Source organism: Vibrio sp. 9-16B-A1 (genome assembly GCF_056726165.1).
The window spans coordinates 1-43,153 of the sequence record NZ_JBSDZD010000022.1 but is presented as its reverse complement, the minus strand read 5'-3'; the positions used below and the strand labels follow the sequence as shown (position 1 = coordinate 43,153).

Below are 43,153 nucleotides of genomic sequence, written 5' to 3'. Positions count from 1 at the left end.
TAGGTCCAGGTGCCATCTTCCTGGAACGTGAACGTACCGTACTTGCCTTCCAGATCCGCGGGCACGGTGAACACATTCTCGCCCGCATCCACGTCCGCTACGGTCAGCTTGCCGCCCGCCGCGCTGTCGCCGGCCTCATCTTTACCCGCTTCCACGACCGTGGTGTCTTCACTGTCCGATGCGGTGATGGTCGCACCATCGTTAACAGGACTAACTAACACTGCAACCGAAGTTGGCTCAGAATCTTTGTCCCCATCATAAGCCACATAAGTAATAGTAGCTTCACCATTAAAATTCTCAGCCGGTGTAAACACCAACTTCCCATCAACAATCTCAACCGTCCCCTGCTCTGCTGGCACAGTTGCACTCTTGATAGACAGCGTATCACCATCCACATCACTGTCATTGGCCAGCACATCAATAGTCACGGCAGTGTCTTCATCGGTCACCGCAGTATCAGCTTCAGCAACCGGAGCATCATTCACCGCATTAACCGTCACAGCCACTGTAGCCGTATCCGTCCCCCCCTTACCATCACTCACGGTATAAGTAATAGTGTCACTACCGTTATAGTTCTCATTTGGGGTGTAGTTCAGGGTGCCATCTTCATTGATGGTTACGGTACCGTTTTCTGCTGTTGCGTTAGTAACTGTAAGGGTGTCGCCATCAACGTCAGTGTCGTTGCTCAGTACGTTGATGTTCTCGAATGGGGTATCTTCATCTGTGGTGATCGCGGTATCGTCATTTGCTACCGGCGCATCGTTTACAGGGTTCACAGTGACAGTAACAGTTACCGGGGCAGTAGTATCCGTACCATCTGTAGCGGTATAGGTGATGGTCGCTTCGCCATTGAAGTTTTCTGCTGGGGTAAAGACTAACTGGCCATCTACAATTTCAACCGTGCCCTGTTCTGCAGGAACGGTTGCGGTCGCGATAGTCAGGGTGTCACCGTCAGCGTCTGTATCATTAGCCAGCACGTCAATTGTAACGCTGCCGTCTTCATCAACTACGGCAACATCACTAACGCCAACCGGGGCCTGATTAGTAATAATGGTCTGGAATGCATCCAGTAAAGAAAGGCTTTGTGTTTCAGAAAGGCCCTGGCTTTCAAGACCAGTGGTTTCAAATGAGGTTGACGCCAGCACTTCTGCCCCGGTGCGCTCGATTTCACCGGAGGTAGTCAGGCTGGAGCCACTTGCGGTTTCACCGGCAGCCGGTGCGAACTCGTCATCGATTTGGGTTGGATCCTGTCCCTCTTCTAATGCCGCGAAAATCTGATTGATTTCATCATCAAGATTCAGATCGATCAGCGATTGGTCATCACCAACCAGGCTAGCTTTAGGGGTTACGGGGGCGTCAGTAAATAGTGCTTCACCACCATCGTTTGTGACGATCACTTCGCCAGGTGTAAGTGGTGTCCCCTCAGGTACAACTTTCAGGTTACCCTGAGCGTCAATTACAATAATTTGTCCCACGCCAGCAACAGCAGCATTCAGCAGAGTAAGAACGGAATCCATGCGAACCTCAAGTATCGAGCCTTAATTGTTTCCTGCTAAAAGCAGGAAAAATAATAAGAAATTTAGTTATTTTGCAATCTTATAGATTACCACCAAAATGGAACCAAGACCACAAAACGGGCGGCCTGAGCCCCTCTTTCAAACAGCCTGTTTTCATCATCTTGAGCCAGGTCTCATTTCACTGCTTTAAATATCAATAAGCGCTGTATTTGGTTAAGCTGATGTATGTGCAACCCATTGAGAAATAAGCCTTGATAACTGGTACTTTCGGTTGATTGAAACAGGGATAAAACTGATATTCAGCGCTCTCAGTATACGTTTTCAGGCACGCTGCATTTACCCACCCGATGAGTAAATCGCAAATTATAGATAGCATTCTTATTATTGAGACACGACACGAGCAACATTTAACCAGAAAATGCAACAACTATAATAATACCCAAGGCGCATATACTTGATGCGACAACGAAACAGAATGGCACCACGGAGTAAAGGAGCCACTCGTCAAAACAAAAAGGAACTAATAAATGAAACATGGAATGTTGGCTACATTGACTTGCTTTATCTTCACGTCACCTCTGGTAACTGCAGACGAGTACGAGTACATCCCAGTACCTGTAGCTCAGCAGAGCCACGATCTGATGGATGACGATTACGATGGCGTAATTAATGCCCGGGATCTGTGCGACAGTACACCACGGCATGCAGAAGTAGATAATGATGGCTGTGAGAACTATTACCAACATAACCAGGAAAAACAGCTTAAAGTCCTTTTTGCCAACAATTCCACACAGGTGCCGGCTGCATTTATGTCTCAGATCCGCAAGATGGCGCGTTTTTTGGAGCAATACCCTGAAACGCGAATTGAACTGCAGGGCTTTGCCAGCAAAACCGGTAATGCCAGCCACAACCTGGAGCTGTCTGCCGAGCGGGCCCGCAGTGTTCGGCTGACCCTGCTCAACTTTGGTGTAGAGAACCACCGTATCGATACGATTGGATATGGTGATACCCATGTTGGTGACCAAAACGCCGATCTGGTCAGTCAGGCCCTTGAAAGAAAAGTAATTGCCACCGTTGTAGGCCACCAGGGGCAGCTGGTTGAAGAGTGGAGCATATTCTCCAAAAGAGAGAAATAAACTTTGTTTATCAGCTCATCGTCTTTCTGAAGTTAACCCATTATAAGTACATAAAAAGCCGACACCAAGCTGACACAACCATTCATAATGCCTATACTTTCTCACAAGTGAGAAACGGTATGAGCTACAATTTTGCCAACAACACGAACCGTTCAACGGAGATGAGCTGTGAGAAAAATAACTTTGTGCGCTGCAAGCTGTTTACTGGCCACATCTTTTGCAGTCAACAGCCAGACGCTGGAGCAGGCTGTGGAGATTACACTCGCGACTAACCCAGAGATTAAGAGTGTATTCAATGACTACATGAGCTATTACAAGGACAGAGACGTAGCCAGCGGAGCGTATCTCCCCTCCGTTGACCTTGACGCCGGTGTCGGCTACGAGGGCGTCAAACGCGCAGGCAGTGACACGCGCTCCGACATGACCCGCAAAGAAGCTTCCATCACTCTCAAACAGCTCATCTGGGATGGTTCTGCTACGTTAAACAATATCGACCGGACAGCGGCGGAAGCTGAATCCATGCGCTTTCAGCTGCTCTCCAGCGCCCAGGACAAAGCGCTGGAAGTCGCCGGTGTATACCTGGAAGCGGTAAAGGCAGAAGAGATTCTCGCGCTTTCAGAGAGCAACCTTGCTATCCATAAAAAGATCTATAAAGACATTCGCCGGCGTGCAGAATCAGGAATAGGTTCAACTGCGGACGTTTCTCAGGTTGAAGCCCGTATAGCTAAAGCGCACGGTAACCTGTTGGCCGCACAAAACAACATATACGATACCCACACCCAGTTCACCCGTTTAGTCGGCCAGATGCCCCAGGGACTTATATTCCCCCGCGCAGATATTGATGCCCTGCCGCTGACTTTTGAACTTGCGCTGAAACAGGCTAATGACAGACACCCCGTAATTAAAACCGCTATTACAGATGTTGATGCCGCCCGCTTCCAGTACGACCAGACCAAAGGCGTAAATTACCCAACCCTCTCTTTGGAAGCGGGTCAAACCTGGCGCGAAGACGCTGGCGGCCTTGAAGGGCAAAGTGACGAAACCACAGCCATGATACGCCTTCGTTACAACCTGTTTAATGGTGGCAGTGATAAAGCAAACTCAGAACGTGCAGCCTATCAGTTAAACAAAGCCAAAGACCTGCGCGATCGCAGCTATCGAACTGTCCGAGAAGGCCTTCAGCTCGCATGGAATGCCCTGGATTTGACCCTTCAGCAAAAAGAATTTCTGGCTGACCATGTGGATTCCGCCTCTGAAACCGTTATCGCGTATGAAAAACAGTACCGTATCGGTAAGCGCACCCTGCTTGACCTGCTCAACACCGAAAACGAACTGTTTGAAGCACGTAAGGCCTATATTGAGGCGCATTACGCCGAGCAATTTGCCAAATACCGCGTGATGAATGCAACCGGCAACCTGCTCGATGCACTGCGGATCGATGTTCCGGACGAATGGAAAAGAAGAGTCGAGTACTAAGGGGCCCATTATGAAGTACCTGATTACATCTCTGACACTGTTGCTGTTATCTGTCAGCGCGTGGGCTGAACAGGAGTACGACTATATTGATACCCCGCAGGCTCAACAGGTATCTGACCTAGCCGATCAGGACTACGATGGGGTGATCAACGAACGGGATACCTGCCCGGACACCCCGCGTGGCGCACTGGTTGACAACCATGGCTGCGAGACCTATTTCAGGGCAACACAAAAACACCAGCTCAAAGTACTGTTTGCCAACGATTCAGCTGAGATAACCCCGGTTTTCAGTGCCCAGATCCGCACCATGGCTGAGTTCCTGGCAGAATACCCCGAAGCCTCAATCGAGCTACAGGGCTTTGCCAGCCGGACTGGTACTCACAAACACAATCTTGCTCTTTCCCGTCAAAGGGCAGAAGCCGTGCGCAAAGCACTGATCAGAAATGGGGTCAGTCATACCCGTATACGCACGGTCGGTTTTGGCGATACGGTCGTGGTTGATGAGGGTGACAGCCAAATCAGTCATGCACTTAACCGCAGAGTCACTGCAACTGTCGTCGGTTTGAAAGGCGAAGTAGAAAAAGAGTGGACCATATTTACTACAATCAAGAAATAAGCCTTAGCTGCAAGTGACTGAAAATGGTATGCTGGCCGCGTTAAATCTGATGGGATATAAAAATGACCAAACTAACCGCCGACATCCAGGCAAATCTGGAACTGTTTGTAGAGCAAACTAAAGAAACTCAACTGGTTTGGGGCCTGAAAAATGAAGATGGCTGGCTGGCATGTGATTCAACTGAGTTTGAAGAAAGTGAAGTAATGCCGTTCTGGTCTTCAAAAGAAGATGCAAAAATCCACAATGTAGAAGAGTGGGCAGATTTCGAAGTTCTTGAAATTCCACTGGATATTTTCGTTGAAGACTGGCTGATCACGCTTGATGAAGACGGCGTTCTGGTTGGCACCAACTGGAATGCGCAGCTGGAAGGTAAAGAAATCGAACCTAAAGATCTGGCGAAACTTTACCTGTAATTCATCTGAAATCAAATTAAGCAGCGGGAACCCGCTGCTTTTTTCATATTTTTTTTCTGCGTAATTACATCAGAATCCGAACCACTTCACTATTTCCGGATTTAATTTCTCGCCGAAATTAAATCTGAGTCAAAATAGTGACATAAGCCCAGATACCAAAAACTGCGTTGGCTACAATAGCTTTCAATATATTCAATCCAGAGCATAATATGAAACTGAAGATCGCAGCTTCCCTGTTATTAACGCTGGCATGCCAGACCAGCTTTGCTTTCGATCGTCAGACATGGTCCGAGCGCTACCACGAGCAACTGGCCAGTCATCCTCAAAAAGCTCTGGACATGCTCGAACAACGCTACCTGGCATTGCCGGACTCTGCAGAAAAACTCTATCTGGCAACCCGGATCCATCGTTTTTTCCTGTTACGCGGCCAGCCCTATTACGCGGATATCACGGCTAACCCAACGCCGTACGAGAAAACACAGGCAAGCCTTATCACCGCACTTAATGATGAAAAGGACGGCGATTTTCACGCATCGCTTACCCGCCTGAAAGAGCTTCTCACATACAGCAAAAGCACCAGTGACTATCAGGCCCGGGCACTGTTTGAATACCGGTTGTGTTTCGTACTTAGCCGTATGGGTGAGCATCAAAGCGCCAAGTTTTACTGCAGCACCGCAATCGCCCATCTCAAAGAGCTGCCTGAATCATTTATCCCACTGCAGGATGTTTACCGCCTGTCCGCCATGAACCACGCGTTTCTGGGAAACTACAAGCAGGCGCTCGACGAGTATCAGCTCGCCATCAGCCTGAGCAGCGTTAACGAAGACAAGAGCGGGCTCTACAACGATATCGGTAACCTTTTGGTAGACATGAGCGAGTATGACCAGGCAGAGAAATATCTCAACCTTGCACTGGCAAGCCGTGTTTCCGCTAATGCCCCAGGTATGCTGCTGGCTCAGGTTCATCACAGCCTTGCGGCCCTCTATCTGGACATGGATGCACTGAGACTGGCAGAAGAACACTACGATAAAGCCCTCTCCCTGCTGAAAGACACAAAATACGACTATGGCAAGGCCCAGGTCTATATCGGGCTGGGACGTCTCTACACTGAGCTAAACAATCCAAGTCTGAGCAATGCGTACCTTCATCGCGCTATGGAACTGGCCAGCCAGATGGAAAACCGTACCATGCAGGTCGATATTTCGCTCAGTCTGAGTAAAACGTACCAGGCCAACGAAGTATATCCGGTCGCCATTGAATACGCAGAACAGGCCCTGAACAGCGCCACCGCCGAAGGTCTGTCCAACCAGGCGTCTGCCGCCAGCCTGATCCTGTCTCACTTATACGAACAAACCAACCACCCAGAGCTGGCGCTGAAACATTACAAGCATTATCACCAACTCGAAATGGATAAACACCATACCGAGAACCGCAACGCCTACGAGGCACTGGATCTGAACCGGACCCGCCTGCAGGAAGAGCTGGAAAAATCCGAGTTAGTCAAAGACAACCAGATCAAGACTGCCCAAATCAGTGCACTGAGTCAGTCCAGCACCCTGTATCAGTTGGGCGTCATTGCACTCAGCCTGCTGCTGTTTATCACCTATCTGTTCCATCGCCGCAGCACCCGCCTGGCAGAACATGACTCCCTGACCAATACGCTGAGCCGGATTGGCACCCTGAAACAAATACGCACCCAAAAAGAACCGGTAGAACCCGGTACGCATCATGTACTGGCTCTGTTTGATCTGGATAAGTTCAAGCAAATTAACGACAGCTTTGGCCATCCGACCGGCGACCTGGCGCTCAAACACGTAACGGAAACTGTCAACATCAACCTGGAAAACGGCGAGTTTATAGGACGACTGGGAGGGGAAGAGTTCCTGGTCTTTATGACCAACGTGAAGGAAGAAGATGTGACAAAACGGGTAGAAGCCCTTCGCCACGCGATTTCAAGTACCAGCTTTTTATCAGAAGACAACCTGAGCGTATCAGTGACTGCGAGCTTTGCATTCCTCTCAACTCAGGAAGGACTGCATGACTTTGACGTGCTTTACTCGATCCTTGATCAGGCACTGTATCAGGCCAAAATGAATGGCCGCGACTGCATTGTGGATGCCTATCGCGACCCGGTTGATGTTATGCCTTACTCTGCTTCGAGAGCAGTGACTGCATAACAACATCTTTGTTTTCCAGATAATCGTTCAGACCGGCGCTGCGCAGATCGCAGGCCGGGCAATCACCACAACCATCTCCAATCACGCCGTTGTAACAGGTCAGAGTACGTTCACGTACCAGATCCAGCGCCTGATACTGATCAGCCAGAGCCCAGGTTTCAGCCTTGTTCAGCCACATCAGCGGAGTACGGATTTCAAGTTCGCGGTCCATGCCACTTACCAGCGCCCTGTTCATCGCCTGAACAAACTCATCACGGCAGTCCGGGTAACCCGAGAAGTCCGTCTCACACACACCGGTGATCACGGTCTGTGCGCCGATCTGGTACGCATAGATACCCGCCAGAGTCAGAAACAAAATATTGCGGCCAGGAACAAACGAGTTAGGCAGGCCATTTTCCTGCAGCTCATGGGATACCGGAATATCATCACGGGTCAGGGAACTGATCGCCAGCTCGTTCAGCAGGCTGACATCCATCACCTTGTGCGCGGCAATACCCAGCTCTTTTGCCAGTGACTGTGCTACTTCAACTTCCAGTTTATGACGCTGACCATAATCGAACGTAATGGCATGAACTTCATCAAACTCTTTCACCGCCTGAACCAGACAGGTAGTGGAGTCCTGACCACCACTGAATACTACTACTGCTTTTTTCATTGTTTGTTCCTTATGAGCCGTTACGCGATGTTGAGGTACTTGTGCGTCTGAATGGAGAGGCGCCAGTTGCGGGCGATACAGGTATCAATGCACAGCTGAGTCGCGCGCGGCTTCTGACTGATTGGCTGAAGTGCGATAGTTGTGGCCGGGGAGATATCAGCACCTGCCAGCAGTTCATCCAGTTGTTCGATATCTTTTTCAGTGCCAACCGGATGTTTGATTTCGTTGGCACGTTCCAGCGCACTGTTAAGCACCGGAAGCTTACCTTTCATGGCGATCTTAGGTGACACTGTCACCCATGTGTTTTCACTGACCAGAACTTCAGAAGTCCCGCTGGTTTCAATCTGACACTGACAACCGATCGCCTCAAACGCAAGGGTCAGTTCAGTCAGGTCATAGATGCATGGCTCACCACCGGTGATCACGACATTCGTCGCCGTATAGCCCTGAGCCTGAAACTCCGCCACCAGCTCCTTAGCACTCAACGAACACCAGGTCGGGCTGTCACCCTGTTTGATGATGATATCCTTAAAGCTGACCTCATCAGCAGGCGCGGCTTCCCAGGTCTGCTTGGTATCGCACCAGGCACAACCTACCGGGCACACCTGAAGGCGGACAAAAACAGAAGGGACACCGGTAAAGCTCCCTTCTCCCTGAATGGTTTCAAACATTTCGTTGAGTTTGTACTGAGTCATTATTGCCATCTGTTGTTGCAAGCAAGGAGGCGATTATACGTTATTCCTTTCGCAATACCAGTCGCCGCTCACCCGGGCCGAAATAGTCTTCTTCTTCATCAAAAACAACAAAACCCAGTTGTGTATAGAGCTTTAATGCAGCCTGATTGTCAGGCGAAACAGTCAGGAAAAGTGCCGCGTCAGATTCACATACACGTTCAAGCAGCTTTCTGCCCACACCCTTTCCCTGTGCTGTTTTGGCTACCGCCAGAGACAGGATCCAGCGTTTGCCGGGACAATCACTGGCAGCACAAAGAAGATAACCGGCAATCTGACCGTCTGCCTTCGCAACCAGCATCCCCTTCGGCCAGCAATCAAAAGCCTGCCGAATAAAGAATGGTGAATAAGCATGATCGCCAAAAAGCACTTCCTCCAGCTCAGCAACTGCAGCTATATCCTGCTTGTTCATATTCCCGATCGTGATCATTCGTATACCCTGTTTTGTACTCCGGTTAAAAAAAGTGTAGCAAGCAGGGCAATACTCAGCTCACAGCCAATAGCAAAACCAAAAGGACCAAAGCTGCCCAGAACCTGCCAGCACAAACCACCCACAAGTGGCCCGACAACGGTCCCCAACTGCCCGGCCATGCCCTGTAAACTCAGCCCCTCGCCTGCGCTGCTTCCGAGCTTTTCACTCGCCAGTTTGGCAACGGCCAACGCGCCGGCGGTGATCATAACTGAGTCAAGAACAAACAGTAAGGTGATTTGATACAGAGAGTCGGCATGCACCAGAAGCCAGGTCGTGAGCGCGCCCCAGAGAGATACCAGGATCAGCACTTTCACCTGTCCGGCTTTATCAATCCAGCGACCGAGACCCGGAGCAACCAGCATAGCGGTCAGTCCACCCGGCACATAAACCATTGCCAGTGTTGAAGGGTCAGTAACCTCAAGGCTGTCGATAAGATAGAGCTGAAGAAAAGGTGCCATCACACTGGCTCCCAGCTGACCAATCACGATCACCAAAAGGATCACGATCACTGATTTACCGCCTGTTCGCATGAAACCGGCAGCTTTGGGAGGCTCAAACCGTATCCCCTTCTCCGCCACCATCAGAGCAGAAGCAATGCTGCACAGCGCGTAGGCAAGCAACGCACTGTACTCGCCACTGATACTAAGCCAGGTAAAGCCCACACAGGAGCCAATCATGACACCAAGCCCAGCCTGACGCTGCCCGTAGCCAAGGGCAGACGCCCGTCCATCAAAACGGGTATCCGTTGCCAGCCGCGTTTGCCACATCAATCCAAACAGACCAGAGCCAAACCCGGTGGCAAAACAGGCCAGCGCCAGTAAGCCCGCCATTCGATACTCTATCGCTCCCCAGAGCAGCAGGTAAGCAATGGCTTTTATCCAGCCACCAACGCGCAGCGTCGTCAGCCTCAGTCCCCGCCTCAGGCCCAACCAGGCCAGTCCCTGGCTGATTGCTATCCCAAATGCACCAAGCGCAACCAGCAGACCGATCTGCCCGGCTCCAAGGCCAAGCGTACTCGCACTCAGCGGCACGATAAATGCCGCAAAAAACAATCCTGTGGAATCCAGCCGGATAGCCCACGTTAACCGGTTCGTCATCATCTTCCCTCCTTCACGGCCTGCAGAATACCGCTATCCTGAACGCTGAAACGAGTGATGAGACAAAATGCCCTATAGCCTGACCAAACAACAAAAAACGGCGCCGAAGCGCCGCAAAAAGAAAGCAATGAGTGGGTTGTTACAGGTTCATCACAAAACCCAAGCGGATCGCGTAGTCATCTTTGTGCTGACCCTGCTCATCCTTCGCTGTTTCATCGAGAGATACCAGCTCCATATACGGTGTCCAGGTTTCATTCAGCTTGTAATTTACTACTACTGTGTGTTCCCAGTAATCATCACGACCAGTTCCCTGATCCACTCCATCCTGTACGCGGTAACGCGGGTTATAGGTCAGGCCAACATCTCCGAAGCTTTTTGAAACCCAGATATCAAACTGATTAGAGCTGTCGCGGGTTGTTCCACTGCCATCCAGCAGTTGCTTACCATTGGCATCGTTTGACCAGTTAAAACGGTAACGGCCGGACAGGGAAACACCGTTATCAAAAGTGGTACCGGTTTTCACGTAAGGACGAAAATCTGCTCTGTCTTTGGTCAGCACAGTCACCAGCGCCGGAGTCCAGTACCAAGTGCCGTCGATAACGAACTTCTTATTGAACTCAAATTCCTGCGCTGCCGCCTGCAGGCCCTGAGTGTTCTCATCTGCGGAATCATTGCCGCCAAAATAGGCGTCGTTGTGCAGCTGCGCTGCTTCTGCGCTGAAATAGAAGCCGTTGTCAAAAGTGTGCATAAACTTGATCCGGCTGTCTTTGTTTTCAGACGTCGTGTTATACCCAAAACGCACGTCCAGTTTGGTATCACCTGCAAGTGCAGGAGCCGCCATGGTGGTCAGCATCAGTGCAGAAACAAGAGCTTTAATTTTCATAATCAACCCTAAAAGTACAGTAATAAAAGCCCACTCAATGGGCCTGATAAGTGTTCGGGGTTGATTATGTTTGGTGGGATAAGGTGAAGTAAAAGCTACCGTGATACATACGCTGTATCACGGTACAAATGTGATCTATTTCTCACGTTTATGGGTATGTGCAAGCCAGGCAGAGACCAGCAAAATTGCAACCGGGAAACGACTCACCAGAACGATAAGTGAGTTTATGGTGCTGTTTGCCACCAGCGGATTGACCAAAACCACCACAGCGCCAACCAGCGCCAGCAAAGCCAGTGCGACCGTCAGCGCCATATTAGAAACCGGCACCATTGTACGGGGCAGCACCAGAAGATGCATCGCCGCAATGGAGATCAACACCGCCAGCCAGACCGCAAATTCCGGCCGAGGCCATAATGTACCTGCTATGGCAGCAGCCGCTGCCAGTACCCACCAGAGCATTGAGCCGGTATAGATGTTATCCAGCTTATCGCCGATCTTCTTCTCGCTGCGGGCAAAGTTCCATACCACCAGGCCACCGAGCGCGGCACCAATCACGATGTCACTGAAGAACTGATTTCCCAGCGCAACACTGGCCAGTCCCTGAACAAGTACCAGAGTGATCGCAGGGCTCATAAGACGCGGAGACTGCAGCTGGCGATACAAAAGCCCAAACAGGGTAACCATCACCGCCGTCGTAACCGAAGGCGTTGCAAAACCAATACCGGTGACACCAGTCTCCAGCTGTGGGAAATACGCCCACGGACGCGGCATCGCCAGACCAAACTGAGCAACCAGAGCCAGCAAGGATGCCGCCGTCACTCCAAAGGTCAGTTTTGACACAAACACCCGTCCAAGGCGGGCATAAGCAAACACCAGAACCGCAGCCAGCACCCACGGCGAGGCCAGCAGATCGATAATAACCAGAGCACTGTAGCTCAGATCACTGGCAAGCAGCACTGACTGAATACGGGCAATAAATGGCAGTTCCCAGCGATGAAAGGCCGGCGCGGCTTCGAACGCATGGTCAAGATAATGCACCAGATGACGCGTGGCCTGCGGAGCCAGTTTCTCAATTGTCGGCAACTGCTCCGGATAACGATACCCGGTAACACTCTCAGGACGGGCCAGCATCACCTGACTCATCTCAATACCAAAGTGCGGCGCAAACCAGGCTGGCATTGGCTGATGTCCCAGAACATTTTGCGCAGAGAATGCCACGACTTCAGAATCAGCCACGCAGTCGTAAATCACCGCTTTATAGGTACGGCCGAGCTCTTTACCGACCGTCACAATCAACCCTGTTTCCTCCCAGGTTTCACGCTGAGCAGCCTGCTCTGGCGGCTCTCCTGCCTCGATGGTACCACCCGGTAAAGAGAGCTTTCCGGTCAGTACCTCTTTTGTAAACACCACCTGCCCGTCATCACTGGCGACCAGGCAAAGCGCACCTTTAGGGTCCTGTGCATGACTGAGCGGGCTGAAAGCCAGTTGAACGATGAAAAATAACGCGATGAATAAGCGTTGGATCACGACTGAATATCCTTATTTGACGGGTTTTCTGAGCCAGTGAATATGATGCTCAAATCCCATTTTCTGGTAAAACGAAACGGCACTGCGGTTAAAATCCCAGGCTTCGACAAACAGCTGCTCTACTCCACATTCGGTAAAGCTCTGCTGTAGCCTGTTATACAGCGCTTCTGCTACCCCCCGATTTCGATGTGACGGCGTCACATATATTTCATCGATACTCCCCATCTGCAAAGACCGGACAATCGGTGACTGCAGCTCACAAAAGTGACCGCTGATAAAACCACGGATCTCATCCTGCTCAAGTGCAACAAACACAAAGCATTCAGGATGTTCGAGATAACGGGCCAGGCTCTTCTCCTGTTCCACTTCCTCCGGGGTTTTAAACAGCTCGGGGCTGGACTGATGATGAAAGTCATGCAACTCGTACATCATTTGGTTCAGGTCAGCGAGATCGCCAACCCGGGCAGCGCGAATTTGAAAAGGGGTCATTTGATTCTTATTTTTTATAGTGTAATAAGCCTTATCATACGCATAAAACAGTCAGGCCCCAATACAGGGGCCTGAGAAATGTGTTACCGGAATGTACCAAATAGCCTTACCAGTCACCCGGAATCAGGCAGATGCTGATAAGCAGACCCTCCTTGCCAGGGAAGGCAAGGTGGAGCCCCATGGATGGGTTTATGCGGGTCTGTGTTCAGTATCTGGCTGATTAACGATTACTTAATCATGATGTAGCACCCGCTCCAGCTCCGTCAGGCTGGTTGGATCGTCTATGGTAGAAGGTACCGTGTAGGCCTCCCCATCGGCTATCTGGCGGATCACCCTGCGCAGTATTTTCCCTGAGCGGGTCTTCGGCAGTCTGTCCACTACCAGCGCGTGCTTAAAGCAGGCTACTGCGCCTATTTCGCCACGCACTTTGCTCACAAGCTGATCTTCCAGCTCATGTTCGTCGAGCTTCATTCCGTCTTTCAGCACCACCAGACCGAGCGGCATCTGCCCTTTGAGGTCATCGTGTATCCCGACTACCGCACATTCGGCAATCGCCGGGTGGCCGCCAACCACCTCTTCCATCTCCCCGGTAGACAACCGGTGACCCGCGACATTAATCACGTCATCAATCCGGCCCATGATAAACAGGTACCCGTCTTCATCCAGATAGCCCCCGTCACCCGAAACGTAATAACCCGGAAACTGACTCAGATAGCCGGACTCAAACCTGTCGTGATTACGCCATACCGTTGGCAGACAGCCCGGCGGGAGCGGACGCTTGAGCGCGACATACCCCTGACTGTTCGCAGCAGAAGGCTCTCCCAGCTCATCGAGGATCTCAACCTGATAACCCGGAACTGGTTTGGTCGCCGAGCCCGGCTTAACCATCATTTTCTCTATTCCGGTTGGATTACCGGCGATAGCCCAGCCGGTTTCGGTCTGCCACCAGTGGTCAATAACCGGCTTACGGGTATGCGCCTCAACCCATTCAAGCGTTGGCGGGTCAAGCCTCTCTCCGGCCATAAAGATGGTCTTCAGCTTACTGAGGTCATAGTTCGCGAGAAGCTCACCCTGCGGATCTTCTTTCTTGATGGCCCTGAACGCCGTCGGCGCAGAAAACAGCGCTTCAACACCGTACTCAGCACATACGCGCCAGAAAGCGCCCGGGTCAGGAGTTCTTACCGGCTTGCCCTCGTAGAGAATGGTGGTGCAACCATGAATAAGCGGCGCGTAGACAATATAGGAATGTCCAACCACCCAGCCCACATCAGATGCCGCCCAGAACACACCATCCTGAGGAATGTTATACACCGCACTCATCGAATACTTCATCGCCACAGCATGACCGCCGTTATCACGCACAACGCCTTTTGGTTTGCCTGTAGTTCCTGAGGTATAGAGGATATAAAGCGGATCGGTCGATTTGACCGGCACGCAGCCACAAGGAGAAGCGTGCTCCACTGCCGCCTGCCAGTCCAGATCGCGCTCATTATCGAGTTCTGCCGGGCAGACAGGACGTTGCCACACCACCACTTTTTCCGGCTTCCAGCGGCTGTCCATAATAGCTTTGTCCACCAGTGGCTTATATGGCAGCACTTTGTTTATCTCAACGCCGCAGGAAGCCGTCAGCACCAGCTTTGGTTCGGCGTCTTCAATACGCACCGCAAGCTCGTTTGGCGCAAAGCCGCCGAACACCACAGAGTGCACAGCGCCGAGACGGGCACAGGCCAGCATAGCTATCGCTGCCTGTGGGATCATCGGCATATAAACCACGACCCGGTCACCCTTACCGACCCCCTGCTCTGCCAGCATGCCAGCCGTTTTGGCAACCTCATCGCGCAACTGCAGGTAAGTGTACCGACGTTTGGTATGAGTAACGGGTGAGTCGTATATCAGAGCGGTATTATCTCCCCGCCCCTGCTCAATATGATAATCCAGCGCCAGCCAGCAGGTATTGAGCTCGCCATCGACAAACCAGCGCTCGATACCGTTGTCGTCTTCACTCAATATGGTCCGGGGGAATGTGAACCAGTCAAGCTGCTTTACCTGCTTCATCCAGAACTGCTGAGGCTGGTTAACCGATTCCTGATACTCTTTTTCATAGGCAGACATATTGTCTCCTCCCTGGTTTAAATCTCACGCAGCGCCGCTGCCTGGTTCACATGTGTCTGCGGGTACCCTTACCCAGCCTTCCATCAGTACTCTGGCACTGCGGCTCATACTCGCCTGCTCAACCTGCCAGCCCTCCTTACCCTTACCCGCTTTCGCTCCGACCGTCAGGGTTCCTGAAGGATGACCGAACGTCACCGACTCTTTCTCCCCGCCACCGGCAGCCAGGTTAACCAGCGTTCCCGGCACACAGGTTGCAGAAGCAATGGCGACCGCTGCAGTCCCCATCATGGCGTGGTGAAGTTTGCCCATCGACAACGCACGGACACGGAGGTCAATCTCCTCTGTCCGGACAATACGGCCGCCTGAAGTCGTGTATTCGGCCGGAGGCGCGACAAACGCCACCTTAGGTGTGTGCTGACGGGCAGCGGCTTCACTCAACTCGCTAATCAATCCCATTTTGAGTGCGCCATGAGCACGGATCTGTTCAAACATCGCCAGAGCTTTTTCATCACTGTTGATGGCCTCCTGAAGCTCGCTGCCACTGCAGCCAACCGCCTGCGCATCAATAAATATGGTGGGAATACCTGCGTTGATAAGGGTGGCTTTAAGTGTCCCGGTGCCCGGCACTTCCAGTTCATCAATCAGATTACCGGTCGGAAACATACTCCCGCCCGCTCCGGCCGGGTCAAGAAAGTCCACTGGGATCTCTGCGGCCGGAAAAGTCACACCGTCAAGCATGAAGTCACCGCACTCCTGAACCCGTCCTTTTGTTACCGGCACATGCACCAGAATCCCTTTGTTAATGTTGGCCTGCCAGACCCTGACCGTCATCACCCCGTTTTCAGGTAAACGCTCCGATGAAATAAGCCCAGCGTGAATGGCGAACGGGCCAACCGCAGCGCTGAGATTGCCGCAGTTGCCACTCCAGTCGACAAATGACTTATCAACAGAGACCTGGCCAAACAGGTAATCCACATCAAAACCCTCACGACAGCTTTTGGAGACGATCACTGTCTTACTGGTACTCGATGTTGCCCCGCCCATTCCGTCGATTTGTTTGGCATACGGGTCCGGGCTGCCAATCACCCGCATCAGCAGGCGGTCTCGCGCTTCCCCGGGTTGCTGCGCGGCCGGCGGCAGTTCATCGAGGCGAAAGAACACCCCTTTGCTGGTCCCGCCGCGCATATAAGTCGCCGGGATTTTTAGCTGTGGTTCAAAGCGCTGCATACTCACTCCTCACCTTTCAAAAAATCACGGGCAAAACGCTGCAGTACGCCTCCGGCCTTATAAACACTGACCTCATCGGCCGTATCCAGCCGGCAGGTGACCGGTACATCCAGCTTTTCTCCGTTTGCCCGGGTGATCACCAGCGCGAGGTCGGTACCCGGAGCAATATCACCCGCCACGTCAAACAGTTCGGTTCCGTCAAGCGCCAGAGTATGACGGTCTGTGCCGGGCTTAAACTCAAGCGGTAGCACGCCCATGCCAACCAGATTGGTACGGTGAATGCGCTCAAAACCCTCAGCAACAATGGCTTCCACACCAGCGAGACGAACCCCTTTCGCCGCCCAGTCCCGTGATGATCCCTGACCATAATCCGCACCCGCGACGATAATCAGAGGCTGACGCCGGTTCATATAGGTCTCAATCGCCTCCCACATCCGGCATACCTTACCCTCAGGCTCTATGCGGGCGAGTGAGCCCTGCAGCACTTCTCCGTTCTCACGCACCATTTCGTTATACAGTTTTGGGTTCGCCAGCGTCGCCCGCTGCGCGGTCAGGTGGTCTCCCCGGTGGGTAGCATAGGAGTTAAAATCTTCTTCCGGCAGACCCATTTTTGCCAGATATTCACCCGCTGCACTGGCAGGCAATATGGCATTAGACGGGGAAAGGTGATCGGTAGTAATGTTATCGCCAAGCAGCGCCAGTGGGCGCATACCAGTTAAAGATCGCTCTGCTGCCAGCGCACCTTCCCAGTATGGCGGTCTGCGGATATACGTACTCTGCTCACGCCACTGATAGAGAGGGTCAGAAGCAGCCTGTTCTGAATCAGGTGTAAACATTTCTATGTAGACCTGTTTAAACTGCTCCGGTTTAACGTGCTGACTGACGACCTGGTCTATCTCTTCATCCGTCGGCCAAAGGTCTTTCAGGCATACGGATTCACCATCCGGACCTGTGCCGATCGGGTCTTTCTCAATATCAAAACGGATAGTCCCGGCCAGAGCATAAGCAACGACCAGAGGCGGTGACGCTAAAAAAGCCTGCTTGGCGTATGGGTGGATCCTGCCATCAAAATTGCGGTTTCCGGACAGTACAGCCGTGGTGTAAAGGTCGCGCTGCGTGATTTCACCCTGAATCGCCGGGTCGAGTGCTCCGCTCATTCCATTACAGGTCGTGCAGGCATAACCGACAATACCAAAGCCCAGCTTCTCCAGTTCCGGCAATAATCCGGCTTCTTCCAGATAGAGACGCGCAACTTTAGAACCCGGGGCAAATGAAGTCTTCACCCAGGGCTGACGCACAAGACCAAGCTGATTGGCTTTTTTGGCAAGCAGACCGGCCGCTACCACATTGCGCGGGTTGCTGGTGTTGGTGCAGGAAGTGATCGCGGCAATGATCACCGCGCCATCCGGCATGGTATGTCCCTGCACCGTCTCTCCTGCCTGAGGCTGTTGCCACTCTCCTGCAATTCCACGCCCGGACAGCTCAGTTGTCGGCAGACGGCGATGCGGATTCGACGGCCCGGCCATATTTCGCCCGACAGCAGACAGGTCAAATTCCAGTACCCGCTCATAGTGCGCGTTTTCCAAATCATCAGCCCACAAGCCAGTCTGCCTGGCGTATCTCTCAACAAGTTCAACCTGGTTGCTTTCCCGGCCGGTCAGTCTGAGATAATCAATGGTCTGTTCATCGATATAAAACATCCCGGCACTGGCGCCGTATTCCGGCGTCATATTGGCAATCGTCGCCCTGTCTCCGATCGTCAGGGCTCCCGCCCCCTCGCCGAAAAACTCCAGATAACAGGAAACAACACGCTGCTCACGCAAAAACTCCGTCAGCGCCAGCACAATATCGGTCGCGGTGATCCCGGGCCTGCGCTCTCCGGTCAGCTTTACCCCGACAATATTGGGCAGGCGCATCATGGTCGGTCGGCCAAGCATCACGGTTTCCGCCTCCAGTCCGCCGACACCGATAGCAATCACGCCAAGCGCATCAACGTGTGGAGTATGGCTGTCAGTACCGACGCAGGTATCAGGATACGCAATCCCGCCTTTGGCCTGCACGACGGGTGACATCTTCTCCAGGTTAATCTGGTGCATGATGCCGTTTCCGGCCGGGATCACCTGAACGTTCTCAAACGCGGTTTTACACCACTCAATAAAATGGAACCTGTCTTCGTTTCGCCGCTCTTCGACTGCCCGGTTTTTATCAAACGCATCCGGGTCAAAACCAGCGTGTTCCACCGCCAGAGAGTGATCAACTATCAGTTGTGTTTCTACCACGGGGTTAACTTTGGCAGGGTCGCCTCCTTCTGCGGCAATGGCATCACGGAGCCCGGCAAGATCCACCAGTGCTGTCTGACCCAGAATATCGTGGCAAACCACCCTGGCCGGATACCAGGGAAAATCCAGATCCCGCTTTCGTTCAATAAGCTGTTTCAGGGAGTCCGTTAGCGCCGCCGGTTCGCAGCGCCTGACCAGGTTTTCCGCCAGCACCCGTGAGGTGTATGGCAACTGTTCGTACGCACCCGGTTCAATCGCGTTAACCGCTTCCCGGGCATCAAAATAATCCTGCCCGGTGCCGGGCAGAGGCTTTCGGTATTGGCTGTTGATACTCATCACTTCCATCCATGTAAAAGCTGTTATCCGGGTTACTGACGTTTTTCAATCGGCAACCAGTCCTGATGCTCAGGCCCGGTATAGTCCGCGCTCGGGCGGATAATACGATTGTTTTCGCGCTGCTCGTATATATGGGCAGCCCAGCCGGTCAGCCGGCTCATCACGAAGATCGGAGTAAACAGTTTGGTTGGAATATCCATGAAGTGATAAGCAGAAGCGTGGAAGAAATCCGCGTTACAAAACAGGTCCTTCTCGCGCTTCATCACGGCTTCCACCCGCTCGCTCACCGCATAGAGGTGAGTGTCCCCCACCTCCTGTGAGAGCGTTTTCGACCACTGCTTGATCAGGGCGTTACGGGGGTCACTTTCACTGTAAACCGCATGACCAAAACCCATGATCTTCTCTTTGTGCTCCAGCTTGTACAGGATCCCGGCTTCCGCCTCATCCGGTGTCTGCCAGTTTTCGATCATTGCCATTGCCGCTTCGTTTGCCCCGCCGTGCAATGGCCCGCGCAGGGTACCAATCGCCGCCGTCACGCAGGAGTGAATATCAGATAAGGTTGAGGCACAAACACGAGCGGCGAAAGTCGAAGCATTAAACTCGTGCTCCGCGTACAGGATCAGTGAGCAGTGCATTACCTGCTTATGCAGATCTGAAGGCGCGTTGCCAGTCAGCATTTTCAGGAAGTAACCACCGATACTGTCTTCGCTCTGATCGGCGGTATCGATTCGAATGCCATCGTGGCTGTAACGGTACCAGTAGCAGATGATGGCCGGGAACAGCGCCAGCATCCGCTCAGTCGCTGCCTGCTGCTGAGAAAAATCGTCTTCTGTTTCGAGATTACCCAGAACCGAGCAGCCGGTGCGCATTACATCCATGGGATGGGCATCAGCCGGGATCAGCTCCAGTGCCGCTTTTAACGCTGGCGGCAGCCCACGCAGCCCGACCAGTTTGGTTTTGTAATCATCCAGCTCTGCCTGGTTTGGCAGGTGACCGTTTAACAGCAAAAAGGCCACTTCTTCGAACTGAGCGTTATTGGCCAAATCCGTAATGTCATAGCCCCGGTAAGTCAGACCGGTTCCGGTTTTTCCGACCGTACACAGCGCTGTGGTACCTGCGCTCTGACCGCGCAGTCCTGCGCCTCCCAGTGGTTTGCCTGGCATAACGAACTCCTTATCTTTGGTTAAGTTAGTTTCACACTATTGGTTACTGATTTATGCTTTTTACTCCTGACCTCTGCGGGTCTTATTCACCGCCGCCCTGACTGAACAGGCGATCCAGTTTGTCTTCGTACTCGTGGTAATTCAGGTAGTCATACAGCTCTGCCCGGGTCTGCATACTGCCCAGCAGCGCTTCCTGATTTCCCTCACTGAGCAGGTGGCGGTACACCATCTCCGCAGCCTTGTTCATGGCACGAAACGCGCTGAGCGGGTAAAGCACCATGTCGACTCTGCTTTGTGCCAGCTCCTCGCTGCCGTAAAGCGGGGTTTGGCCAAACTCGGTGATGTTGGCCAGGATCGGTACTTTCTTCCCGCAGGCGGATTCCAGCGCCTGTGAAAACTGTTCATACTGACCAAGCTGATTCATCGCTTCCGGGAAAATCATATCGGCGCCGGCTTCAACACAGGCGATGGCACGCTCAATCGCACTTTCAATTCCTTCTACCGCCAGCGCATCGGTACGGGCCATCAGCACAAAGTTGTGGTCCGTTCTGGCATCAGCCGCTGCTTTAACCCGGTCAACCATCTCCTGCTTGCTCACAATCGCTTTATTTGGCCGGTGACCACAGCGTTTCTGCGCGACCTGATCTTCCATGTGCACCGCGGCCGCGCCTGCTCTTTCCATCACTTTAATGGTGCGGGCAATATTAAATGCGCCGCCAAAGCCGGTATCGATATCGACCAGCAACGGCAACTCACAGGCGTTGGTGATCCGCTCTACATCCACCAGCACGTCATTGAGGGTGGTGATGCCAAGATCCGGCAGTCCGTAAGAAGCATTGGCAATACCTCCACCGGAGAGATACACCGCCTGGTGCCCCAGCCTCTGTGCCATCATGGCGCAATACGGGTTAATGGTTCCGACGATCTGCAGCGGGTCGTTTTCTTCAACCGCCTGTCTGAATTTGGCACCGGGTGAAAAGGTCATGATGCATTCTCCTTTTGCTCGTCAAGTTGGTGTTGAATAAGCAGGCGGCTGCCCGCGATATGCCTGCGCATCAGCATCTCCGCCAGTTCGCCGTCGCCATTGCGGACGGCTTTCAAAATCTGTTTATGTTCTTCCAGTGCTTCAGCCGGGCGGGAATGGGAACGGGGAGACTGGTAACGGTACATGCGCAGCAGGTGATAAAGCTCATCACAGAGCAGCGTAACCAGCTTGCTGTTACGGCTGGCCTTGATGATCCGGTAGTGAAAATCAAAATCCCCCTGCTGATGGAAATAGGATTTACCGTCAACCTGGTCGATATGGCGGGAGTGCGCCTCAAGCAGCTTCTGCAGCGCCGCCAGCTCTCCCTGAGTGATATGAACAGCGGCCAGTCGTGCTGCCATCCCCTCCAGGGCTTCGCGCACTGCGTAGAGTTCAAGCAGATGGGTCGATGAACAGGTGATCACCCTGGCACCAACGTGAGGAATACGCTCAATAAGCCCCAGCCCTTCCAGGCGCATTATTGCCTCACGAAGCGGGCCGCGGCTGACCGAAAAACGTTTTGCCAGTTCCGGCTCGGAGATCTTGCTGCCTGCAGCCAGCTCTCCTTCAACAATCGCTTCGATTAGGACCGAGGTCAGATTTTCCGATTTGGTCGTTTCTTTGGCTTGTGTTGTGCTCATTACATTGCGTGGCCACATTATCTTAACATGCAAATAACATAAGCCAGCACCCGAACACTTTTCAAGCAGATTGTCGACAATGTAGACTAATGTCTAAGCCCCGCCCGGAAAGCGTTTCCATCCACATCCCGGCTCAACCTGATACAACTCAATATGTTAAACAAATGTCACCACCAGAATTAACAACTAACCAAATAAGGTTGTCTACAACTGTTGTTAACTCTGTTGTCAGTATCAGGGCTGTGATTCCGTGACCCGGATCACCTGTTTTGAGATTTCGCGAGATCTGACAGTGCTTTTCGCTCTCCCACCCTTGAGTGCTTTATCAGCATTTTTACTATCGCTGTAAACGAACTTTCAGAGACGGCCAAACCATGACCAAATACCACCTCAACAACCTTCAGGGCAGCGGGCAGCTTCCGGAGAAACTTCGCAACATCATCAATACCGTAAGAATTCAGCTGGAGCAGACCAGCCAGCCTGGTCATTACCCGCTGTCCGGTGACCATTGCTTCTACTTCATTGTTGAAGAAAACACCCAGCCCATTTCACTGACCCGCTCTGAAATCCACCAGCGTTATATCGATGTTCAAATCGTACTTGAGGGAGAAGAAACCTTCGGCTTCAGCGCAAAATCTCCGAAGAAGATTGAATGCGATCTGCTGGATGAAAAAGATGTCGCTTTCTGTGCTGAGCTGGAAGATGAACAGTTCGTGACGCTCAGCTCCTTTGAATTTGTGGTGTTCCTGCCCGGCCAGCCCCACCGTCCGCTGGTCGCGCGCCATGAACCTGGACCACTTAAGAAAGCGGTAATCAAAATCGATCAGGCACTGCTGCAGGAGTAACGTATGAGGAAGATGGCCTTTAAGCTGAAGCTGTTTCTGGTCGTTATCGCCATTGTTTCCCTGACGATGACAACCGCGTGGTTCAGCACTAACTACTTTATTCAGGACTATATCAGTGAACAGGAACACGACCGGATAGCCCGTGAGCTCAGGCGCGCAGAAGAAACACTCACCAGAGAGATTGCCACCAAAGTTCTGCTGGCAGAAAGCCTGACCGTCAAACTGACCAACATCGCAGCCCTTTCAGAAAAGACCGGGTTCTCCCATATCTATAAACTCTCCTACGGACTTATCTTCGGACAAGACGGCGAGATAGAAGATACCAGACAGCTGCAAACGCTGATGCCCCGCTTCGACACTCATGAGCCAGTCAGCGTCAGCAAGGTGTTTTTTGAGAACAGCGTGCCCATGCTGGCAATTGTGGTAAAACGCAGCGCGGATAGTGCCGACATGTTCATGGTGAATCTGTCTCTGGTTCAGAAGATGATGGATGAAATGAGCGTACCTGGCAGCTATATGGAACTTCGCGATGATCAGCAACAGGTCATTTTCAATAACGTTCAGCCAGGTACACTCCGGCCAATTCACAGTCCGCTTCAGGTCTTTGACCAGAAGTGGGAGCTCACCGGCTACATCGACCAGGATTTCATTGCCCACTCGGTAGACAAAATTAATGCCTCCATTACTTTTGCTATCTTCATTGCAGCCTGTTTCATCGTCCCGCTCAGCCTCGGCATGATCCACCTGACACTCAGACCCATTATGGCTTTGCGCGACATTGTAGCCGACCTCGCCGAAGGTGACGGAGACCTGACCCAGCGCCTTGAAGTGATCAATAAGGACGAGCTGAGTCAAATCGCGGCCAGCATTAACCTGTTTATCGAAAGACTTCAGAACCTCATGCTGTCTGTCGATACCTCACGCAGCCACATCAGCCAGCAAATTGGTCTGCTGGCTGAGCAGTCCGGTTCCAATCAGACAGTACTGATGTCTCATACCACGGAAACTGAGCAGGCAGCCGCCGCGGTCGAGCAAATGAGCGGAAGCGCGGATACCGTAGCGGCCAGTGCCCGGCACGCAGCCAAACTGACCGAATGTGCCAGCCAGAAGGCATCTGAATCCCGCGAGGCCGTACACACTGCTGTCAACTGCGTAGAGACGCTGCAACAGGATGTGGAGCAGATGTCTCACGCGGTCCACTCTATGAACCAGGAAACCCAGACCATCAGCCAGGTGCTGTCTGTGATTGGTGAAATTGCCGAGCAAACCAATCTGCTGGCTCTGAATGCGGCTATCGAGGCCGCCCGGGCCGGCGAGCAGGGGCGCGGATTTGCGGTCGTGGCTGACGAAGTACGCTCCCTCGCCGCCCGGACCCAGTCAAGCACCGGCGAAATCAAAGAAATGCTGTCAAGGCTGCAACAGGGCAGCCAAAGCGTGGTTGATGGTATGAATGCCACCCGAAACGGGTGTGAACGAGCAGCAGAGTCAACATCTGAAGTGGTGACTTCCCTGGAATCGGTGGCCGATTCCGTTAAGGAAATTGACGCGCTCAGCGCCACCATCGCCGAAGCCGCAGGAGAGCAAAACGCCGTGAGCAGTGAGATCAGTCAAATCATGGCCAGGCTGCAGACAATGGTAGATACCCTGAATCACAACAGCCGCCAGACCGGAAATTCCAGCCACCAGTTGGCCGATACCAATCAACGTCTGGAGTCTGTCGTTGGGCAGTTTAAACTGAGCTGAAGAACTCACATCCAAAACACTCCACACCGCCAGTTGGTGGTGTGGAGTACGACGATCATTGCCAGCATCACTATTCAGGCAGCATTATTCCAGCAGGACCGCTTTTTTCATTATGTCCTCTGGCAGGGTGAGCCCCCAGCGCTTCAGCTCCGTCCGGCTGAACAAAAAAGAACCCCGCTTTGGCGTGGCAATTGGTGGCATTACGCCGCTTTCAAAGAACTGATTAATAAGCTGAGCGGCAACATTTCCCTGATCAAGTGCGCTGATACTCAGGCCGCCCACGGCCTTCCTGGGCCCAACCGAATATGACCAAAATGCAAACACAGGGACCGGCGAATGCAGACTGGTCCAGTTACTGACTTCATCCATAGGTACCTTATCTCCGCTCTCATCGCTCAGTGCCGCGTAATTCGCAATGATCAGCGCATCATATCCCTGCTGTTTGGTTTTTCTGACCTCTGCCTTCCAGCTTACATAGTTGGAATGCAGCGAAGTCTCGACCCGGATTCCGGTCACATCCTGATTCAGTTTGCCGGAAAACGCCGTGCTGATGATGGCATTCGAGGTATGGTTGGCATCCATCATAATTTTGATACGCTTTACACCGGGGATCACCCTGCTGACCATGTGAGTGGACCGCTTAAGCAATGGCCGCTCCAGCACACCCGATATTGATGAGGCAATAGGAACGTAGTCACGGGGATTGGCATTGATCCCGAGAAAGAAGGTCGGGATCTTCTCTTCAACCAGGCGTGGGCCAAGAAAACGAAGGGCATTATCATCTGCCAGCAGCACCGCATCGGGAGATCTGTCACGAATATACTGCCAGGCCTCCTCTGCCTTTGCCTGGAACTGAGTTTCCGGCAGACGCTTGGTATCCATCTGAAACTCATGAATGTTCATTTCCCCAATATTATTGAAGAAGCCATAACGGTATTCCTTCACCCAGGGGTAGGAAAAATGATAACTGTGAACAAAAACCAGCTCTTTCGCGATGGCGCTGTATGAAAAGCAGAAGACAAGCAATGACAGTAAAAGAGTTCGTAACATGACCACTCCAGGATGCTTTAATCATGGCTTAATTGTAGTTTATTCAATTGGAAAGCAAGAAAGTCACTAACGTACAATCACTGATACGTCACGCAGTTTCTCTGGCAGAGTGATCTGCCAGCGTCTGAGGCCCGATTCACTGAAAACAAAACGGCCTTTTTCCGGTGTGACGATATTAGGCATCTTCCTGTTGGCGAAATAGTAGTTAACCTGCAAAGCCAGCGCCTTACCCTGCTCATAACCACTCAGGCAGAATCCACCTAACGCCCGTTGCGGCCCCACTGAAAACTCCCAGGTCGCCAGTACCGGCAGCCCGGCGTTCTCCGAGGTCCATTTATCTACCTGGTCAGACGGCACATGCGCACCGCTTTCATCTTTGAGCCGTGAATAAACCAAAAGCAGCACTGCATCGTAGCCCTGTCCGGCCGACAGGCTTACTTCCTGTTTCCACTGTTCAAAACGGGGCAGCATCAGCCCGTCGACCTGCACGCCGTTTACCACCTGACTCAGCTTGCCACCAAACGAGGTATCGAGAATCGCTTTTGAAGAAGGAGAATCGTCCATCAGTACCTTTAACCGGCGCACATCAGGCATAAACTGACGGATCTGGCTGACCGAGCGAAGCAAAAGAGGCCGTTCCAGTACCCCGCTGGTCATTCTGTTCAGCTCTACATATTCACGTGGATTTGCATTAATGCCGGAAAACAGAAGTGGCAGGTTGTTGTTCTGAACGAAAGGCCCTACAGTGCGCAACGCATTATCATCAGCCAGGATCACCAGACTGGGGCGCGAACGGGTAATATGCTGCTTGGCTTCCTCTGCCGCCAGGTCAATCTGCTCCGGTGCGAACTGACGTTTGGTATCCATCTCAAACTCATCAACCTGAATCTCCCGGTCAAGATGGAAGAAAAAGCCCTGACGGTAATCCTGAACCCAGAGATAATCCATGTGATAGCTGTGTACAAATGCTACTTTCTCTGCAACGGCAGGCAGGGCAGCAAAACCCAATACAATTACACTCAGCCATTTCCACATGCTTACTCACCTCAATCCATTAATACGGCTTTCTTTTCCAGTTCTTCAGGCAATGTCAGTTCCCAGCGATTGAGCTCAGACTTGCTGAAATAGAACGCACCAAGCCTAGGGGTCGCTATGGTTGGCATCACCCCGGTTTTATGAAACTCATTAACCAGATCTGCAGCCACCATCCCCTGTTCCAGCGCACTGATACTCAGCCCGCCTACCGCCAATCCCGGGCCAACCGAATAGGGCCAGAACGCAAACAGCGGAACAGAAGTATTCTCCCCGCTCCACCTGATCACCTCGCTTATTGGCACATGCTGCCCTTTGCTGTCCTTCAGGGCTGCGTAGTTATCCACTATCACAGCATCAAAGCCCTGCTCTTCACTGGTACTCAGCTCTTTTTTCCATTCATCAAAAGTAGCAGAGAGATACACCTCAACCTCAACACCGGAGATCTTCTGTTTGGTCCTGCCACCATAAGCCATCCGGATATTGGCCTGAGAAGTCGGGTTACTGTCCATCATGATCCGCAGATGTTTAATATCCGGTATTAATTTGGTGATCATATAAACAGAGCGCTTCATCATAGGCCTTTCCAGTACGCCGGAAAGGCGTGAAGTGATCGGCACGTAGTCCCTCGGATTGCCATTAATACCAAGGAACACGGTAGGAATATCAGCCTCGACCAGACGCGGGCCAAGGAGACGAAGTGCGTTGTCATCAGCCACGACGACAATATCCGGGTTATTTTTTGTAATAAAGCGCCAGGCTTCCTCTGCTATAGCCGGAAAATCCTCAACCGGACGGCGCTTGGTATCCATCTGATACTCAGTGATGTCGACATTCTTAATCCGGTTAAAAAAGCCACTTCGATACTCTTTCACCCAGGGATAATCAAAATGATAGCTGTGAATAAACACCAGATTGTCTGCCACAGCACTCAGCGGCAGCAAAACACTCAGAAGCAGAATGGCCAGTCTGTGTAACATCACAACCCCATCTTTTGATTTACCCTGATCCTAGTGTAGCTCAGCCATATAAAAGTAATGACATTATTGTGAACAGCATCACTATGTATAATGAATCGTTTCTGTTGTGCTGAGACGTCAAATAACTGCTTTACTTACCATGTATGATGCTTAAAATAGAGCTTATACTCTAATGGTGGTTTTATACGGACCTATTATGAAGAAACGAACTTTAGCGATACTACTGGGAGCCACTCTGTGTTCGGGTGCAGCATCAGCCCAGATGGTCAGTTTTGAACAGGCATGGGACATTGTTCAGAGCAACAATGACAACCTGGCCGCCTCAAGAGCCAATGTGCAGCGTTATCAGCACCTGCAGTCTTCCAAAGATGCCCTCAATCTGCCAAGTGTTAGTCTGTCTGCGAACTACACTATTCTGGATCAGGACATTACTGTGACCGGTAAACAGCTGGCGGATAACACCAACCTGCCACACCTGTCATCCAGTGGTAACCCCGCTATTGACCAAATTGTTGGTGGCGTACTCAGCCAGCTTGGCAATGTTACTACTACCATCAGTGACCGCCATGTTTACGGCTCATCCATCCGCGCCATCTGGCCTATCTTCACCGGCGGCAAAATCACCGCAGCGCAGGACATCGCAGCCGGGCAAACAGAAGAAGCGCAAAGCCAGTTCGAAATGGAGCGCCAGGCGCGCTTTGAGGACCTGAGCAAATACTACTTTGGTGTAGTGCTGGCCCAGGAAGTACTGGAAACACGCAAACAGGTAGAAGCCGGCCTGACCAAGCACCGCGATTTTGCCATCAAGCTGGAAAAACAGGGCCAGATCGCCAAGGTAGAACGCCTGCAGGCAGAAGCCTCACTGGATAAAGCCCGGGTCGAAGCCCAGAAAGCGCAGCGCGATCTCGACATCGCCAAAGCCGCACTGGCCAGCCTGCTGAACGAGCCGGAGCTGGAACTGCAAAGCAATCTGTTTACCAATCAGAACCTGCCGCCACTGGATGCATTTGTCGACCAGACCCTGACCACCTATCCGGGCCTGAGACTGCTGGATGCCAAAGAGAAACAGGCATCAAACCTGGTGAAAGTAGAACAGAGCAAGTACTACCCGAATGTGTACCTGTACGGTAACTACAGCCTGTATGAGCACGACAGCCTGGCAAGCCAGATGAAGCCAGACTGGCTGGTGGGCCTTGGCGTGAGCGTACCGCTGCTGGATACCTCCGGCCGCTCTGACCGTGAGCAGGCAGCGCACAGCGCAGTCATGCAGGTCCAGTACCTGCGCAACCAGGCCAGGCGAGACCTGAGCGTACTGGTCGAGAAAACCTATCTGTCTGCCGAGCAGGCGGTAGAAGAAGTTCACGGCCTGCAATCGAGCCTTAACCTGGCAGAAGAGAACCTGAAACTTCGCAGCAAAGCTTTTAATCAGGGTCTGTCGAACTCCCTTGAAGTGGTCGATGCCGAGCTCTATCTCGCCAGCATCCGCACCCAGCAGCATCTTGCACGATTTAATTATCTGATTTCACTGAGCAAACTGCTGGCACTCAGCAATGAGATGACCACCTTCAATCAATACGAGCAATCGGCGACCCAAAGCGAATAAGGAAACACCATGAACAAGAATCTACTTAAACCAGCCATCGCCGGTACTGCAGCGCTCGCCATGGCAGGATGGCTGACTTACAGCTTTATCGATGCTTACCAGCCTCAGCCTGTGCGCCTGCAGGGTCAGATTGAAGCGCAGCAGTACAATATCTCATCCAAAGTGCCGGGCCGTATCGACCAGGTACTGGTTCGCAAAGGTGACACCATTGAACAGGGTGACCTGGTGTTCACCATCTACAGCCCGGAACTCGATGCCAAGCTTGAGCAGGCCATCGCAGGCAAAGAAGCCGCCGGCGCACTGGCTCAGGAAGCCGAAAAAGGTGCCCGTGCACAGCAAATCCAGGCCTCAAAAGACCAGTGGCAAAAAGCCAAAGCCGCAGCTGACCTGATGGAGAAAACCTATCAGCGGGTGAACAACCTGTATAAAGATGGCGTTGTCGCAGAGCAAAAACGCGATGAAGCCCGTACCCAGTGGCAGGCAGCCAAATACACCGAAAGCGCGGCTTTCCAGATGTATCAGATGGCCAAAGAAGGTGCCCGTGATGAAACCAAACGCGCAGCAGCAGAAAAAGCCCGTATGGCAGCCGGCGCAGTAGCAGAAGTCGAAGCTTACGCCGCGGATACCAAAATCAAAAGCTGGTTTACCGGCGAAGTCTCTCAGGTGCTGCTTAACAGCGGTGAACTGGCTCCGCAGGGCTTCCCTGTGGTTACCGTGGTCGACATGGAAGATGCCTGGGCGACCTTTAACGTTCGCGAAGATATGCTGAGCAAGTTTACCAAAGGCACCGAGTTTGAAGCTTTCGTCCCTGCCCTGCATCAGAACGTGAAGTTCCGGGTCAGCCATGTTGCGGTAATGGGTGATTTTGCCACCTGGCGTTCAACCGATGCCTCCCAGGGCTTTGATATGCGTACTTTCGAAGTAGAAGCGCGCCCGGTAAGCGAAGTGAAAGATCTGCGCGTTGGCATGAGCGTCGTAATCGAGGATCTCTGATATGAGCAAAGCCTGGATACACAGACAATGGCTGCTGATCCGTGAGGACAGGTGGCTGGCGTCGGTGCTGACCTGGTTACCGGTACTGCTCGTTGTCTGTTTATGGTGGATCTTCTCGGGCGCGATAGCGCGGGATATGCCAATTGGCGTGGTCGACCTCGACCACAGCCAGATGTCTCGTCAGATGGTTCGCCATTATGATGCAACCTCGTCGCTGGAGGTGACCCGGCTGTACCCGGATGTTCAGCATGCCAAACAGGAGCTGAAATCCGGAGATATTTATGCCTATATCGTGATCCCAAAAGGGATGAGCGAGAAGGTGTATCTGTCTCAGCCGCCTCAGGTCAGTGCGTTTTTCAACAGCCAGTTTATTCTGGTTGGCAGGCTGGTCAACGCTGCGCTGCTGCAGGCTCAGGGGACTTTTAATGCCAAAATCGATGCAGGCAAAGTGCTGGTAAAAGGCAATGCCACGCCGGTTCAGGCGCTGGGTAAAGCCGTACCGGTTCGCAGCCAGATAACGCCGCTGTTTAATATCAACACCGACTACAGTCAGTTTCTGATTTCAGCGCTGGTACCTGCAATATGGCAAATTGCCATCGTCGCAACTACGGTACTGGTACTGGCCGGAAACTTCCGCCGCTGGGGTATGCGCGGCTGGCTGGGAGAAGAGAACCCGGTAAAAGGCTGGCTCAATACGCTCGCCCCTTACGCCGTGATCTTTATTCTTCAGGGATGGGCGTTTCTCGCCTGGCTGTATGGCGTGCTTGGCTGGCCGTTTAACGGTGAAATATGGATGGTGATCGCCGCACAGGCGCTGATGGTCGCCGCCTGTATGATCATGGGCAGCATGTTCTTCTTCCTCAGCATGGACCCGACCAGGGCGATGAGCTTCGCCGGTGCTTTTACAGCGCCAAGCTTTGCCTTTATGGGCATCACTTTCCCGGTGACGGATATGAACGTCTGGGCTCAGACATGGCGCAACCTGCTGCCGGCCAGTCACTATATCGAAGTACAGCTGGCTCAGGCGAACTATGGCGCGACGCTGGCCCAAACCCTGCCATTGCTGGAAAACATGCTGGGTTATGCCGGACCATTGATCATCGTAATGGTTCTGATCCGCAAGAAACACGCTAAGCACGAGGTGACAGCATGAGTTTGTGGCAACTGTTTAAACACGAGCTGAAAGCGATTCTGTCGTATCAGGCCATTGTCCTGACCATCTTTGGTGGTACGGTGTTCTACTCCTTCCTCTATCCTATGCCTTACGCGCATCAGGTAGCCCAGGAGCAGACTATCACCGTCGTGAATCAGGACAAGAGCCAGACCAGCTACAAGCTGGAACGCATGGTCAATGCCACGCCTCAGGTCAAAATCGTGTCACGTGCGAGTACGGTAGAAGAAGCCAAAGACCAGTTCCTGCGCGGCGAAGTCGCCGGTATTCTGGTGATCCCTGAGCACTTCTACAAAGATCTGCTGCTTGGCAAGAGTCCGGTGCTTTCCTACGCTGGTGATGCTTCCTACTTCCTCGTCTACGGCACGGTCGTGGAAGGTCTTGCTCAGGCCAGCGGCACCGTGGGCGCACAGGCGAAAGTCGCCAAACTGGTGATGGAAGGCGAGCCTATGGCAATGGCCAAAGAGCAATATGCTCCGATTCACCTCAACCTGAAACCGACGTTTAACCCGAAAATGGGCTATGTCGATTACGTTGTGCCTGCAGTATTTGTGCTTATCCTCCATCAGACGCTGATCATGGGCGCCGGTATCCTGACCTGCAGTCAAAAACAGGGCAATGGCTACTGGCAACAGGCAGGGCGTGGTGAGTTACTGGCAACCCGCATTGCGGTATTTGGCCTGTTGTATGTGTTCATCACTATGTTCTACTTTGGCTTCAGTTTTGAACTGTATGAAGTAAACCGGCTGGCAGATATCAGTACCCTGTTCATCCTGCTTGTGCCGTTCCTTATCGCAGCAACTAGCGTTGGGGTGGTAATTGGCCGCTGGGTGCCACGCACCGAACTGGTGACCGTACTGGTCCTGCTGAGTTCCATGCCGCTGATCTTCAGCGCAGGCTTCATCTGGCCGGTTGGCAACATTCCTGAGCCCATCGTCTGGCTGAGCAAACTGTTCCCCAGCACTCCGGCTATTATGGGCTTTGTGAAAGCTAACCAGATGGGTGCAGAGCTTCCGCTGATCAAATCGGAGCTGACTTCGCTCTGGATTCTGGCAGCAGGCTGGACAGCCCTCGCCTGGCTGGTCAGCGCCAGAGCGAAGCCCCAAACCTGCAACGCATAAAAAAACGCAGCTCAAATTGAGCTGCGTTTTTATTTCTGCTTCTGGCTTACAGGCCAATCTCATCGCTGAGCGCCTGAATTTGCTCCAGATCCAGGCGGTGAACTTCAATCATCTGCTCAATCTGACTCAGACGTGAATTCACCTCATCGCTCTTGTCACAGGCGTCACTGCTGGCATCCCACGAAGTACCCGCCAAAAAGACATCACACTCTTTCTTCAGGCGGTCTTTTTGCGGAAGCAGCTCTTTACGCTCTCTCTCCAGTTTTTCCAGGTCCTGCTTGATAGCAAGCTCACGCTGGAATACTTCACGGGAGCGTTCAAACATACTGGCCTGAAGATCCGCCTGACGATTAAGCTGACGATTATCTTTCTCCGCCTGCTCCAGCTGGGTCTTCTGTTCTGATACCAGCTTCTCCTGATCCATATTGACCTTCTCAAGCTCCGTTACGGTCGTCTGGAGCTCTTTCAGTTTACGGCCATACTCTTCGGTCAGTTGCTGCTTTTGTGCCTCAAGGGCCTGACCCAGCTTATCCTGATAGTCCTGCTGATAGCCACTCAGCTCCTCGCGGAGCACAACTTTCTCCCCTTCCAGCTTCTGAACCCTTTGCTCAGAACTGGTATAGGTCTCCTGCCAGTTGCTTTGCGTAACCAGCGAGCCAGCGAGGCCGCCGACCGCAAGGCCCAATACGCCAGCGACAGCGATATACAGGTAAGAGGTTTTATTCCGCTCTTCGACGATGACAACTTCATCATCCAGATTATCTTGTTGTTCTGTGTCCATCTCTTTGCTCACAGGGATTTCTCCGGCTCAGTTCAGCGGAACAGTTCCATCGCCATTACCCAGGCGATGTAGGCCAATAAGCCGCCAACTGACACAATTACCACACTCTTTTGCAGTTTCTGATTCGTACGATATTTAAACAGCACTACAGCCAGCGCGAGTAAAAACGCAATAGCAATCAATCTAATCATCGTCAGTCCTTGTTCCGCAGCTTTTCCTCATACCTTTAGTTATACCATTTTTTCAGGGAGTTGCGTCAGGGGAATGTGGAATTGCGCAGCAGACACAGATAAAAAAAGGGAGCCAGATATTGGCTCCCCAAGTTGAGTTAGTAGCGGTAAGAAAGAGTAAGGAAATGAACCCGGTTAGAAGAGTAGCTCCCTTCCGGTCTCAGCGGTTCAAAACCATCTGAATCAATCACACCATCGCCGAGGTTCTGATACTGATAGGCCAGACCCACGTTCGCTCCCGAGCTCAGCTGCTTCTCTGCGCCCATACCGATGCGCCACTGCCTGTCGAGTGGTAACACCGTATCCCGGTGCTCAGCATCCAGCGGACTCGTATCGATACTGAAACCAGTATGCAGCAACCAGGTGCCGGCCTGATGCTGCGCCGCCACACCAGCAGACCAGGTATCCCGGTAATCATCATCGTAATCACTCCAGGACTGCCAGCCAATATTTGCCATCAGCCGGGTTGCGGGAGTAATCTGTTTGCCGATACCAAGCTCTAGGCTTGATGGCCAGTTGATCTCAGCAGAATCTGCCAGCGGCCCTTCTAGATCAATATCATGCCCTGCACCATGCTGATAGTTCACCCCGATATCCAGCCCTTCTTCTGCTTTGTACAGGGCAGAGAGAGAAAAGGCCGGGCTTACCGTCTCACCTTCGGTAGTGCTTTGCATAACCAGCGCTTCCATCGCTGCATATTGTGCAATTAGCCCTGCGCCCAGCGACAAACGATCGGAAAGCTGGTATGACGCCGATGCCGTCAGGTTCAGCATGGTGATTTTGTTCTCTTTCACCAGAGCAAGTGGGCCACCAGAGACACCGTTGGTATAAGCGACACCCAGGCCGCCCGGAGAATGGAGTGATAAACCAGTCACCCACTTATCGTTGATGCGCTTTGCGTAAGAAAGATGCGGGATCAGCATTTTTCCTTCGCTGTCAGTGGATGCTTTGTTATCTGCCCGCTCAAATCGGCTGAACACATCCAGATACTGAACACCAAGCACCATACTGGAATCATCGATGCCCGACAGCCCTGCTGCGTTAGTGATAACAGCAGACGAGTCATGACTGTTTGTCACTCCTGCCACACCCGCTGTCGCAACGCTTTCAGTGGTCGCTATCTGTGAAAGGCCAAGGCCCGCTGCCAGGGCTCCACCAGATGAAAGAAGACAGGAAGCCGCGATAGCTGAGATTAATTTGTGATACTGCATATTTGTCTCGCAAAAAAAACGTGTTGTGGTTTGTTCAGGCTGACCTTAGGCCAAAAGAGGAAGCCATCCGTGGCATGCACGAAACAAGCGGGCTGGACACAGAACCAGCTCAGAACATCAGGCGCCAAATTACTTCAGCATTATGTGGTTCAGACAGAATGAATAAGACACCGGCTGTCTTCTGCTTTCTCTCCCGCTCAAATCCCCATCAACGGGAGAGCATGGGCAGAAAACACGCCTTATTTCAGGCCGTTAAGTTCTCATTCCCTGCAGAGACAGGATAACGAAACATGGCAGACAAAGGGGTAATAGCGACTATCAGAAAAACGAATAGTCCACTACTCTAAATGCCGGACAATCGATCGCGGAGCGTTTAAACAACTAAGGCGGGTGGCAACTCAATCATAATGTGTGCGGGAGGTTATATCCTTTTTACAGTCTTTCTTGTCGGCAAACAGGTTAGTCAGCGCAGTTGCCTCAGTACGCTCCATATCCTGATATGCTTCGAACGCATCGCCATCTTGATACCCCATCAGGCACAGCGCTCCCTGAACAATCATGGTGAAGAACGCTAGCACCAGAATAAAGAAGGGAATAAGACCGAAAACATCCAAAGCGAGCAGAACAGAAGATACTGCTGAAACAACAGCAGCTATGATAGCTTTTGATTTACTGGTCAGGGCCATTTACTAACTCCAATTTATAAAACTCCAGCCCATCATATAAGCATCGTATTGCACACACTGGGGTCTGGTTCACAGTTAGCATCTGGCCCTGACCTGCACCACCAACGCATTCCGGCCAATACCAACGAAACATAGCTCTGCCCACTCTGTTTTTGCAGGCTGTTATAACCAAAATGGTGTTATAGCGGGAATCGCACAGAGTTTGCTCTATTCTTATGAGAAATGAATGAAAAAGATGGACTTTACAAAGTGGTTGTACCATTCTTCCCCTCCAATTCATTCAACCTCATCAATGAGACGAAGTGCCTGCTGAAACATCACTCAGCCTCCCGTATCTCATTAACGTAGTAAGGAGTTCAACTTGAACCTGTTTGTAAGAGATCTTACCGTAATCGATTCTTCATACATCTGTGAGCACAGAGGGGTCGTGGGAGATAGTTGGATTTTAGACGTCAGCATGTCTGGTGAGCTGAATGAAATGAACATGGTGCTGGATTTTGGCCAGGTGAAAAAGCAGATCAAATACCTTGTCGATGAGCACGTTGACCATCGCCTTCTGGTCCCAATGCAGAGCCCTGCAATTATTCACAGCGCAAGCAAGCCAGGTTACTCGACACTGGATGTTATGCGCGGCAGCAAAAGCATTCATCTTCACTGCCCAGACGAAGCGTACTGCCTGATCGATACCAACGAAATCACCATCGAAAGCATCACACAGCACGTTTACCACATCCTGCGTGACAACCTGCCGGCCAACGTTACCGGCCTGGACATCACCCTACGCCATGAAAATATCGAAGGCGCGTTTTACCACTACACCCACGGCCTTAAAAAGCACGATGGCAACTGCCAGCGCATCGCCCACGGCCACCGCTCTCCGGTTGAAATTCTGGTTGACGGTAAACGTGACAGCGAGAAAGAAACCGCGTTCGCAAAACGCTGGGAAGATATCTACCTGGGCTCCAAAGAAGACCAGGTTTCTGTTACAGAACTCAACCTCAGTGAACATGCTGCTGTCACTGACGAAAGCCACTACGGCTTCCGCTACACCGCGCCACAGGGCGAATTTGAGTTAGCTATCGCCAAAAGTGAAACAGAGATTCTGTCAACCGATACCACGGTCGAGCTGCTGGCTGATTACATTGCCGACCAGGTAAAACCTGAGCTTGAAGCTAACCAGTCTCTGCAGGTCATCGCTTATGAAGGTGTTGGTAAAGGGGCCATGGCTTTCCGGTAATCGGTGCAAGCTGCCCCGCTACGTAAAGATATAAGGTCAGGCATTGTACCCTGACCTTTTTAGTTTTTGCTTTTGCCCGTTTTGTCCTTTAGGATGAAAAATATGACATATCTATCTGCGTTCACTAACACTACTTGTTGCAGCTGTAATCGTTTTGATTTACGGCGGCTTTCGCGTGGTTATCAGATAGCATAAACAGATCCCACCATACCCAAAGGCCGCTGATGTTTCATCCGCGGCCTTTTTGCATTTTAAGGAAGAGATTATGACCCAGCCAAAACTCGTGCTTTTTAATACCATGGAACGAAAACTCATGCCGTTCCATACCATTGATGCCAATAAGGCTGGGCTGTACGCGTGTGGCCCCACTGTTTATGACTACGCACATGCCGGCAACCTGAGAACTTACCTGTTTGTTGACCTGCTAAAACGCACACTAAAGCTCAACGGCTATGACGTTAACCACGTTATGAATATTACCGATGTTGGCCACCTGGTCTCTGACGGAGATACCGGCGAAGACAAAATGGAAAAAGGTGCCCGCAAGCAGCAAAAATCAGCATGGGAGATCGCCGCTTACTTTGAAAAGATGTTCTTTGCCGACCTGGAGCGCCTCAACATCAGTAAGCCCTCTGTCACTTGCCGGGCTACCGAACACATAACAGAGCAAATCGACTTCATTCAGTCTCTCGAAGAGAAAGGCTTTACCTACCAGACCAGTGACGGTATCTACTTTGATACCAGTAAACTTTCAGAGTATGGCAAACTCGCGCGGCTGGACAAAGCCGGGCTGGAAGCCGGAATTCGTATCGATATGGCGGAGAAGAAAAATCACACCGATTTTGCACTGTGGAAGTTCAGCGGAAATAAAGACCGGCAGATGGAATGGCCAAGCCCCTGGGGAACAGGCTTTCCCGGCTGGCATATTGAGTGTTCAGCAATGGCGGAGAAATACCTGGGCGAACGGTTTGATATTCATGTTGGGGGCGAGGACCATATCCCCGTTCACCACACCAACGAAATAGCCCAGTGCCAGGCCAAAAACGGCCACATTCAGGCCAACTTCTGGCTGCATGGTTACTTTCTGCAGCTCAACAGCGAGAAAATCTCCAAATCAGGCGTCTCACTGAGGCTGGACAGCCTGATGGAGAAAGGATTTGAACCACTCGCGTATCGTTATCTGACCTTAACCAGTCACTACCGCAGCCACCTTAATTTTACCTGGGAGAGCCTGGAAAGCGCGCAAAAAGCACTGCACCGGATCCGCAAAAAACTTGCGATATTGCCAGATGGCGGAGTAACGGATAAGGAGTACGCTACCCGCTTTATCAGTTACATCAATCAGGACCTGAGCATGCCACAAGCACTGGCACTGACATGGGAAGTCCTTAACAGTGAACTGGCTCCCGGGGATATAAAAGCCACCCTGCTGTTTTTCGATACCATCTTTGGTCTGGATCTGAATAAATCTGAAGAGCCCGCTATTCCTTTGGAAGTGCAGGAGCTTGTTAACTACCGTCTGAAAATGAAAAACGAAGGAAACTACAGCGAGGCGGATGAACTTCGTGAAAGAATCCTGGCGCTGGGTTATCAGGTAAATGATACCGGCAGCCGTTCTGATGTATTCAAACGCTGACGGCGCAAATACGGAAAAAGAGGCAAGCAAGCCTCTTTTTTTATTTACATATCAGAATCTTGAGCACCCTCTGGCCCGACCTTTTTAATAAGGGGGCCTGCGCACTCAACAAAGTCACCGATATCGAAATTCATGCTCTCATCGGTCCCCCCTTTCACGGCAAAGCTGCCGGTAATGTCCGGTGTATCTGCGGTTTTATCGACATCAAATGTAATTTCAACTTTATACTTATGTCCGTCGGGCAACAGGGTCGCACACTCTTCAAGTGTTGCGGAATAAGCAACCGAACCTGAAGTCAGTACCACAAGCGGCAGTACAATATTTCGTATCAGTACCATATTAAATCACCTCATATAACTGGCTGTTCAATGGTATCACATCTGACACATGTTGAGATTTACAGGAGCACCTCTTCATAGTTATCAATAGTCTGAATCGCACTACTAAGATCATTATTACCATTAAAATCATGCCTGATTGCAATAACGTCACAGCCACTGGCCGTACCCGCTTTCACCCCGGCGTTTGAATCTTCAAAAATAATGGCTTTATCCGGAGATACCGAAAAGTGCGACAATGCGAGATCATAAGCTTCCGGATCCGGCTTGTGCCTGGTTACATGCTCCTGGGTAATAACCAGGTCAAAAACCTTGCTCAGTTGCAGTTCAGCGAGGATTTTCTCCACCATCCAGGTCGCTGCAGAACTGACAACACCACATTTCAATCCCGCACGCTTCAGGCTTTCGATATAGGCTTTCGCCCCCGGATTTAACTCCAGCCTTTCATCCAGCAGTTTTTCGTAATGAGCCCGAAAGTGAACATTAAATTCCGCCAAATCCGGTGATATTTCAGCTTTGTCGAAAAAGTGGCCCGTGACCACCTGCCAGCTCTCCCCCATTACATCTTTATAGATGCCGGAGTCCACAGAGGCCCCATAGTCAGCGCACGCCAGGGCTAACGCCATCCCTTTCAAAGGCTCTGAATTTACTAAAGTACCGTCCATATCGAACAGGTACACATCATAGTTTTTCAACTTACACTCCATGTCATTATCCGGATAACCGTTATTTAAAACAGGGCAACGTCTGAAAGCTTACCGGCTTTGAGTGGCTGGCTTTTGGAACCACTCCGTGAACCGCGATTTTTCGTTGTTCACTTACGTCTGCTTTCTGTACATTTGTCCCCGTAAATCAAATGCATTGCCTATACTTTAAAGTATGACAGAAAGGATTAACTGGATATTTATATGATAGATCACAATGTTGGGCAAATACTTCAGGCATTTAACAGTATTGAATCTAAGCTCCAGGAACAAAATGGAATGATTCGGGAGCTAACGGCAAAAGTTAGCGCACTTGAAGAGCGAAACAAGAAACTTGAACAGTTGATGCACCAGATGAAGTCACCTTCTGGTTCACAAGCTGAACAGTCTGGAAGAAATCATGAGTTTCAGGAAAAGGTGACGCAAAGCCTGAAGTCTATTGAAGACAAGTCTAAAAAAACCATTGAGATGCTCAAAGTCAGCAGCGGTAGCGTCAAAAAGCGTGCCTGGCCTTAATCAGGTCTGAACTACCGCAGAATCCAGTTGATATCTGAATCCCGACAGAACTGTTTTTCAGTTCTGACGGACTGCTGTCGGCAGTTCTCAGAAAGAACTCAGGCTATACAGCTCTTAGTTCCCCATGAAAGCTAAATACTCCTTGGGAGGATTTAACACTTCCAGCTTCATATCCGGGCTTACGGAAAGCCTGTCATCCCAGTTGTAGTCTCTTTCTATTCCCTGTTCTCTTGAGTTGCTGTTGACTGCCCCAACCTAGCTCCAGAGTCTGTTGGCATAGAATACATAATTCAGTTTGATGATATCCCGGACAACCGACTGAAGCTCTCCCTGATTCTCTGCGCTTATGATCTCATTCCACGGAGTGAAAGCAGTTATTGGGTAGTCTAGCTCTGTCTTGGGATTGTCTACCTCACAGCCATGGTGGACCGTTTTTTTTGAGCTTATCTTTTGATTTATCTGCTCTTTCACCTGGCGGGTTACAATGGATATCTTACCCAGATCCGGGTGTGCGTACCTTCTCTGTTTTTGTGCCAGCGCACTTACCACGATGTTCGCAGCTTTCTTAAAGCTTTTTGGTGTGCTTTTCGGCTTAAAACGCTCCAGGTTGGGAGCGACACAAAACAAGTCATAATCCGCAGTAAGTGGAACAGCAGTTTTTGGTTCCGCCAGAACCAAAAACTCTTCTGCTTCCGGTTTATTGGCTTCTTTCAGCATCACCCAGTACCCACTCTTTAATACAGGCAAGTGCCTGAACATTTTGCCGAGGTTAGCCTTGTGCCTGTTGTACACCCGTGGCCGTTCACCACGCATCATGGCTGCGTTGGGGTAAAGCAGAAACTCATAATGAGGCTTCCCGCTGGTCGTTATGTGATATGTCTCATTCTTCTTAGAGATCAAATGTATCTGTTTTTTTCTGAACAGGTACTTTACGCGAGCCTCAGAGATCAGCAAAGGAACCGCTAAAGCAGATTTGTTATGCAATGACGTTTTAACTTTCTCGTTAGATTCCGGAATCTTGTGTGGCTCTTTCTTTGCCAGCTTACTGAAGTTCTGGTCGCAGCAAATAAATCCCGCTTGCGGTCCCCAGTCAGAAGACTTTGCTTTCACGTTCAGACCCTTTGTCGCATAACCTTCTTCAATAAGGTCAGTAGAATACTCATTGACCTGGCGAATCATTATCACACATTTATTCTGGCGGGCAGTATTAGTAATATGCTCAGCATGCGTCGAAACAATACCGGATACCTCTTCAGCACTCTTATCTGTTTTCATGACTTATTTCCCTGGTGATTTCCACTGCGGACATGCAAATTAGTCATCCTACCTACAAATCCTATATATGATAGCAAGTTAGCTTATACTACCACCAAATATAATGTATAAAAAACCTTACACTTCATAAAGTTAAAGTATTAACTCCAATCAAACACACCTTGCATGAGCTAATTAATAAACCATTTCAGAAAACTTACCACTATATAAACCATTAACTAAAGGGATGGATGCAGATAAATATATTCAGCAAGGTAATTCAATACTCAAATATTAAAGAAATGAGAAGAACTAACGTGACAGAACACCACCCGAATGAAATCCGGATGGGCGTTGTTTAACCCAGGCTTACCTTTTTACAGCGCTATCAACTACCACAAAACAAGTTCTCCCCCTTCTGCAAGGGGGAGTTAGAGGGGGTTTCACAGCGATCGCTGAACCCCAACAGCAAACTTTCCGGCAGGAACTCAGCGTCTATCCGCTTGGTTGATTGCCACACAGGTGGATAGAGTTGCTTCTTTATACACCTTGGGTTACTAGCACACTATTGGACAAAACTGAGTCAGCGACTTTACTAAATTAGCAAAATTTAAATTAACTCAGGTATGGAAAGCTCCGATAGATAAAAGGCAATGATCTGATAATCCTCTGCTCTTTGAGCTAGATACAGTTCTGGACAACATAACCATGTTAGTATGCCTTTAATCCCATATTAACCTTGCACAAATAAGCGCAACTAACTGAAAAAATTAGAAATGCTAGAAAGAATAATAAAAATTGAAAACATCAAGCAATGGCAACACAAGCGAGCATTAACTCAAGGGTTTGTAACCCTCCCTGTTTTAGTGGCATTCTAAATTAGAGGTTTTCCTGTTTTCATGCCTTGCTAAATACTCCCAGGGAGTCAGATCATTCAGTGATTCATGAGGGCGTTCATCGTTGTACTCCCTCATCCAGTTTTCCGTCAGTTCCCGGACTTCACTCAGTGTTTTGAACACATACATGTCCAGAACTTCTGTCCGGTACGTCCGGTTAAAACGCTCGATATACGAGTTTTCTGTGGGCTTTCCTGGCCGAATGAACTCAAGTTCCACCTTGTTTTTTTCTGCCCATTCAGCCAAAGCGGTTGAGATAAACTCTGGCCCATTGTCCATTCGCAGTTTTCCGGGATAGCCTCTCCAGGCAATGATACGTTCGAGAACCCGTATCACCCGTGGAGCGGGCAGATTCAGGTCCACTTCAATCGCGAGTACTTCACGGTTGAAGTCATCCACGACATTGAATGTGCGAAAGCGTCTGCCACAGTTCAGTGAGTCACTCATAAAGTCGATAGACCAACAGCTGTTGACCCAGTCCGGGCATATCAGGGGCGCGGGCTCGCGCTTGGGTAAGCGTTTTTTGCCCTTGCGGCGCATGTTCAGTTTCAGAGAACAGTAAACACGATGAACCCGTTTATGGTTCCATGCATGCCCCCAACGCCTGAGCACGGCAAATACCTTGCCAAATCCGTATGCAGGATACCGCTCAGTTACTTCCTGAAGTTTGGCTATCACCTCATCATCCCGGTGAGGATCTGGCCGGTAGCGATATACCGAATCACTGATGCCAACTGCGCGGCAGGCCATTCTCAGGCTGGTTTGGAACTGTTTGCGAACATAATCGACCAGTTCCCGTTTAACCGCTGGCTTTAGAGCTTTTTTTCCAGAATGTCTTTGACAATGCGATGCTCAAGGCTGAGATCAGCAAACATCTGTTTGAGCCTTCGATTCTCATCTTCAAGCTCTTTCAGGCGTTTCACATCCGATGCTTCCATACCACCATACTTGGATTTCCAGTTGTAGTAAGTCGCATCAGAGATGCCATATTCACGGCAAACTTCATTGACCTTTCGGCCTGCTTCCACTTCCTTGAGGATCCTGACGATTTGTGTCTCTGTGTAGCGTGATTTCTTCATCATGCGTTCTCCGTTTGTTTCAGTGTAAACGGAAAAGCTCTAATTACTAGTGACCAGTTTTTTGGGGAGGGTTACA

Annotated in this window: 39 protein-coding genes; 14 read left to right on the top strand and 25 right to left on the bottom strand. The window is 51.2% G+C overall.

The features are described 5' to 3' along the window. Positions 1-1,517 (bottom strand): tandem-95 repeat protein (locus ACVB80_RS23245; RefSeq protein WP_481083668.1); only part of this gene is annotated, 1,517 nt, incomplete at its 3' end. 527 nt (positions 1,518-2,044) lie between these two features. Between ACVB80_RS23245 and ACVB80_RS23240 the strand changes: the two genes are divergently transcribed. The 5 genes from ACVB80_RS23240 to ACVB80_RS23220 all read left to right on the top strand — a co-directional run bounded on the left by ACVB80_RS23240 (position 2,045) and on the right by ACVB80_RS23220 (position 7,335). Then, positions 2,045-2,653 carry an OmpA family protein gene (locus ACVB80_RS23240; RefSeq protein ID WP_481083667.1) on the top strand — a complete coding sequence of 203 codons (609 nt, stop codon included), beginning with the start codon at positions 2,045-2,047 and terminating at the stop codon, positions 2,651-2,653. Positions 2,654-2,830: 177 nt separating this feature from the next. Beyond that, a complete protein-coding gene (locus ACVB80_RS23235) occupies positions 2,831-4,129 on the top strand; it encodes a TolC family outer membrane protein (RefSeq protein WP_481083671.1) in 1,299 nt (432 codons plus the stop codon). Between the two features lie 10 nt (positions 4,130-4,139). Beyond that, positions 4,140-4,745: an OmpA family protein gene (locus ACVB80_RS23230; protein WP_481083666.1), complete on the top strand. Its 606-nt coding sequence runs from the start codon at positions 4,140-4,142 to the stop codon at positions 4,743-4,745. Between the two features lie 62 nt (positions 4,746-4,807). After that, positions 4,808-5,158: a DUF2750 domain-containing protein gene (locus tag ACVB80_RS23225; protein WP_481083665.1), complete on the top strand. Its 351-nt coding sequence runs from the start codon at positions 4,808-4,810 to the stop codon at positions 5,156-5,158. Between the two features lie 209 nt (positions 5,159-5,367). Beyond that, complete coding sequence (locus ACVB80_RS23220; RefSeq protein ID WP_481083664.1) at positions 5,368-7,335, top strand: diguanylate cyclase; 1,968 nt, start codon at positions 5,368-5,370, stop codon at positions 7,333-7,335. Here the strand turns inward: ACVB80_RS23220 and queC are convergent. The 13 genes from queC to ACVB80_RS23155 all read right to left on the bottom strand — a co-directional run bounded on the left by queC (position 7,298) and on the right by ACVB80_RS23155 (position 21,971). Continuing rightward, positions 7,298-7,990, bottom strand: a complete 693-nt coding sequence (gene queC / locus ACVB80_RS23215; protein WP_481083663.1) for a 7-cyano-7-deazaguanine synthase QueC — start codon at positions 7,988-7,990, stop codon at positions 7,298-7,300. The two genes, ACVB80_RS23220 and queC, sit on opposite strands and share 38 nt — an antisense overlap. 20 nt (positions 7,991-8,010) lie before the next feature. Beyond that, positions 8,011-8,685, bottom strand: coding sequence for a 7-carboxy-7-deazaguanine synthase QueE (gene queE / locus ACVB80_RS23210; protein ID WP_481083662.1), 675 nt, complete (start codon positions 8,683-8,685; stop codon positions 8,011-8,013). Between the two features lie 40 nt (positions 8,686-8,725). Further along, positions 8,726-9,148: an N-acetyltransferase family protein gene (locus ACVB80_RS23205; protein WP_481083670.1), complete on the bottom strand. Its 423-nt coding sequence runs from the start codon at positions 9,146-9,148 to the stop codon at positions 8,726-8,728. Next, positions 9,148-10,293 carry an MFS transporter gene (locus tag ACVB80_RS23200; protein ID WP_481083661.1) on the bottom strand — a complete coding sequence of 382 codons (1,146 nt, stop codon included), beginning with the start codon at positions 10,291-10,293 and terminating at the stop codon, positions 9,148-9,150. The genes ACVB80_RS23205 and ACVB80_RS23200 overlap by 1 nt, the downstream gene beginning before the upstream one ends. A 136-nt stretch (positions 10,294-10,429) precedes the next feature. Beyond that, the gene (locus ACVB80_RS23195; RefSeq protein WP_481083660.1) at positions 10,430-11,173 is read right to left on the bottom strand and encodes an oligogalacturonate-specific porin KdgM family protein; all 744 of its coding nucleotides are present in this window, start codon (positions 11,171-11,173) and stop codon (positions 10,430-10,432) included. 135 nt (positions 11,174-11,308) lie between these two features. Continuing rightward, positions 11,309-12,700 (bottom strand): bifunctional NUDIX hydrolase/phosphatase PAP2 family protein, encoded by a 1,392-nt coding sequence (locus ACVB80_RS23190; protein ID WP_481083659.1) that lies wholly within the window; start codon positions 12,698-12,700, stop codon positions 11,309-11,311. A 12-nt stretch (positions 12,701-12,712) separates the two neighbouring features. Continuing rightward, positions 12,713-13,189 (bottom strand): N-acetyltransferase family protein, encoded by a 477-nt coding sequence (locus tag ACVB80_RS23185; protein ID WP_481083658.1) that lies wholly within the window; start codon positions 13,187-13,189, stop codon positions 12,713-12,715. 231 nt (positions 13,190-13,420) lie between these two features. After that, a complete protein-coding gene (locus tag ACVB80_RS23180; protein ID WP_481083657.1) occupies positions 13,421-15,301 on the bottom strand; it encodes a propionyl-CoA synthetase in 1,881 nt (626 codons plus the stop codon). Between the two features lie 24 nt (positions 15,302-15,325). After that, positions 15,326-16,528, bottom strand: a complete 1,203-nt coding sequence (gene prpF / locus ACVB80_RS23175) for a 2-methylaconitate cis-trans isomerase PrpF (protein ID WP_481083656.1) — start codon at positions 16,526-16,528, stop codon at positions 15,326-15,328. Between the two features lie 2 nt (positions 16,529-16,530). Next, the gene (gene acnD / locus ACVB80_RS23170) at positions 16,531-19,143 is read right to left on the bottom strand and encodes a Fe/S-dependent 2-methylisocitrate dehydratase AcnD (protein ID WP_481083655.1); all 2,613 of its coding nucleotides are present in this window, start codon (positions 19,141-19,143) and stop codon (positions 16,531-16,533) included. Between the two features lie 32 nt (positions 19,144-19,175). Continuing rightward, entirely contained in the window at positions 19,176-20,306 is a 1,131-nt protein-coding gene (gene prpC / locus ACVB80_RS23165; protein WP_481083654.1) for a bifunctional 2-methylcitrate synthase/citrate synthase, read from the bottom strand. A gap of 82 nt (positions 20,307-20,388) precedes the next feature. Next, the gene (gene prpB / locus ACVB80_RS23160; protein ID WP_481083653.1) at positions 20,389-21,291 is read right to left on the bottom strand and encodes a methylisocitrate lyase; all 903 of its coding nucleotides are present in this window, start codon (positions 21,289-21,291) and stop codon (positions 20,389-20,391) included. Continuing rightward, positions 21,288-21,971 carry a GntR family transcriptional regulator gene (locus ACVB80_RS23155; protein WP_481083652.1) on the bottom strand — a complete coding sequence of 228 codons (684 nt, stop codon included), beginning with the start codon at positions 21,969-21,971 and terminating at the stop codon, positions 21,288-21,290. Before ACVB80_RS23155 ends, prpB begins: the two co-directional genes overlap by 4 nt. Before the next feature lie 374 nt (positions 21,972-22,345). Between ACVB80_RS23155 and ACVB80_RS23150 the strand changes: the two genes are divergently transcribed. Further along, on the top strand, positions 22,346-22,816 hold the full coding sequence (locus tag ACVB80_RS23150; RefSeq protein ID WP_481083651.1) for a YhcH/YjgK/YiaL family protein: 471 nt from the start codon (positions 22,346-22,348) through the stop codon (positions 22,814-22,816). Between the two features lie 3 nt (positions 22,817-22,819). Continuing rightward, entirely contained in the window at positions 22,820-24,559 is a 1,740-nt protein-coding gene (locus ACVB80_RS23145; protein ID WP_481083650.1) for a methyl-accepting chemotaxis protein, read from the top strand. Positions 24,560-24,643: 84 nt separating this feature from the next. On the opposite strand, the gene ACVB80_RS23140 is transcribed toward ACVB80_RS23145, so the two are convergent. The 3 genes from ACVB80_RS23140 to ACVB80_RS23130 all read right to left on the bottom strand — a co-directional run bounded on the left by ACVB80_RS23140 (position 24,644) and on the right by ACVB80_RS23130 (position 27,621). Next, positions 24,644-25,609, bottom strand: coding sequence for a hypothetical protein (locus ACVB80_RS23140; protein ID WP_481083649.1), 966 nt, complete (start codon positions 25,607-25,609; stop codon positions 24,644-24,646). Positions 25,610-25,675: 66 nt separating this feature from the next. Beyond that, positions 25,676-26,644, bottom strand: coding sequence for an ABC transporter substrate-binding protein (locus ACVB80_RS23135; RefSeq protein WP_481083648.1), 969 nt, complete (start codon positions 26,642-26,644; stop codon positions 25,676-25,678). A gap of 11 nt (positions 26,645-26,655) precedes the next feature. Then, positions 26,656-27,621, bottom strand: coding sequence for an ABC transporter substrate-binding protein (locus ACVB80_RS23130; RefSeq protein WP_481083647.1), 966 nt, complete (start codon positions 27,619-27,621; stop codon positions 26,656-26,658). Between the two features lie 196 nt (positions 27,622-27,817). Here ACVB80_RS23130 and ACVB80_RS23125 point away from each other — a divergent pair, with 196 nt between their 5' ends. Genes ACVB80_RS23125 through ACVB80_RS23110 form a run of 4 tightly spaced genes read left to right on the top strand, consistent with a single transcriptional unit; the run spans position 27,818 to position 32,509 of the window. Beyond that, the gene (locus ACVB80_RS23125) at positions 27,818-29,224 is read left to right on the top strand and encodes a TolC family protein (RefSeq protein WP_481083646.1); all 1,407 of its coding nucleotides are present in this window, start codon (positions 27,818-27,820) and stop codon (positions 29,222-29,224) included. A 60-nt stretch (positions 29,225-29,284) separates the two neighbouring features. Beyond that, positions 29,285-30,217: an HlyD family secretion protein gene (locus tag ACVB80_RS23120; protein WP_481083669.1), complete on the top strand. Its 933-nt coding sequence runs from the start codon at positions 29,285-29,287 to the stop codon at positions 30,215-30,217. Between the two features lies 1 nt (position 30,218). Then, positions 30,219-31,370 (top strand): ABC transporter permease, encoded by a 1,152-nt coding sequence (locus ACVB80_RS23115; protein WP_481083645.1) that lies wholly within the window; start codon positions 30,219-30,221, stop codon positions 31,368-31,370. After that, positions 31,367-32,509 (top strand): ABC transporter permease, encoded by a 1,143-nt coding sequence (locus tag ACVB80_RS23110; RefSeq protein WP_481083644.1) that lies wholly within the window; start codon positions 31,367-31,369, stop codon positions 32,507-32,509. Before ACVB80_RS23115 ends, ACVB80_RS23110 begins: the two co-directional genes overlap by 4 nt. A 46-nt stretch (positions 32,510-32,555) precedes the next feature. Here the strand turns inward: ACVB80_RS23110 and ACVB80_RS23105 are convergent, their stop codons facing one another. The 4 genes from ACVB80_RS23105 to ACVB80_RS23090 all read right to left on the bottom strand — a co-directional run bounded on the left by ACVB80_RS23105 (position 32,556) and on the right by ACVB80_RS23090 (position 35,417). Beyond that, positions 32,556-33,302: a chromosome partitioning protein ParA gene (locus tag ACVB80_RS23105; protein WP_481083643.1), complete on the bottom strand. Its 747-nt coding sequence runs from the start codon at positions 33,300-33,302 to the stop codon at positions 32,556-32,558. A gap of 20 nt (positions 33,303-33,322) precedes the next feature. Then, positions 33,323-33,481: a hypothetical protein gene (locus ACVB80_RS23100; RefSeq protein ID WP_481083642.1), complete on the bottom strand. Its 159-nt coding sequence runs from the start codon at positions 33,479-33,481 to the stop codon at positions 33,323-33,325. Between the two features lie 137 nt (positions 33,482-33,618). Next, the gene (locus ACVB80_RS23095; RefSeq protein ID WP_481083641.1) at positions 33,619-34,731 is read right to left on the bottom strand and encodes an OmpP1/FadL family transporter; all 1,113 of its coding nucleotides are present in this window, start codon (positions 34,729-34,731) and stop codon (positions 33,619-33,621) included. Between the two features lie 398 nt (positions 34,732-35,129). Then, a complete protein-coding gene (locus ACVB80_RS23090; RefSeq protein ID WP_481083640.1) occupies positions 35,130-35,417 on the bottom strand; it encodes a hypothetical protein in 288 nt (95 codons plus the stop codon). A 361-nt stretch (positions 35,418-35,778) separates the two neighbouring features. Between ACVB80_RS23090 and ACVB80_RS23085 the strand changes: the two genes are divergently transcribed. Together ACVB80_RS23085 and cysS are read left to right on the top strand one after the other, a co-directional pair. Continuing rightward, positions 35,779-36,654 carry a 6-pyruvoyl trahydropterin synthase family protein gene (locus ACVB80_RS23085; RefSeq protein WP_481083639.1) on the top strand — a complete coding sequence of 292 codons (876 nt, stop codon included), beginning with the start codon at positions 35,779-35,781 and terminating at the stop codon, positions 36,652-36,654. 265 nt (positions 36,655-36,919) lie between these two features. Beyond that, complete coding sequence (gene cysS, locus ACVB80_RS23080; RefSeq protein ID WP_481083638.1) at positions 36,920-38,290, top strand: cysteine--tRNA ligase; 1,371 nt, start codon at positions 36,920-36,922, stop codon at positions 38,288-38,290. Positions 38,291-38,334: 44 nt separating this feature from the next. On the opposite strand, the gene ACVB80_RS23075 is transcribed toward cysS, so the two are convergent. After that, on the bottom strand, positions 38,335-38,628 hold the full coding sequence (locus ACVB80_RS23075; protein WP_481083637.1) for a hypothetical protein: 294 nt from the start codon (positions 38,626-38,628) through the stop codon (positions 38,335-38,337). 59 nt (positions 38,629-38,687) lie between these two features. Next, entirely contained in the window at positions 38,688-39,335 is a 648-nt protein-coding gene (locus ACVB80_RS23070) for an HAD family hydrolase (RefSeq protein WP_481083636.1), read from the bottom strand. 201 nt (positions 39,336-39,536) lie between these two features. On the opposite strand from ACVB80_RS23070, the gene ACVB80_RS23065 reads away from it, so the two are divergent. Next, positions 39,537-39,848: a hypothetical protein gene (locus ACVB80_RS23065; RefSeq protein WP_481083635.1), complete on the top strand. Its 312-nt coding sequence runs from the start codon at positions 39,537-39,539 to the stop codon at positions 39,846-39,848. 255 nt (positions 39,849-40,103) lie between these two features. On the opposite strand, the gene ACVB80_RS23060 is transcribed toward ACVB80_RS23065, so the two are convergent. Continuing rightward, positions 40,104-41,123 (bottom strand): anthrax toxin-like adenylyl cyclase domain-containing protein, encoded by a 1,020-nt coding sequence (locus ACVB80_RS23060; RefSeq protein ID WP_481083634.1) that lies wholly within the window; start codon positions 41,121-41,123, stop codon positions 40,104-40,106. A gap of 842 nt (positions 41,124-41,965) precedes the next feature. Then, positions 41,966-43,077, bottom strand: a protein-coding gene (locus tag ACVB80_RS23055; protein WP_481081072.1) for an IS3 family transposase whose coding sequence is annotated in 2 segments (ribosomal slippage) — positions 41,966-42,825 and positions 42,825-43,077 — 1,113 coding nt in all. Because the reading frame shifts where the segments join, the coding sequence is not laid out codon by codon here. Between the last annotated feature and the right edge of the window lie 76 nt (positions 43,078-43,153).

Excerpts from the sequence above, each read along its gene's own strand:
- ACVB80_RS23240 (WP_481083667.1), top strand. The coding sequence starts at position 2,045 with ATGAAACATGGAATGTTGGCTACATTGACTTGCTTTATCTTCACGTCA.
- ACVB80_RS23230 (WP_481083666.1), top strand. The coding sequence starts at position 4,140 with ATGAAGTACCTGATTACATCTCTGACACTGTTGCTGTTATCTGTCAGC.
- ACVB80_RS23225 (WP_481083665.1), top strand. The coding sequence starts at position 4,808 with ATGACCAAACTAACCGCCGACATCCAGGCAAATCTGGAACTGTTTGTA.
- ACVB80_RS23220 (WP_481083664.1), top strand. The coding sequence starts at position 5,368 with ATGAAACTGAAGATCGCAGCTTCCCTGTTATTAACGCTGGCATGCCAG.
- queC (WP_481083663.1), bottom strand. The coding sequence starts at position 7,990 with ATGAAAAAAGCAGTAGTAGTATTCAGTGGTGGTCAGGACTCCACTACC.
- queE (WP_481083662.1), bottom strand. The coding sequence starts at position 8,685 with ATGACTCAGTACAAACTCAACGAAATGTTTGAAACCATTCAGGGAGAA.
- ACVB80_RS23200 (WP_481083661.1), bottom strand. The coding sequence starts at position 10,293 with ATGATGACGAACCGGTTAACGTGGGCTATCCGGCTGGATTCCACAGGA.
- ACVB80_RS23195 (WP_481083660.1), bottom strand. The coding sequence starts at position 11,173 with ATGAAAATTAAAGCTCTTGTTTCTGCACTGATGCTGACCACCATGGCG.
- ACVB80_RS23185 (WP_481083658.1), bottom strand. The coding sequence starts at position 13,189 with ATGACCCCTTTTCAAATTCGCGCTGCCCGGGTTGGCGATCTCGCTGAC.
- ACVB80_RS23180 (WP_481083657.1), bottom strand. The coding sequence starts at position 15,301 with ATGTCTGCCTATGAAAAAGAGTATCAGGAATCGGTTAACCAGCCTCAG.
- prpF (WP_481083656.1), bottom strand. The coding sequence starts at position 16,528 with ATGCAGCGCTTTGAACCACAGCTAAAAATCCCGGCGACTTATATGCGC.
- acnD (WP_481083655.1), bottom strand. The coding sequence starts at position 19,143 with ATGAGTATCAACAGCCAATACCGAAAGCCTCTGCCCGGCACCGGGCAG.
- prpC (WP_481083654.1), bottom strand. The coding sequence starts at position 20,306 with ATGCCAGGCAAACCACTGGGAGGCGCAGGACTGCGCGGTCAGAGCGCA.
- prpB (WP_481083653.1), bottom strand. The coding sequence starts at position 21,291 with ATGACCTTTTCACCCGGTGCCAAATTCAGACAGGCGGTTGAAGAAAAC.
- ACVB80_RS23155 (WP_481083652.1), bottom strand. The coding sequence starts at position 21,971 with ATGAGCACAACACAAGCCAAAGAAACGACCAAATCGGAAAATCTGACC.
- ACVB80_RS23150 (WP_481083651.1), top strand. The coding sequence starts at position 22,346 with ATGACCAAATACCACCTCAACAACCTTCAGGGCAGCGGGCAGCTTCCG.
- ACVB80_RS23145 (WP_481083650.1), top strand. The coding sequence starts at position 22,820 with ATGAGGAAGATGGCCTTTAAGCTGAAGCTGTTTCTGGTCGTTATCGCC.
- ACVB80_RS23140 (WP_481083649.1), bottom strand. The coding sequence starts at position 25,609 with ATGTTACGAACTCTTTTACTGTCATTGCTTGTCTTCTGCTTTTCATAC.
- ACVB80_RS23135 (WP_481083648.1), bottom strand. The coding sequence starts at position 26,644 with ATGTGGAAATGGCTGAGTGTAATTGTATTGGGTTTTGCTGCCCTGCCT.
- ACVB80_RS23130 (WP_481083647.1), bottom strand. The coding sequence starts at position 27,621 with ATGTTACACAGACTGGCCATTCTGCTTCTGAGTGTTTTGCTGCCGCTG.
- ACVB80_RS23125 (WP_481083646.1), top strand. The coding sequence starts at position 27,818 with ATGAAGAAACGAACTTTAGCGATACTACTGGGAGCCACTCTGTGTTCG.
- ACVB80_RS23120 (WP_481083669.1), top strand. The coding sequence starts at position 29,285 with ATGGCAGGATGGCTGACTTACAGCTTTATCGATGCTTACCAGCCTCAG.
- ACVB80_RS23115 (WP_481083645.1), top strand. The coding sequence starts at position 30,219 with ATGAGCAAAGCCTGGATACACAGACAATGGCTGCTGATCCGTGAGGAC.
- ACVB80_RS23110 (WP_481083644.1), top strand. The coding sequence starts at position 31,367 with ATGAGTTTGTGGCAACTGTTTAAACACGAGCTGAAAGCGATTCTGTCG.
- ACVB80_RS23100 (WP_481083642.1), bottom strand. The coding sequence starts at position 33,481 with ATGATTAGATTGATTGCTATTGCGTTTTTACTCGCGCTGGCTGTAGTG.
- ACVB80_RS23095 (WP_481083641.1), bottom strand. The coding sequence starts at position 34,731 with ATGCAGTATCACAAATTAATCTCAGCTATCGCGGCTTCCTGTCTTCTT.
- ACVB80_RS23090 (WP_481083640.1), bottom strand. The coding sequence starts at position 35,417 with ATGGCCCTGACCAGTAAATCAAAAGCTATCATAGCTGCTGTTGTTTCA.
- cysS (WP_481083638.1), top strand. The coding sequence starts at position 36,920 with ATGACCCAGCCAAAACTCGTGCTTTTTAATACCATGGAACGAAAACTC.
- ACVB80_RS23075 (WP_481083637.1), bottom strand. The coding sequence starts at position 38,628 with ATGGTACTGATACGAAATATTGTACTGCCGCTTGTGGTACTGACTTCA.
- ACVB80_RS23070 (WP_481083636.1), bottom strand. The coding sequence starts at position 39,335 with ATGGAGTGTAAGTTGAAAAACTATGATGTGTACCTGTTCGATATGGAC.
- ACVB80_RS23065 (WP_481083635.1), top strand. The coding sequence starts at position 39,537 with ATGATAGATCACAATGTTGGGCAAATACTTCAGGCATTTAACAGTATT.
- ACVB80_RS23060 (WP_481083634.1), bottom strand. The coding sequence starts at position 41,123 with ATGAAAACAGATAAGAGTGCTGAAGAGGTATCCGGTATTGTTTCGACG.